This is a genomic window from Pseudoclavibacter sp. JSM 162008, from assembly GCF_041366455.1.
Classification (GTDB): domain Bacteria; phylum Actinomycetota; class Actinomycetes; order Actinomycetales; family Microbacteriaceae; genus Pseudoclavibacter.
This window is the reverse complement of record NZ_JBEWYX010000013.1, coordinates 55,406-108,014: the sequence shown is the minus strand read 5'-3', so window position 1 is coordinate 108,014 and position 52,609 is coordinate 55,406. Positions and strand designations below refer to the sequence as shown.

Here is a 52,609-nt window from a genome sequence, read left to right as displayed (position 1 = left end):
CGCAGGTGCACAAGCTGGTCGAGGTAGGCCTCAAGGTCAACCACGAGGATCCGGTCGAGCAGGCGGAGCGGCGGGCGCTGTTCGTGGAGGTGATGCTCGAGCGGGTTCGGCGGGAGCCGTTGCCGCCTCAGGCACTGCGGAAGGCCGCGGAGCGGGTCGCGGAGGAGCTGACCGGGGAGTCCATCGATCAGCGTCATACGCGGGCGAGGCGGCAGCGCCGAGCGACCGTGGAAGATCTTGGCGACGGGATGAGCATCATCCGGGTCACGACGGACACGTTCGTCGCGCACGCGATCCGCGACCGGGTGCGGAAGCAGGCGCTCGCGATCATCAAAGCGCGCCAGAAGGTCGGAGACCAAGACGGCTCGGGGTCGGCAAGTTCCGCGTCCGAATCCGCGAGTGCGTTCGGGGCCGCCGTCGACCATGCTCGCGCAGGCGATGACCCTGCCCTTGCGTCTGAGCTGAACAGTGGTGTCGACAGCGGGGCGGAGAGTGCCGCGGCCCTGGACGAGCGGAGTCTGAACGAGGTCATGTCCGACGTCGTCGCCGACATGCTCCTCACCAGCGATCCGATGGGCAACTCCGCCGCCGCCGGCATCCAGGCCAACGTGCAGCTCTCGATCCCGATCACGACGGTACTCGCCGACAGCGACCCCGCCAGCGACCAGCCGGGCCGGGCGCCCGCGCTGCTCGACGGGATGACACCCATGCCGATCGAGGACGCGAAACGCCTCGCCGCGACCGCACCAGCCTTCCTCCGCGTGCTCACGCACCCCATCACCGGGGCCGTACAAGCCGTCGACTCCTACAAGCCCACCGCGGCGATGCGCGCCTTCCTGCAGGCCCGCGACATCCACTGCCGCTTCATCGGCTGCCGACAACCCGCCGTGAGGTGCGAGCTCGACCACACCGCGGACTACCAGCACGGCGGCAAAACCGCAGTCTGGAACCTCAGCGACTTCTGCAAGAACCACCACATCGTCAAACACCACACCGCCTGGAAAGTCAGACAACTCGGCGGCGGCATCCTCGAATGGACCACACCAAGCGGGAAGATCTACATCAGCAGACCCGAACCACACGGGGTGATCTTCAGACCAACCGACCAACTCTTCAGACCGATGGAAGAACCCAGGAGAGGCGAGCCCGTTCACTCGGAGCGACGCGAACGAGCGCGTCCCGTCAGTGAAGCCCTGCCGCCGCGGCCCAACAGCAGCGCGACTCCACCGTTCTAGTCCCGCCGTTGCCGTTGCCGTTGCCGTTGCCGTTGCCGTTGCCGTGTTCTCTGCTGCTCCTGACTCCTGCGCGCGGTCATACCTGCACGCAAGGGCCGCCGCGGGAACTAGCGGAGGACGAGCGGGGACTAGCGGAGAACGCCGCGCGTCCTCGCCTCGGAGACCGCCGCCGTGCGCGACGTCACGCCGAGCTTCGTGAAGACGTGCGCGAGGTGCGACTTCACCGTCGTCTCCGTGACGAACAGGGCTGCAGCGACCTCCGTGTTGGAACGGCCGGCCGCGACGAGCTCGAGCACCTCGATCTCCCGCGGCGAGAGACTCTGCTGCGGCGCCCGCAGCCGATCCATGAGGCGCGACGCGATCGGCGGGGCCAACGCACTCGCGCCTCCCGCCGCCGCCCGCACCGCCGCGAGCAGCTCGTGCGGGGGGGCATCCTTCAACAGATACCCGCTGGCACCGGCCTCGACGGCGCCGAGGATGTCGCCGTCCGAGTCGTAGTTCGTCACCACGAGCACGTGCGGGGGAGTCGGCAAGGCGCGGATGCGCTTCGTCGCCGAAGCCCCCGTCTCGTTCTCGCGAGCCCCGAACTGCAGGTCCATGAGCACCAGGTCCGGCCGCGTATCCACCGCGGCGCGCACCGCCTCCTCCGCGGTCGAAGCCTCAGCGACGACCTCGATGTCGGACTCGCCGCCGAGCAGAGCCCTCAGGCCAGCACGGACCACAGGGTGGTCGTCGGCGATGACGATGCGGATCATGCGGCGACCTCGCGGGGGAGCGTGACGGTCAGGGTCGTGCCCCGGCCCGCCGTGGACTCCACCTCCAGAGTGCCGCCCAGCTGCTGCACACGGTCGCGGGTCGCGACGAGACCGAACGAGTCGGAGCTCGGACGCGCCGCCCCCGAGGCCGCATCCGTATCGAACCCCTGGCCGTCGTCGGCGATCGTGAACACCAGTCCGGCATCCGTCTCGTCGAGCGTGATCGCCGCGCGGCGAGCACCCGAATGCTGGGTGACGTTCGCGAGCGCACCCTGGGCGATGCGCAGCAGCGCAGTCTGCACGGGCATCGGCAGCGGGTGGGCGCTCGCGCGCACGTCGACACGCAGGCCGTGCGCCGCGGTCGTCGCCTCGCCCAGCCGACGGAGCGCCTGCTCCAGGTCAGCACCGTCGAGGTCCGGCGGCGAGAGCTCGCGGATGAAGCGCCGCGTCTCCGCGAGATCGGCCGCGGCCGTCTCCCGCGCGAGACGGATGTGCCCGACGCCAGGCCCCTCCGGGTCCGCGCGCTCGGCGGCGTGCAAGAGCATCTGGATGCTCGCCAGCCCCTGCGCGACCGTGTCGTGGATCTCGCGGGCAAGCCGCGCCCGCTCCGCGAGCGTCCCCGCCTCCCGCTCCGTCGCAACCAGGTGGGCCTGCGTCTCGAGCAGCTCCCGCATCAGCGCCTCCCGCTCCCTCGCTTCTTTCGCGAGCGCCGCGTAGCCGAGGCCGATCAGCACGGCGACGCCGGCCCCGATGCACGGGCCGATGACACCAGCCACCGACCACCCCTCGTGCAGGCCAAGGCCGACGACTGCGACGGCCGTCATCGCGGCGACTGCGAGCATCCCGGCACGCCGACCGAGCAGGTGCAGGACCACGAAGAACAGCGGGAAGACGAGGTACGCGGCCTCTCTGGAGAGCCACAGGAGCAGCATCCACTCGAGCGTCAGCGCGGTCAGCCAGAGCAGACGCAGACGCCGACGCCGACGCTCGAAGCGGGCTACACGCTCGTCGCGAGCGCCCGGCTCGAAGCGAGCTAGATGCTCGGCGCCAGCTACAGGCTCGGCGCTGGCGCGGGCACTCGCGACGATTCCGAGGGCGTACGTCACCCCGAACAGCGCCACCGCGCCGAGCACAGCGGGCGTGCTCGGCTCCGGCGCCAGGAGTGACCGAGCCGCGACGAGCGCGAGCAGGCCGAACAGCAGCACGTGGAGCCCCGTGCGCAACCCCACGAAGACAGGGGTGAGCGCGGAGGGGGACATGCCGCTCAGCCTAGACACGAGCGGGAGCGTCGGCATCCTTCGAAAGTTGGACGGGACGCTCCGCCGTGTGGAGCAGAAGGTCCGTGCCGACGGCCGATGCCCGCGCCCCACCCGCGGCGAGAAGGTTGCCTGAGTCGCCGCAACCGGCGACGGGAAAGGACCACCATGTTCGTCGCCCTCCGCGACCTCCGCTTCGCACGCGGCCGATTCCTGCTCATCGGCGCCGTCGTGACACTCATCACCGTGCTCGTCGGATTCCTCAGCGGCCTCACCGGCGGCCTCGCCACCCAGAACATCTCGGGCATCCTCGCGCTGCCCGCCGACCGGCTCGCGTTCACGGTTCCCACCGGCGACGACGCCCCGAGCTTCTCGACGTCGTCGCCCACCCGAGACCAGGCCGACACGATCGCCGCGATGCCGGGGGTCACTCGGGTCGACCCGCTCGGGATCAGCCAGCTCCGCGCAGAGAGCGAGACCACGGGCACCGCAGTCGCCGTCTTCGGCGTCCCCGCAGACTTCAGCATGTCCGGGCCCGCGGAGGGCGACACCACCGGCAGCTCCGCACTCTCGGACGGCGCGAATACCTTCTCCGCACCCGCCGAGAGCACGATCGTCCTCTCCGAGGCGGCCGCAGACGAACTCGACGCGGTCGTGGGGGACGACGTCACGATCGGCGGCACGTCGTTCCGGGTCGACAGCGTCGGCCCGGACGCCTGGTACAGCCACACGCCCGTCGTCGAGGTCAGCATCACCGACTGGCGCGCACTCGCCGAGGCGACCGGGTCACCCGACGCGTTCGCCACCGTGCTCGCCGTCGCCGGCGCCCCCGACTGGGCCGCAGTGGATGCGGAGGCCGGTGTCGTCTCGGAGACCCTGGTCGGATCGCTCACCGCTCTCTCCGCGTTCCGTTCCGAAGTGGGGTCGCTGCTGCTGATGGTGGCCATGCTGTTCGGCATCTCCGGCCTCGTGATCGGCGCGTTCTTCACCGTGTGGACGATGCAGCGCCAGGGCGACGTCGCGGTCCTCAAGGCGCTCGGCGCGAGCACACGATCACTGGCTCGGGATGCGCTGGGGCAGGCGCTCCTCGTCCTGCTTGTCGGTATCGGCACCGGCATCGGGCTCGTCGCGATCCTTGGCGCCCTCGCCGGCCAGGCGCTCCCGTTCCTGCTCAGCCCCCTCACGACCCTCGTTCCCGGCGCGATCATGGTCGCGCTCGGCCTCGCCGGCGCCGCCTTCGCGCTGCGATCCGTCACCTCAGCAGACCCGCTCACCGCCCTCGGAGGCAACCGATGATCACCCTCGACAACGTCACGCTCACCTTCCCAGACGGCGCGGGACGCCTCACCGCGCTCGAGCGCGTCAGCCTCACGGCCGCACCAGGCACCGTCACGGGCATCACAGGGCCGAGCGGCTCCGGCAAGTCGAGCCTGCTCGCCGTCGCGGCCACCCTCATCCGCCCCGACTCCGGCGGCGTGCGCATCGGCGACGTCGATGCCAGCACGCTGAGCCGCTCCGAGTCGGCCGCCCTGCGCCGATCCTCCATCGGCATCGTCTTCCAGCAGCCGAACCTCCTTCCCTCGCTGACGGCGCGCGAGCAGCTCCTCGTCATGAACGAGCTCGGTGAGCCGGGCAGTCGCGGGCGCCGGCGGGACGTGTCCGCCCGCGCTGACGAGCTGCTCGACGCGGTCGGCCTCGCCGAGCACCGGGCGAAGCGCCCGCACCAGCTCTCCGGTGGCCAGCGGCAGCGCGTCAACATCGCGCGAGCCCTCATGAACGGTCCGAGCGCGCTGCTCGTCGACGAGCCGACCAGCGCGCTCGACCAGGAGCGGGGAGCGGCCATCATCGAGCTCGTCCTGCGCCTCAGCAGGGAGATCGACACCGCCACCCTGCTCGTCACCCACGACCTGACGCACCTCCCCAGCCTGCATTCGTCGGTGCAGCTCGTCGACGGGCGCCTCGCGCAGCTGCAGAGCTGACGGATGCGGCTCCGGCTGCGCCAGACGGGTTCGACTCAGCCAGACGGGTTCGGTTCAGCCAGACGGGTTCGGCTGCGCCAGACGGGTTCGGCTCGACCAGGCGACCTCGGTTCAGCCAAGCGGGCACGGACGCGGCTCAGCTGCGCGAGAATCGGAAGGCGACCGAACTCCGGCCGCTGAGGAAGGTGGCCGAAAACGCATGCGCATCATCGTCGTCGGAGCTGGCCTCGCCGGCCTCACCTCCGCCTGGGAACTGCACAAGCTCGGCCATGAGGTCACCGTGCTCGAGGCGCGGGACCGCGTCGGCGGCCGCACCTGGTCGCAGCGACTCGGCAACGGGCAGCTGACCGAGCGCGGCGGCGAGTACGTGTTCCCCACCGAGTTCGCGATCCGCCGCCTCGCCGCCGAGGTCGGGGTGCCCATCCTCAGCCACAACGTCCGCTACGCCAGGCGCACCCTCGACGGCCGGCACGTGTCGTTCGCCGAGCTCGAGGCCACGACCGCGCGCGTCACCGAGACGCTGCGACGGATGCTCGCCGACGGGGCCACGCAAGTCTCCGTCGACGAGGCGCACAGGGAGGCGCTCGGCCCCGGCTACCGACACGACCCGGTGTACCGGCGCGTGGTCACGTCGCTCGCGAACGACCCGAGGCTCGTCAGCGCCGAATCGGCCCTCCTCCACGACCCCGACGCAGGCCAGCCGTTCATCGACGACGGCGGGCGGTTCGTCGCCGGCAACCAGTCACTGGCGATCAAGCTTGCGCACCGGCTGGGGACGGCCGTGCGGCTCGAGCATCCCATCACGGCCGTCGACCAGTCCCCGGCCGGGGTCGAGGTGACCCTGTCCGACGGCTCCGCGCTGCACGGCGACGCGGCCGTCATCGCGGTGCCGCTCCCGATCCTGCGCGGACTGCGGCTCGGGTTCGAGCTGCCGGATGCGCAGCGCACGGCACTCGACCACCGCATCATGGGCACGGCTGCGAAGCTCGGCGTGCCGCTCACCGCGGTCGACGACGACGTTGCACTGCAGAGCGCCGACCTGAGCTGGTGGTCGTGGCGGTCCCTGTCTGCGGATGGCGAGCACCGCATCCCGGCCCTCTCGTGCTTCGCGGGCAGCCGCGCGACGCTCGACGCGCTGCGCACGGCAGACGGGCCAGACACCTGGGCCGGCCAGCTGGGCGCCCTGCGCCCCGAGCTGGTCATCGACGGCGACGTGCTGCTCACCGACTGGAGTGCCGACCCGTGGACTCACGGCTCGTACTCGGCGGCGTCCCTCGACTGGACCCCCACCGACCTCGACGCGTTCGACGCCCCAGCCGGACGCGTCGCGTTCGCCGGCGAGCACACGGGCCTCGAGCAGACCCTCAACGGCGCCGTCGTCTCCGGGCTGCGCGCGGCTCGAGCGCTCGAACCCGTGGGCGCGACTGCGCGCGGCGCGCGATGAAGACCCGCGCCCAGCAGCCCGACAGCGCCGGACGGGTAACGCCAGCTGGCCGCCGCCGTCGCCGCCGTCGCGCCGCCGCCGCCGTGCTGCTCGCTGTGACGGTCGCCCTCGGCCTCGCGACCCACTGCCTGTTTCCGGAGGGGGCCGTCTCCGACATCGCCGGCGACGCCCTGTACACGGTCGCGGTCTACCTCGGCGTGATGCTGCTCGCACCTCGGGCTCGACCATGGCTGCTCGCTGCACTCGCGGTCGGCTGGTCCTTCGCGGTCGAGTTCCTCCAGCTCACGGAGCTGCCGCATCGCGCCGCCGAGGCGTTCGCGCCAACCCGACTGGTGCTCGGGGCGGGATTCGACCCGCGCGACCTCCTCGTCTACGCGCTCGCCGGCGTGCTCGCCTGCGCGGCCGACCTCTCTGTTCATCGCATCCGTGCTCGACGCCTTGAGGCCCCTCGACGAGCCGCGACACCGCTGGTACGGTGAACGCGTGTTCCTCTTGCTTTTCTCCTAACGGCTGAGCTGGCCCTCCGCGCTCGTTGAGCTCGGTCTCTTCGAGACCCTCCGAGCAGGCGGCGGCCGAAAGCTCTGACCCTCCCGGGTCGCCGTTCTGCGCGCCCTGCTGCAGGCCAGCTTCCGCCTGGCCCGGCAGCGCTGTGTGCGCCTGCTCGAAGGAACTACCATGCACGCCACCTCCATCGCTCTTCCAGCGCGCCATCGCGCGCAGCTCACCCTCTCGGACGTCTCGCTGATGCGGGGCGCAACACAAATCCTCACCTCTGTTGATCTCACGGTCACGCCGGCGTCGCGGACCGCGATCGTCGGCGAGAACGGGCGAGGCAAGTCATCGCTCCTCCACGTGCTCGCGGGCACACTCGCCCCCGACAGCGGCACCGTGCATCGGGTCGGAACGCTCGGCATCGCCGAGCAGGAGATGAGCGCCGACGACGACCGGACCGTGGGGCAGGCCATCGCAGACTCCATCGCCCAACCCATCGCCGCGCTCGCCGCGCTCGACCTGGCCGGAGCCGCACTCGCCGACGGCGGACCCGGTGCCGACGACCGCTACGCGGCGGCCCTCGAATCCGCCGAAGCGCTCGACGCGTGGGACGCCGAACGTCGAGTCCTGATCGCCCTGGAAGCGCTCGACGCGGAGACCGATCAGACTCGACGGCTCGCAGAGCTCTCGGTCGGCCAGCGCTACCGGGTCCGCCTCGCCTGCCTGCTGGGCGCCGACCACGACTTCCTGCTCCTCGACGAACCCACCAACCACCTCGACCGCTCCGGCCTCGACTTCCTCACCGAGCAGCTCCGATCCCGCAAAGGAGGGGTGGTCGTCGTGAGCCACGACAGGGCCCTCCTCGCAGACGTCGCCGAGACGATCGTCGACCTCGACCCGACACCGGATGGGCTTCCCCGCGTGTACGGGAACGGGTTCGACGGCTACCGCCAGGGGCGGCTCGCGGAGCGCGAGCGCTGGGAGCAGACGTACGAACGGCAGCAGCTCGAACACGCGAGGCTGCAGGACAGCTTGAGCGCCGCACAGAACCGGCTCGTCACGGGGTGGCGGCCCGAGAAGGGAGCGAACAAGCACGGGCGCGCAACCCGAGCCGCCGGCCTGACGCAGAGCGTGCATCGCCGGCAGGAAGCGCTCGAGGCGCATGCCGTGACGGTGCCAGTGCCGCCGCAGCGCTTCCGGTTCCCGGAACTCCAGGCGAGGGCGGGCGCCGAGCTCCTGACGGCGGTGGGCGTCTCCGTCACCGGGCGTCTCGCGGAGCCCGTATCCGTGGCGCTCTCACGCGAGGGGAGGCTGGCGATCACGGGCCCGAACGGTGCCGGCAAGTCGACGCTGCTGAGTCTGCTCGCCGGCAAGCTGCCCCCGGACTCCGGGGTGGTGCGGGTCCAGCCTGGCACAAGGGTCGGGGTCCTGTCGCAGGAGTCGTCACTCCCCGCCGAGCGCCGCGCCGCCGAGCTGTTCGAGGCGCATCTCGGACAACTCGAGGCATCCGGCATGCTCGCCGCGAGCGAGACCGTCGGCCTCTCGCACCTCGGGCTGCTGCGCTCCAGGGAGGCCGGGAAACGGGTCGGCGAGCTCTCGATGGGGCAGCAGCGAAGACTGGATCTAGCGATGGTCCTCGCTTCGCGGCCTCACGTGCTGTTGCTTGACGAGCCGACCAACCACCTCTCGATCGCGCTCGTCGACGAGCTCACGGAGGCACTCGGCGCGACGCAGGCCGCCGTCGTGCTGTCGACGCACGACCGCCAGCTGCTTCGGGACACCGAGCAGTGGCCGCAGCTGCGGTTGGAAGGCCCGGGCGACGCCGACCTCGGGACCGCACCGATGTCGGTGGCTGATGCGAGGATGATCAGATGAGAAGCCCCGGCAGAGGAACCGTCATCGGAGTCGTCGCCGGGGTCCTCGGACTGGCGCCCTGGCTCGCCACCGGCGCGAACCTGCCCGGGCAGAACCTCTGGTCGTCCGACACGCTGCCCGCTGACATGCCGATAGTGCTGCTCCCGATCCACCAGTACTTCGTCATCGACCTGGTCGCCCTGCTCGTTCTCGGCGGAGCCCTGGCCGGCCTCGCCGTCCGGCTGCTTCGCGAGCGCGCATCAGAGGTTCGCCGGGCGGCGGCGCTCGCGCTCGTCGCAGTCCAGCTCCTCGCCGTCTTCCAGAGCTTCTTCGCGCTCACGGGCGGCCTCGGCCTGGGGCTCGCCTTCGGTCTCGGCATGGGCATCCGGGCGCTCGCCTACACGGGCGGGATGCTCCTCGGCACGCTCGCCGTCGTCGGTGCGTCCCAGGCGGTCTACTGGCTCGTGAGCTCGCGCCGCGCGCCCGTCTCAGCGCTCGGCCTCTGCCTCGGCGTGGTCCCCATCGGGACGTGGCTCGGCCTCTGGTACATGCTCTCTGTCGGCCCGGCCGGCGGCGGGGTGGCTTCGTACGAGCTCGTCCGCTGGGCGCCCGGCCTGGCCGTCGGCGTGGTGCTCGGGATGCTCGGCGTCTCGTCATGGGCACGCATCGGCGTCTGGGCGGGGTCGCTTGCCGCCGTCTGGCTGCTCCCCGTGGTCTTCGGCTCGGTGCAGTACGCGCTTGGCACCCGGAACGCCTTCGGAGACGTGTACCTCATGACGGATCTGGCGAGGACGCTGTTCGTTCCCCTCGCGGGAGAGCTCGCGCCCCCTGCCCTCGGGGCCGCGGTGCTCGCGGGGCTCCTCGCGCTCGTCCTGCATCTTGTGCGAGCACGCAGACAGACCTCGCCGCTGCGACAGCGTCAACGCGAGGTGCCATCGGTCCTCGCCCCTCGGTGAACGGCACAGGAGCTGGTCAACTCGCAACGAGAGCGCCCTCAGGACGCTGGGGCGCTGGGGTGCTGGGACGCTGGGACGCTGGGACGTGGGGACGTGGGGTGCTGGGGTGCTGGGGTATTCAGGCGAGGAAGGTCAAGAGGGCTTCTGAGGTCGCTTCCGGCGCATCCATCGTGACGACGTGCCCCGCGTCGGGAATCACGACCTCCGTGAGTCGGTCGGCGGCCGCCCAGGCCGGCATGGCGCGTGCGATGTTGCCGGTTGTGTCGCGTTCGCCCCGCACCAGCAGGGTCGGCACCGGGGTGCGGTAGCTGGCGTCCGGACGCACGAACTCGGTCGTCGCGCGCCAGACGGCGATGAACTCGCCCTTCGACATGGACGCGAACGTTCGAGTCAGGGTGCCCCGCGCGGAGGCCGTGGTCGCCGAGGCATCTGCCATGAGCTGCGGGAGTCGGGCTGACGGGATGAGCCGCAGCATCGGCCCCGCGAGCCGGAGCGCGGCGCGCTCGCCGACAGTCAGCGGCCCCGCGTTCCAGGTCGCGTCGAGCACCGCGAGCCTCCCGTAGCGCTCCGGCGCGCGACGGACGAGTTCCTGCGCGAGGTTGCCGCCGAGCGAGTGCCCCACCAGCGACACCTCGCCGAGGTCGAGGTGGGCGATGAGTCGCTCGATGTCGCTCGCCAGCAGCTCCGGGGAGATCGCGATCGTGGTCGGGCGTGACCGGCCATGCCCCCGCAGATCGACGAGCACAACACGGTGACCGGCGCGACGGAGCGCGGCGGCCTGGCGCTCGAACATCGTATGGTCCGCGCCGGCGCCGTGCAGGAGGACGACGGAGCCCGGCACCGCACCGGGGCCGGTATCCGAGAACCAGATCGTGCATCCGCCGAGGCCGAGATGTCCGTCGAAGTTGGCCATGCCAGCAACGCTACCTCCGCTTCGGCCTGCCCGGATCCGCGTGAATTTGCACGCAAAACGGCGTTTCGTCCAGAAATCACCCTACGATTCACCCTGGGGGGACCACCGCTCGATCACACAACCCGGATGTGACCATGAAAAAGGCGCTCTCCCTCCTCGCCGCGCTGCTGCTCTCGGCCTCGGCCCTCACGTTCCTCGGAACCACGCCCGCGCAGGCCGCGTCCTTCGGGGTCGTGAACCAGGACGTCATGTCGCCCGCGAACTACGTCGCAAAGGGAAGCTACGCGACCACCACACCTCAGGGTGCGCCGGTCTCGTCGCTCTCCGCGCAGACCGCGGCGATGGTCGACACCCTCCCCGACCGGTACCTCAACGACTTCTGGAAGGGGCGCCTGAAGACCTCGACCAACCGCGAGAACTTCACCATCCCCATCTACACGGTCGACAGCTCGAGGGCCGACGCCAACTGGGTGACCGTCAAGATGCAGAGCTACGCGCTCTACCCGGACATCCATCCCGTCATGGAGGGCAAGGCGACGGCCTCGGCCACCGGTGGCACCTACGGCTTCCAGATCACCCCGTTCCAGTCGAACGCCAAGAACTACGGGAAAGTCGTCATCCCGGCGCACGCGGAACCAGGCGGACCGCTGCCCGGAGGGGACAAGTCGATGACCGTCGTCGACATCGCCACGGGCATCGTGCGCGGCTACTACGTCGCCGACAAGCAGGCCGATGGGTCCTGGCTCATGGGCGGCGGCTACCTCACCACGCTGAACTCGCCGAAGTCGACGAACTGGTTCGACCAGAACGAGTGGCTCAAGGCGGAGCGCGGCACGAGCTCCGTGGGTGGCGTCATGAACGAGTTCCTCATGGCGGGCGCCGAGGAGATCGCTGCCGGGTCGATCAACCACATCACCAGCTGGACCTTCCCATCGACCCGCGCGGGGGTCGCGATGTGGCCCGCCTATCAGACGGATGGCAAGCTGAGCGAGGCGCACGCGCCGAAGATGGGGCAGCGGTTCTGGATCCCGAACGACGCCGCGACCAACGCGAAGATCGCGGCCCTCGGCCTCTCCAGCTTCGAGAAGGTCGTCGTCAAGAACCTGCAGGAGTACGGGGGCATCGTCACCGACCAGAACTACTGGACCATGGCGCTCAACCTGCAGCATCCCGTGACCTTCACCGCCCAGGGCAAGCCCAACCCGTACCTGCCTGGCGGCATCGTTCACGACAAGCACGGCAACGTCGACCTGATCAACAAGATCCCGTGGACCCTCACCAAGTGGGGCGAGATCACCTCGAGCACGAAGCTGCCGCAGTTCGGCGCGCCCACCTCCACCCCGAAACCCACCGCCACCCCGACCGCGACGGCCACGCCGACGCCGACGGTGCAGCCCGGGGTCGCCGAGCGCATCGGCTCGGCCGACACCTACGCGAACGCCGTCACGGCATCCGGGAAGTTCAACACGGTCGGCGGCAAGCTCGTCATCGCCAGCGGAGACGGGGGAGTGGATGCGCTGCTCGCGGCCCCGGTCTCCGCGAAGATCGGCGGCAGCATGCTGCTCACCAAACCCAGCGCGCTGCCGACGAACGTCTCCGCGGAGCTGACGAGACTGAAACCCTCGGCGATCTTCGTGATCGGGCAGATCTCAGAAGCGCAGAAGACGGCGCTCGGGAAGCGCACTCCCAGGCTCGAGGTCGTCGCGGCGGCCGACAAGTCCGAGACCGCGCTGGCGGTGGCGAAGCGGTTCTTCCCGAACGACCCCGCCGTGTACATCGCCAACAGCGGCATGGCGACGGACATCGCCAACGCCGCCGGGCGGGCCGCACTTGCCAAGGCGCCGCTGCTCCTGACCGGGCCGACGCAGACCAGCGCCAACTTCAAAGCCTACTTCGCGACCGGGAAGGTCACCTCGGCCCGCGTCATCGGCACAGGAACATCGATCTCGGCGGCGGTCTTCAACGAGGTGAAGGCCAAGGTCGCGGCGACGACTCGGGTCAATTCCTCGGAGGCCTTCAGCGTCAACGCGGCCCTGCTCAAGGACTTCGATGCCGGCAGCGTCCGCCCGAAGGGCTTCGCGATCGCGAACTCCGGGAGTGCCGCTGACATCGCCGTGGCCCTCCTCGTCACAGCGCGCACCGGGTATCCAGTGGTGCTCGCCCAGGAATCGTGCGTCCCTGCGGGGGCGAGTGAGGTCACCGCGAAGTACCCCGGCGCCAATTACAGCATCGTCGGGACGACCACCGACCTGGTCTCTGGAATCCACACGAAGCGCTGCACGTAGGAGTCGAGCAACGCGGTGGCCGCGACCGCCGGTCAGCGCTCGGGGGAAGGAGACAACCGGTAGAGCACCTGCGGCCGCCCGCGCTTGCCGTACCGGTGCGCGAGGTCGATCACCCCTGTGACCACGAGGTGGTCGAGGTAGCGTCTGGCCGTCGCACGGGAGATCTCGCATGCCTCGGCCACGTCGAGCACCGTCGCGGGGACCACCGGGTCGAGCGCAGCAACGACCCGCTCAAGCGTCACCTGGGCCAGCCCCTTGGGAAGCTCGGTGGACGGTGATGCCCCGCTTCGGGCCGCGCTCGATGGGCCTCGCGGCGCTGCGGGCTGGCGGATGCTGCCGGTGGCCAGCAGGCGGTCGATCTCGCCTTGGCCGAGCGGCCGCTCGCGGTCGTTCGCCGAGCTCGCCCGACGCTCTGCGATGTAGAGGTCGAGGCGCTCCTGCAGGGCCGCCTGCGTGAACGGCTTGATGAGGTAGCCGACGACGTGCGCCGCGAGGGCCTGTCTCACCGTGGTCTGGTCGCGGGAGGAGCTGATCACCAGCACATCCGGCACCTTCGCTCCGAGCGTTCTGAGCCGGTGCAGCACCTCCACGCCGCTGATGTCGGGAAGCCGCATGTCGAGGAGGATGAGGTCGACGCCGCTCATGCTCTGCGCGAGTGCGGATTCACCCGTGCTGGCGGTCCCGGCGAGGGCGAACCCGGGGATGTCGGCGACGAACCCGCTGTGGAGCGCCCGAGCCCCGCGATCGTCGTCGACGACGAGCACCCTGATCGGGTTCGCAGTCGCCTGCGGGCTGCTGCCTTCTCGATCGCTCATCCGGCTCCTCTCATCCCTTTCGGCGCTGCCGCTGCCGCCGCGCCTGTGCCTGCCTCCGCGATCGCGTTCACCTCAGACGCTCGATCTCGAAGGCGAAGCGCGATCCGCCGAGTCTGGACGCCCCGACTTCGATGGTGCCGCCGCGCGATGTGACCGTCCGGCGGACAAGCTCGAGGCCGATGCCCCGTCCGAGCCCAGTGGGGTCCGCCTTGGACGAGAACCCTGGAGTGAAGATGCGGCCGCTCGCCTCGGCATCCAGACCTGGACCGTCGTCGTCGACGAGCCCGACGATGCGGTTGTCGCTCTCGCGAAGCGTGCAGCGCACCCGGGATGCGCCTGCCTCGCCCGCGTTGCGGCAGAGGTTCGCGATGACGGTCACGACTCCGTCGTCGATGTCGTCGTCGAGCTCCAGGTCGAAGCTCGCCTGCGATCCCAGCTCGTGCAGCTCAGCCCGCACCGCCTGCGTCGTGGCGTCAAGCAGGGGAAGGTGGATGCTCGAGTCGGTGCTGTCGGGGGCACCGACCCCTGCCGTCCGCACCGGCACGACCTCGTCGATGTACTCGAGCGCGTCCTGGGCGTCGCCCCTCGAGACGAGGCCGTGGACCACGTGCATGCGGGTGCTGAACTCGTGCGACTGCTCCCGCAGGGCGGTTGTCGTCCGCTGCATCTGCGCGTGCTCGGCGGCGAGCGCGTCGAGTCTGCGGAAGCGGCGCTCGACCGCGAACGCGAGGGCCGAGCTGGCGAGCGTGCCGAGGACGAGCGCGCCGATCGTCCAGGGGAGGAGCTCCCCGAGGGCCTCGGCGCCCTCCGCGGAGATGCTCGATTCGAGCACGCCGACGGCGACCATTCCGACGATGGCGCCGTCGTCCCCGAACACCGGGACCTTCGCGCGCAGCGAGGGGCCGGACGCGCCTTCCTCCGTCCCGAGGTATGGCTCACCGGCGAGCACGGACGCATTGGCCGTCGAGACCTGCACCCCGCGTTCGGCGGGGTCCGGATGCGTGATGCGGACGCCCTCGTCGTCGGTCACCACGACGTAGTAGACGCCCGTCGCGTTCTCGACGAGGCTTGCGAGCGGCTGCAGGTCATCAGTGGCCACGGCGAGGTCGTCCGCGTCAGCGAGCGCCGACGCGGTTCCCGCGTTCGCGACGCCTTCGAGCGCGCCCCGCACCTCATCCAGCTCCGCGAGGCTCGAGGCGACTTCCTGCACGCGCTCGGCGGTCGTGTCCCGCAGCTCACGTTCCTGCGCCGAGAACGCGATCGCGGCCGTGATCGAGACGGAACCGAGCGTGATGAGACTCGGCACCACGAGCATCCCGAGGCGCACGGCCCGCTGGTTGAGCTTGAACGGCAACGTGACCCTCACCTCCCGCGCTCTCGCGCTCTGGCCCTCCGGCCCGCTGCCGCCACTCGATGCCTCTTCGCACCGGGCTCACGAGCACTTATGAGCACAACTCCTCGTGGAGCTCCCCACGTTCGAACGCGATGCAATCCTAGGGCGATATTGCGGAGACAACGATGTCCGCGCGAATGGAGCAATGATGATCCGAGCAACGAGAGACCCGGTGGCACCGGACGAACCGGGTCGGCGGGCCAAGTCCGGTGGCGGGCGCGTCGTCGGCCGCGTCATCGGCGGGGTCGTGGCCGCCGCATCGATCGCCGTCGCGAGCTTCGGCTCGATCACGTCCGCCGCGGCGGATCAGGACATCAACGCGTCCATGACGATCATCGCCCCGGCAGCTGCCGGTGGCGGCTGGGACACCGTCGCCCGCGAACTGCAACAGGCGCAGAAAGCCAACGGGCTCGTCAACAACGTGCAGGTGGTCAACATGCCCGGGGCCGGCGGAACGATCGCGCTCGGCAACGTGAGTGTGCTCGATGGTGAACCCAACAACCTCCTCGTCGGAGGAACCGGCCTGCTGGCCGCCACCATCCAGTACGACTCCGCGGCGAAGCTCGAGGACGTCACGCCGCTCGCGGTGATGGTCGAGGAGTACGACGTCATCGTCGTCCCTGCCGACTCGCCGTACGAGACCCTCGAGGACCTCGCCACGGCATGGAAGGCCGACCCGAAGTCCATTCCATGGACGGGCGGTGGCTCGTTCGACCAGCTCGTGGTGACCGACCTCGCGCTGAGCGCAGGCATCGAGCCCGTCGACACCACCTACATCTCATCTGATGGAGGTGGCGAGGCCATTCAGGCGCTCCTCAACGGAACGGCGCAGGCCGCGGCCGGAGGCTACGCGGACAACATCGACCAGATCGAGGCCGGCAGGTTGCGGGCGCTCGCGGTCGTGGCGAAGGAGCCCATCGAAGGCGTCGACATTCCGACAGCCGCCGAGCAGGGCTACGACATCTCGCTCACGAACTGGCGATCGATTCACGCTCCCTCCGGCTTGACCGAGGAGCAGACGGACGCGCTCGCCGAACTCGTGGTGCAGACGACGGAGACGCCCGAGTGGCAGGACGCCATCGACAGGTACCACTGGAACGAGCGCCTCATCACGGGCGACGAGCTCGACACCTTCCTCGCTGAAGAGGAACTGCGCATCAAGGAGCTCTACGAGGAGATGGGACAATGACGCACCACGCGAACCCGACGGCCGCGTCAGCGGTCATCGGCGGAGACCTGACCTTCGCCGCCGGCCCGAGCAAGACGGCCACCCTCCTCAAGGGACTGACGATGCCGCTGGTCATCGCAGCCTTCGCCACCTACCTCGTCTTCGGCATCGTCACGATGAAGGTGCCAGAGGGCGCCGACTTCCCTGGACCGCAGTTCTTCCCCGGCCTCATCGCCGCCGGCCTGTACCTCTTCGCGGCTCTGCTCGCCGTCGATGCTGTCCGGGAGATGCGCGCGACCGCGGCCGCGGCCTCCGCGTCGACTATGACCGAGGAGGAGCTTCTCGCCCGTGCACTGGCCGACGACGAGGCGCTCGCCGCGGCGGGTGCAGCAGACGCCCCGCGCAAGGTGCGCGTCGACGTGAAGTCGTTCGCCTGGGTCGTCGGCTCGTTCCTGGTGTTCTCGCTGACGCTCGACCTGCTCGGCTGGGTCATCGCAGCCGCCCTCCTCTTCTGGTGCGTGGCCCGCGGCTTCGGTTCCACGAAGCCAGTGGCGAGCCTCGTCGTGGGCTTCACGCTGAGCTCGCTCGCCTACATCGCCTTCGACATGGCACTCGGCATGTCGCTCCCGTCCGGCATCCTCGGAGGTATCTGACATGGAAACGCTCCAACTCCTCATGGAGGGGTTCGCCGGTGCCCTCACCTGGCAGAACCTCATGTGGGTCTTCGTCGGGTGCCTCCTCGGCACCGCCGTCGGCGTGCTGCCGGGCCTCGGCTCCTCGATGGCGGTCGCCCTCCTGCTGCCCGTCACGTTCTCCCTCGAGCCGACGGCCGCGTTCATCATGTTCGCCGGCGTCTACTTCGGCGGGCTCTTCGGCGACTCGACCATGGGCATCCTGATGAACACGCCCGGCCAGGCATCAGCCATCGCCTCCACGTTCGAGGGCCACAAGATGGCGCTGAACGGGCGGGCCGCTCAGGCGCTCGCGACGGCTGCCATCGGCGCCTTCATCGGTGGCTTCATCGCCTCGATCGTGGTGGTCTTCCTGGCCCCCGCGCTTGCCGACTTCTCCAGCAGCTTCGGGCCGGCGGAGTTCTTCGCCCTGGCAGTGTTCGCGTTCGCGGCAACCTCCACCGTGGTCACCGACAACGTCGTCAAGGGGCTCACGGCCCTGTTCATCGGCCTCGGCATCGCCGTCATCGGCATCGACGGCGTCTCCGGCGCCCCGCGCTTCACGATGGACTCCCCGCAGCTGTTCGACGGCATATCGCTGGTGACCGTGACGGTCGCGGTCCTCGCGCTCGGCGAGGTCATCTACGTCGCCTGCCTCGAGCGGCACGTCAACGACAAGGGCCTGATCCGTCCGAAGGGGCGCCCGTGGCTGAGCCGCAAGGAATTCAAGGAGGCCATGCCGGCCTGGCTGCGTGGCACCGTCATCGGTCTCCCGTTCGGCGTGGTGCCGGCCGGTGGCTCCGAGATCCCCACGTTCCTCGCCTTCGGCTTGGAGAAGCGACTGGATGCGCGCCGCACGAACCCGCAGTTCGGCAAGGGCGCGATCAGGGGCCTCGCAGCCCCGGAGGCCGCTGGCAACGCGACGACGGGCATGGCGATGGGTGCGCTCCTGGCGCTCGGCCTCCCCATCTCGGCGACGGCAGCGATCATGCTCGCCGCGTTCCGTCAGTACGGCCTGCAGCCGGGCCCGCTGCTCTTCGACCGCGCCCCTGAGCTGGTCTGGGCGCTGCTCGCGAGCTTCTTCATCGCCATGGTGGTGCTGCTCGTCCTGAACCTGCCGTTCGCGATGCTGTGGGCGAAGCTGCTCCTCATCCCGCGCCCCTACCTGTACGCGGGCATCACGATCTTCTGCGCGCTCGGCATCTACGCCACGTCGGGTTCGACCTTCGACCTGCTCATGCTGCTCGGGGTCGGCCTGCTCGGCTTCCTGATGCGGGCTCTCGACTTCCCGATCGCACCGCTCATCATCGGCATGGTCCTCGGCCCACTGGCCGAGACGAGCCTGCGGGATGCGGCGATGAGCGCCAATGGCGACTTCTCCGTGCTCGTGCAGGGGCCGATCGCGATCGCGCTCTACACCCTCCTGGCGCTGGTGCTGGCCTTCACCGTGCGCGGCCGCCTCGTGGCTCGCAAGCGTGCGAAGCAGGAGGAGAAGGAGCTCGTGAACTCCGACGCACGATAACCCTCGGGGACGTGTTGGTTCAGACGCTGCTGGTTCCCGGCGTCTGGCCGACCATGGCGGCGGCGATCAATTCGATCGTCGCCGCCATGGCGCGTGCGGCGCGGGAGAGGGGCACGTCGCTGCGGTGCGCGAGGCTCACAGTGCGCTGCAGGCTCGAGTCGGTGAGACGGGCCGAGCGGAAGCCCTGACGTCCGCGGAGCACCATGGCCGGCACGACCGCCACGCCCAGGCCCAGCTCCACGAACCGGAGCACCGCATCCATCTCCGGCCCCTCGACGACGACGTTCGGGTGCAGACCCGCCTCGAGGTAGGCGGCCTCCGTCGTCGCGCGGAGGTCGTAGCCACGGTGGAAGACGACCTGTGGCTTGGCCGCAAGATCGGCGAGGGTGAGCGTCTGGGCGTCGAGCGCCCGGTCGCCCGTCAGGGAGGAGACGACGAGCAGCTCCTCGTTGAGCAGCGGGATCCGGCTCAGCGTCGCGCGCGGAGACTGCCGCGACTCGGGGGTCGTGATGAGCGCCAGGTCGAGTGCGCCTTCCGCGAGCTGCTCGATCAGCCCCTGCGAGCCGCTCTCCGAGACGTGCAGCTCGATGCCGGGATGCGATGCGTGGAACGACTGCAGCGCATCCGCCACGAGGCTCACGCAGAGCGACGGGGTCGCGCCGAGGCGCACCGTGCCCCGCTGCAGGTCGGCGAGCTCCGCCATCTCCCGGCGCACCGAGTCGGCGTCGGCGAGCATTCGCCTCGCGAGGGGGAGCAGGGATTCGCCGGCATCGGTGAGCGCGACCCGGCCGGGCGTGCGGTTGAACAGCGGCGCCCCGAGATCCTGCTCGAGGGTCGAGATCTGTCGGCTCAGCGAGGGCTGCGCGAGATGCAGCGCTTCCGCCGCCCGCGTGAAGTGCCCTTGCGAGGCGACCTCGACGAAGCTCCGCAACTGGTCCAAGTTCATGGCCATAGCCTACGCGCATCACCACGAGCAGGACTATGCATTGGAGTAATCACACGAAGCTCTCTAGCGTTGCTGTCATGACCGCGACAACGTCCATCGAACGCCAGATCTCCACCACCGTGCTCGTCATCGGAACCGGCGGTTCCGGGCTGCGCGCCGCCATCGAAGTCGCCGAGCAGGGCGTGGATGTGCTCGCCGTCGGCAAGCGACCCAAGCACGACGCCCACACCTCCCTCGCCGCCGGCGGCATCAACGCCGCCCTCGGAACCATGGACGAGGAGGACAGCTGGCAGCAGCACGCCGCCGACACCATCAAGGAGAGCTACTGGCTCGCCAACCCGCACACCGTCGAGATCGTGACCCGCGGAGCCGAGCAGGGCATCCGCGACCTCGAGCGCTACGGCATGGGCTTCCAGCGCGAAGGCGACGGCCGCATCTCGCAGCGCTTCTTCGGTGCCCACAAGTTCCGCCGCACCGCCTTCGCCGGCGACTACACCGGCCTCGAGATCCAGCGCTCCCTCGTCGCACGCAGCGAGCAGCTCGACATCCCGATCCTCGACACCGTCTACATCACGCGCATCCTCGTGAGCGACAACGTCGTCTTCGGCGCGTACGGCTTCGACATCAACGACGGAACCCGGTACCTCATCCACGCCGACTCCGTGATCCTCGCGGCCGGCGGCCACAACCGCATCTGGCGGCGCACGTCCTCCCGCCGCGACGAGAACACCGGCGACTCGTTCCGCCTCGCCGTCGAGGCCGGCGGGCGACTCCGGGACCCTGAGCTCGTGCAGTTCCACCCGTCCGGCATCATCGAGCCCGAGAACGCGGCCGGAACGCTCGTCTCCGAGGCCGCCCGCGGCGAAGGCGGCATCCTCACCAACGGCCTCGGTGAGCGCTTCATGGAACGCTACGACCCGGAGCGCATGGAGCTCTCGACGCGCGACCGCGTCGCCCTCGCCGCCTACACGGAGATCAAGGAGGGGCGAGGCACTGCGAACGGCGGCGTCTGGCTCGACGTGTCGCACCTGCCCCGCGAGACGATCATGAACCGCCTGCCGCGCATCTACCAGCAGATGCTCGAGCTGCAGATGCTGGACATCACCGAGAAGCCGATCGAGATCGCGCCAACCGCGCACTACTCGATGGGTGGCGTGTGGGTTCGCCCCGACGACCACAGCACCGACGTCGACGGCCTCTACGCCATCGGCGAGGCATCCAGCGGCCTGCACGGCGCGAACCGCCTCGGCGGCAACTCGCTCATCGAGCTGCTCGTGTTCGGCCGCATCGTCGGCCAAGCAGCCGTCGCGCACTCCGGGGGACTGGATGCGCAGCGCCGCTCAGCATCGGCCGTCGCGCAGGCACGCGGCGAGATCAACGACCTCCTCTCGGCCGACGGACGCGAGAACGTGCGCGCCCTGCAGCGCGCGATTCGCGACACGATGACCGAATACGCTGGCGTCGTTCGCGACGAAGAAGGGCTGAAGGCGGGCATCGCAGCGCTGGATGTCATCGAGTCGCGCATGGAGGACGTCGGCATCCACCCCGACATCGCCGGATTCCAGGACCTCGCGCACGCCTTCGACCTCAAGTCGTCCGCCCTCGCCGCTCGGGCGACGCTTGAGGCGGCCCTCGAGCGTCGCGAGACGCGCGGCTGCCACAACCGCAGCGACTTCCCCGAGCTCGACCCGGCCATGCAGGTGAACCTCGTGTGGTCGCCGAAGGGCGGCATCACGCGTGAGGAGATCCCGCCGGTGCCAGCCGAGATCGCCGAGCTCATCGGAGAGGTCTCCGTCGAAGGCAAGCTCGTCGAATAACGCGCTGGGGCCCGGACGGACCACGCACCGGTGGCGGCGGTGTGGTCGTCAAGACGCAGCTGACGTGACCACAGGTCCGCTCCCAGCGCCGGCTCCAAGAGCCACACCTCGTTCTTCGGGAACTGAACGGCGATTCAGCCCGGTCCGGGTCGACTGCACGCTCGCGGTCTGCCAGGATCGGGCTGTTCGTCATCGTAGAACTGGAGCGCACATGACAGCTGAAGCACTCGACCCCGAGCTCGGCTTCTTCGACGGGTGGGGCGCAGCCACCGAGGCGCTGGCAGAGCTGTCCGAGAAGCTGTCTTCGGAGCAGGGGATACGGGCTGGGGCCTAGACGCCGGGTGCCGACGAGCGCACAATGAAGTGCTCCATCAATCTCGCGACGTCAGGTTCCTGCTGGTGTGAAGGTGATCGTCAGCCAGTGTGAATGCCGTCGCCGTGCATCCTCTGCCAGGTACTCCCTATTCTGACCGGAGCTTTCTCATGAGCATCGACGACCCTTCCAACCCACTCGCGCGCCGAGCGCCACTCGGCGGCCGCACCGGCGTCGCGATCGTGGCGATCGTGCCCCTCCTCGCCCTCGCGGCGTTCCTCCTCATCGGATTCCTCGCCGGGGGATGGGGATGGGCGTGGATCTTCTTCCTCGCCATTCCCATCTCCGCGATCGTCGTCTACGGCGCCGGAGGCAGGAGCGGCCGTTGACCCGCCGAGGCCGGTGGCTCAGGCGCTGAATCTGACTCCGTTTTCCGCGCGGGGCACAAGACCGACCCCGTCGACGGGTTCCTCGAGCCGAGCCCAGAGGCGAAGTTCGCCGAACGGCCCGAGTTCACGCCCGAGGCGCTCCACAAGACCGCGATGATCGGCACGGCGGATGAGGTCATCGCTCGGCTGCGCGAGTACGAGGCGCTCGGCGTCGACGAGTTCAGCTTCTGGAGCGACAACTCGCTCTCACACGAGCAGAAGAAGCGCTCGCTCGAGCTGTTCATCGAGAAGGTCGTCCCGGAGTTCTCGTAGGACCTCCGCGAGACGGTGGACAGGCGGGCGGGTGCGGACACGCATCCGCCCGCAGGTGCGCCACCGGCCTCCGCTGTGGCGAGGCGCATCTCCGGCACCAGGGGAGGGATGTCAGCCGCCCGGGGGAAGTACGGCCCGCGTCGGCTCCGTAGCGTTGAGCGCAACGGAAACGACGATGGGAGATGACATGGACAGCACGCAGCAGGACGGCACTCGAGGTGGCGGCGCCAACGGCTCGACCCAGATGGGACCGGCATCGCTGTCGGACTCGCGATCGGCGTCGCCCTCGCCCTCATCCTCGACAGCTGGGCGATCGGCCTCGCCCTCGGGCTCGTCGTCGGCATCGTGACGGGTGCGATCCTCGCCCGCCTGGCCAAGCGCGGCGGGCGTCCGGGAGACCCTCGACCTGGGGACCCCCGTCCGGGCGCTACGCCTTCGGGCTCGTGAGCCGCGGCAGCAGCACCGGCGTCTCGCGCTTGTACGCCTCGTAGTCGGCGTCGCCGCCCCACTTCTTGTCGGCCTTCGCCTCAAGCAGCGGGACGCCGCTGACGCGCAGGAGCAGGAGCGCGACGAAGATCGGCGAGATGAGCGCAACCCACTGCCAGCCCACCAGGACCGGCGCGGCGACGATGGCGACGCCCACCCAGAGCAGGATCTCGCCGAAGTAGTTGGGGTGGCGCGAACGCGACCAGAGGCCCGAGCGGATGAAGCGGCCCTTGTTCGCGGGATCCGCCTTGAAGGCGTTCTTCTGCAGGTCGGCAGCGACCTCGATGATGAACCCGGCCGCCCACACGACGATGCCGACGACGCCCAGCCAGCCGAACGGCTCGCGGTCGTCGGTGCCGCCCGCGATGGCGATCCAGGCCGCGGCCGCAGTGAGGCTCACCCACAGCCCCTGCATGATCCAGACGCGAAGGAAGCGCAGTTTGTCGCCCTTGATGTCGTCGAAGCGGTCGTCGGAGCCGGAGCGGTGGATGCGCGCGAAGAGGAACGACCCGAGGCGGAGCGCCCACAGGATGACCATGGCGCCGAGTACCAAGGCGCGCGCATCCGGTTCGGGGGCCGCGACGAGGAGGCCGATCGTGACGACGATGAACGTCGCGCTTCCCGTGAGGTCGAAGAAGCGCTCGGTCTTCGCTGCCGCGGACGGCAGGTACACGAGGACCTGGATGAGGAAGGCCGCCGCGACCGCCCACGCGTAGAGGGGGATGCCGGCGAGCTGCGCTCCGCCCTGGCTCCCCGCGAGGGCGACGAGCGCCCCGATGAGGAGGGCGATGAGGATCGTGACGATCGTCGCCCTGTTCTTCTTGCCGGCGGTGCTGCTGCTCGCGGTGGTCTCGCTGCTCATGCTGGTGCCTCTCGAGGCGTCGGGCGCCTGGAACTGGCGCCGGGTGAACGGGGAAAGTCGGTGGGGCCGTGCGTCAGGCGTACAGGGCCGCGACGGCGTCGGTGCTGCGCTGCAGGACAGCGGCGCGCTTGAGCTTCAGCGTCGGCGTGATGAAGGTGGGGTCTTCGAGGTCGGTCGCGATGAGCGTGAAGCGTCGAACCTGCTCGCTTCGGGCGACGAGCGCGTTGGCCAGGTCGACGGCCGCCTGCACGTGGTCGCGCGCACGGGCGTCCACGACGGTGAGCAGCTCGTGGTGCGCGGGGTCCGGGTGGGTGGCGGCGGCGATCTCCGCCGAGAACTCGGCGAGCGCCTCCGGGTCGAGGATGATGAGCGCGGACAGGTAGTTGCGTCCCTCGCCGATCATGACGGCGTGCGAGACGAGCGGGTCGGACTCGACCGACGACTCCCACCTCATGGGCACGATCGTCTTGCCGTTCGAGGTGACGATGACGTCCTTGAGGCGGCCCTCCAGGATGACCCGCCCCTGCTCGTCGAGGCGGCCGAGGTCGCCGGTGCGGAAGAACCCGTCGACGAAGGCGTCGCGGTTGTGTTCCGGGTTGCGGTAGCCGCTGAAGACGCCGATGCCGCGGGCGAGGATCTCGCCGTCGTCGCTGATGCGGACCGTGGACCCGGGGAGCGGCCGGCCGACGGTGCCGGAGCGGATGTCGTTCGGCAGGTTGCCGGTGAGCGGCGCCGTGGTCTCGGTGAGGCCGTAGCCCTCGATGACGGGAACGCCGATGCCGCCGAAGAACAGGGACAGCTCGGCATCGAGCGTGGCGCCGCCGGAGAGGACGTGGGTGACGCGGCCGCCCATGACCTCGCGGAGGCGGCTGAAGAAGAGCCGGTCGAAGGCGCCGTGGCGGAGGCGCAGACCCATCGGCGCACGCGTCGTCGGGCTGGCGGTCTCGCGGAACGCGCCCCACTGCACCGCCGTGCGCTGCGCCGAAGCCCAGACCTTGCCGAGGCCCTTGGCCGCGGCCTTGGCCCCCGCGGCGGCCTGGATCTTCTGCAGCACTCGAGGCACGACGACAAGGAATGTTGGCGTGAGCTGCCCGAGCGTTCCCACGACAGCGGCCGGGTCGGCGAGATGGGCGATGCGCATGCCGCTGGCGAGGCAGATGAGCTGCAGGCCTCGCGCGAGCACGTGGGCGAGGGGCAGGAAGATGATCGTGTTGCCGGCAGGGTGCACGACCTCGCCGTAGGCGGCCGCGATGTTGAGCACCTGTCCGAGGAAGTTCTCATGCGTGAGGACGGCGCCCTTGGGCTCGCCGGTGGTCCCGGAGGTGTAGACGATGGTCGCGGGGGAGTCGGGCGTCGCGAGCAGTCGGCGCTCCTCGAGCGCCTCATCCGCCACACCGGCCCCGAGCGCGGCGAGGCGGTCGAGGTCGCGTCCCTCGTTCCGACCAGAGGTCGCATCCATCGACCAGACGCCGAGGGCGTCCGCGCCGCGCTCGGTGAGCGGTTCCTCGAGGAGACGAACGTGCTGCGCGCTGCCGCCGAACGCGAGGACGACGCGGGCGTCGTGGATGATCGCGGAGACCTGCGTGGGCGCCGACGTCTCGTAGATGGGCACGACGACGGCCCCGGCGAACCAGACCGCCAGATCGGCGACGGCCCACTCGTACCGGGTGGGCGCCATGATCGCGATCGAATCACCGGGGCGCACGCCAAGGGCGATGAGGCCCTTCGCGACGGCCCGGACCGCGTCGGTGTACTCGCGCGTGGAAACCTGACGCCAGAGAGCTGAGCGGTCACCGGAGTCGCTCGGCACGTCGAATGCGGCGTGGTCTGGCGCGACTTCCAGGCGTCGGACGAGCAGGTCGGTCACATTTCGGTACGTGCCCGCGGATCCGATGGTCTCGGGGCCCACAAGGAGAGGGGTGGTCGATTCCAGCACTGCAGCCGCCTTTCGCGCGCCGGGTCACTTCACCCGTGTGCGAGGAGATTCGGAGCAGGGGGGCCGGTGGATTGGACCGTATCGCAAACCGCGGCCACTCGGGCGCGACCCGCCGTAAGTAGCTAGGCGGCCTAGGTATCAGGCCACCTGAGCTGCAGACCGACGCTCGGAGTGGCTCTCGGGGTGGCTCTCGCGGTTGCTCCGAGGCCGACGGATGAGCGCGTCCGCCGCCCAGCGGCCCCCACCGGTCAGCACGAGCGCGATGCCGACGAGCGCCAGCACGAGCACGAACTCGTATCCGCCGTCCTGGGCGAAGAAGCCAGCAGTAAAGTGCACGGTGAACATGGCCCCCAGGGAGACGACCGCGAGCAGCGCGGCGGCGACTCGCGTGAACAGCCCGACGATGAGCAGGGCGCCGGCGACGATCTCGACGAATGGGAGCGCAGCCCCGGCGACGTCCGCGAGGGGGATGCCGAGGCCGCCGAGCATCTCCTGCACGCCGCCGATCCCGGTCGTCGTGAGCTTCTCGATGCCGTGCAGCAGCATGGTGGCGCCGAGGGCGAGTCGGAGGATGAGCAGTGCGGCGTTCGCTGAAGATGACATGCGCTCGACGGTCGGAAGGCCCCTCAGCTGAATGCTGAGAGGGGCGGCCGACCGTGCCACCGCGAAACCCGGGGAACGACCCGGGTCATGAGTTCGGCATGAGAAACGCCGTTCACGAACCAGTCACGCGCCGTTGAACGCAGTGCCTGCGCGTGGAAGGCTCGAGCACGGCCCCGTTCAGTACGTACCAGCGCGTATGAGGTTGCTATGACTCTCTCAGCCCGCGCGCTCCCGGGTGTGGCGGGCCACGTCAGCCAGCCAGCGGTTCGATCTTCGTGCCCGTCTCGCTCGCCTTGCCGAACTTCGGGGACGCGCCAACGAACGCGCAGCCGCGGAACGTGGTGGCCGCATTGAACTTCGCGCCGGTGAAGCTGCAGTCGATGAACCGCGTGTTGGTGAACTCCGCCCCCGTCAGCTCCGCGCCGTCGAAGGTGCAGTTCGAGAAGACGGTTCCTGGCACAGCGCGGAGGCGGCGCAGCTTCGAGCCGGCGAACGAGCAGTCCGACACCTCGGGTCCGATGGACGCCTGCGGGAGGTTCGCCCCCGTGAAGGTGCAGGCCCGCAGAGCACCCTCGAGTCGTGCGTGCGCCGTGACCTTCGCGTGCTCGAAGCGGACGTGCGTGAGCGTGCTGTCCCGGATGGTGAGGCCGCCCGTGAAACCGCTCGCGTCGACCTCGGAGACCTCGAGGTGGGTGATGCTCACGCCGAGGCTGCCGGCCTGCAGCCCTCGGAGGTCGGTCACCGAGGATTCCGGATCGTGCCAGCTCGGCGTGATGCGATGCGGCCCTGGAACCACCTCGGAGAGCCGCGCGAGCTGGGTCCGCAGCGACGAGAGCTCCGAGGAGGTCCAGCGGTCGCGCCGGGTCTTGCTGTCGGCGGCACTCATGCCGTCGAGCGTACTTGCCACGCGATGACTATCTTGGTGAGCGAGGCGATCAGATGAGTGCACAGGAGAAGGACCGGCTGGCCGCGTGGAGCAGCGAGCTGAGGGCCGTCCACGCGCGGCTGCGCAAGGCCCTGGCCGTCACGCGTGAGGCAGTGCAGCGCGGCGACCCGGCTGAGCCCGCCACCCGCGACCTGCTGCTGTACTGCCACGGCTTCTGCACCGCGCTCGACGGTCACCATCGGGGCGAGGACCGCGAGCTGTTCCCCGCGATCGCTGCGGCGCATCCCGAGCTGCGCGACACGCTTGCCCGCCTGCAGCAGGACCACTCGATGATCGGCCACCTCATCTCCGGGCTGCAGGCGTCCGTGGATGCGGGGGAGTCGCCGAGCGAGCTGGACCGGCACCTGGAGGGCATCGCGGCGATCATGGAGTCGCACTTCCGCTACGAGGAGCGCCAGCTGCTCGGGGTGCTGGAGACGCTGGCTCTCGACGCAGACCCGGCGGCAGCGCTCGGACCCCTCTAGCGAAGTGGCGGGGCGACAAGCCACTCCGAGCGTGCCGGGTAGTGCTCAGCGCTGACACTCACCGCCGCCCGGCGCCTACGCGCGGTGCGAGGTCCAGGCAGCCCAGAGTTCGCGGTACGGTCCCTCGATCTCGAGCAGCTCGTCGTGCGTTCCATCTTCGACGACCCGGCCATGCTCCATGACGAGCACCCGCTCGGCGCTGCTCGCCTGCGACAGGTGGTGGGCGATGGTCACGACCGTCCGCCCGGCGAGCGCCCGCCCCGCGGCGGCCTCCAGGTCGCGCGCGTCGGCGGTGTCGGCGTCCGCCGTCGCCTCGTCGAGGATCACGATCGGCGCCCGCGTCACGAGCGCACGCGCGAGGGCGAGGCGGTGCGCATCCGTTGCGCTCACCTCTGCGTTGCCCTCGCCGATCATCGTGTCGAGTCCGTCGCTGAAGGTGTGCCGCCAGCGGGGGCCCGCGACCGACTCGAGCGCTTCCCGCAGCTCGTCGTCGCTCGCCGACTCCCTCGCGATGAGCAGGTTGTGGCGGAGGGTGCCGGAGAAGACGTGCACGTCCTGGCTCACCATGACGATGCGACTCGCGCGTTCGAGCTCGCTCATCTCCGCCGGATCGAGGCCACCGACGTCGACGTGCCCATCGCGCACCTCGAGGAGGCCCATGAGCACGCGGGCGAGCGTGCTCTTGCCGGCGCCGGACGAACCGACCACGGCGACCCGCTGGCCGGCGGGGATGCGCAGCTCGTCGATCCAGAGCACGACCGGGCGCCCGGGGTAGGCGGCCTCCACGGACTCGAGGGCGATCTCGGGGGCCGGCGGTTCGCCAGCTGCGGCGCCGGCGATCGCCGCGCCCGCGTTCGCGAGGCTCTCCCCGAGGGCAACGCGCACACGCGGCTGCTCGTCTGGTGGGACCGGCGCCAGCTGGATGACACCCGCGACGCGAGCGAGCGAGGCGCCAGCCGACTGCAGGTCGTCGACGAGCATGAGCAGCGAGATGAAGGGGCCGAACAAGGCCTGGAAGAGCAGCGCCGCCGTCGTGACCTCGCCGATCGTCGCGGCACCGGTGAACGCGAGCCACGCCCCGACCAGGAGCACGGAGGTCAGGCCCACCGCCTCCGCCATGTTCATGCGGAACCCGAACCGGCTCTGCACGATGCGGGTGCGCAGCGCCCACCTGAGCACGTTCCAGGAGCGGGTGCGGAGGCGCTCCGTGACAGCCCCGCCCCACCCGTAGGCGTGCACGGTCGGGAGGGCCTGGATTGCGGACACCATCTCGCGGGACCGCGAGGCGATGGCGACGCGTTCCGCGGCGTAGAGGCGCGGCGCCTTCCGCAGGTAGCGCCAGAGCGCGAACGCGTGCACCGGAACGACCGTGAGCATGGCGAGCAGGAACAGCGGGTTCAGCACGGCGAGCCCGACGCCCGTCGCGACGACCGCCAGGCCGGCGGACACGACCGCGGGAACGGCGCCCGTCGTGACCTCGCCGACCGTGTCGACGTCGTCGGTTGCCCTCGAGACGAGCTCGCCGTCGGCGACCTCGTCCACCAGAACGGCGGGGAGGGCGAGCGACGCCGCCACGAAGTCCTCCCGGAGCCGTGCCAGCGCCGTCTCCAGGACCGCGGCGAGCGCCATCGACCCGAGCGCTCCGAGCGCCGCGCTGCCAGCGACACCGGCGAGCAGCATGAGGGCGACCTCGACGAGGCTCCGGTCGACACCCGTGACGGCGTCGACGAGGCGCCCGAGCCCCGCTGGGACCAGCAGGGCGGCCGCGGCGGCCGCGCCGAGCAGCACGATCGCGAGCACGAGCATCCACGGGCGCAGCGTCAGGAGGTGCCAGGCGAGGCGCGCGGAGCGCTTCCCGGTTGCGATGGGGAGCCCTGGTGCGGCTGGCTGTTCCGGTGCGGCTGGCTGGGCCTCGGCCTGCGAGCCCGGGGTGGTGGCGCTCACGCGATCGCCTCCGCGTAGTCGGCGTTGGTCGCGAGCAGCTCGTCGTGGCTGCCTTCGGCGGCGAGGGCGCCGTCGCGGACGACCAGCACGCGGTGCGCGCGCACGAGCAGCTGCGGGTTCGAGCACACGACGACCGTGGCGCGGGTCGCGGTTGCCGCGCGCATCCGCTCGCCGATGCGCTGCTCGGTGACGGCGTCGACGGAACCGGTCGGTTCGTGGAGCACGAGCACGGGAGCTGGTGCCGCGAGGGCCCTCGCGAGGGCGAGGCGCTGGCGTTGGCCGCCGGAGAGGGTTCTGCCCGCGCCGCCGAGCGGGGTGCGGATGCCATGGGGGAGCTGGTTGAGGACGTCCGTGAACGCTGCCGCGTCGAGCGCGTCGTGCGCCTCACGAAGCGAACGCGAGGCTGCGCCGATGCCGACGACGTTAGCCGCGATGGTGCCGGGCAGCGTGTGCGCGGCGTGCGGAGGCGCGGTCACGAGCTCGTGGAGGCTGGCGGCGTCGACCTCAGCAAGGGGCAGGCCGTCGACTGTGACGGTTCCCTGCGTCGGGTGGATGCGACCGCCGAGCAGCTGCACGAGCTCGGCCGCCTCGTGGGCCTCGGCGACGATGCCGACGGTCTCACCTCGCTCGACGGTGAAGCTCAGGTCGCGCAGGTGCTCGCCTGCGAGCCGGGCGACGGCGAGGGCCGGCTCCGTCCCGTTCGGGCGTCGATCGTCGTCTCGCGGTTCGCCGACGCTCGTCGTGTCGACGAGCGTCTCCCGCGCGTACGGCGCCTCCAGCAGCGAGAGCACGCGCTTTGCGGAGGCGCCCGCGCGGGCCCACACCGCTCCGACGTTGACGGCGAGCGCTTCCATCGGGCCCATGACGACCTGGACGACGCCGACCACGGTGATGAGCTGGCCGACCGTGATGGCGCCCTGGAATGCGAGGGCCGCGGCGATGACGCCGATCGCGACGACGAAGATGCCGGTCGCCGTGCTCGAGACGGCGACGAACCACGCCTCGGCGCGGCGCGTCGCGATCGCCGCGACGCGGGCGCGTTCGCTGGCCTCGGCATAGCTGCGCGAGGCGCGCCCCGTGGCTCCGAGGGCGGTGAGCGTGCGGAAGCCGGCGATGGCATTCGCCGCCAGCGAGGCGGAGTCTGCGGTGAGCCGCTGCTGGTCCTCAGCCCTCGCGCGGAGGTGCCGCCCGAAGCGGTCGAGCAGGAGCAGGAACACGGGGCCGCCGAGGATGACGGCGAGGCCGAGCGGCCAGGCGATGCTGATGAGGACGGCTCCGGCCGCCGCGACCGCCGCCAGCTCGGCGACCGGGTGCACGAAGAGGAGGCCGCCGAACGCGACGCGCTGCACATCCGAGCCGCCGATGCCGAGCAGCTCGCCGGTGGGCCGCTGCCGGTCGCCGAAGCCGCGCGGGTCGAGGGAGCGCTCGCTGACGCGCATGCGCAACTCGTGATGGGCCCGCTGGATGCCGTTGACGAGGAAGTACACGCCCGCCCGGTACGACCAGGCGAGGAGCACGAAGACGCCGACGAGCACCGCGGCCCAGACCGCGAGCTGCTGGAGGTCGCGGTCGACGATGCCGCGGTCGATGACGAGCCCGACCACGACCGGCACTGCCACCTCGCACAGCTGGTGCGAGACGAACAGGGTGGTCGCGGGCGCCAGCCAGCGCTTCACGCCAAGCGCGGTCTGCACGATGAGGCGACGCGGTCCGGTCGTCTGAGCTGCTGCTGGCACGCGGCGGCCTCCTGGCGGCTTCGGTCGGGACGCTCCGGATGCGCGAAGCCGCAACGAGCGACGCCCGTGGTGAGGGCGACCTCCCCATTTTTCCCTACAAACGCAAATTCCGCCCACTCCCTGTGGATGTGCGGGCACGTCGCGTCAGAATGAGCGCATGAATCCCAGGGATTTCGTGGTGGCGCGGCTCGACGAAGGCGGACTGCCTGACGGTGTGGAGCGCACGTATCGGCAGTTGCTCGTCGTCGCGGGCGAAGCCGTCACCGGTGGGGAGGACGACGACATCGTCGACTGGCTGCTCGGGGCCGACGAAGAGGAGAAGGCGATCGAGTACCTCTTCGGCGCGGATCCCGCCAGCGAGGGCGAGCGGCTGAGTCTGCAGCTGCTCGTGACGCTCGCGGCGACCTGGGACGAGCATCCGGACTTCGAGGCCAGCTGGCGGAGCAGGCTGCCGGGCGGTGGCGGTGGCGCTGACTGAAGTGGTCGCGACGCGGTGGCCGCTCAGTCGAGCGAGAGCCACCCGCCGAGGTGGGCGGCCACACTGACGTCGGCGGGCAACGGGCAAACAGCGTCGTCGGTCACGAGCTCGGTGCGCCAACCCGCTGACTCGCCCCAGCGTTCCTCGCGTCGCAGCGCGCGCTCGGACCGCACGATGACGTGCTCGCCGATGCGCACCGCGCCGAGGTCGGAGCTGCCGACTCGGGCGGCGGCGTCCTGGAGAGGAGTTGACGCGATCGTCGCGGCCCCTGTCCCTCGGTCAGGCTGAGCCGGGCTGCCGAAGTGCACGGCGGCGTCGACGTCGATGCGCACACGACCCCGCGGGATCGGTCCCGAAGCGGACAGCACTCTCGGGTCCGACGCGAACAGAGGATGCATGTCGGCCCGGACGACGACACTCGCGTGCGGCAGCTGCTCGAGCAGGCTGTCGACGCAGACGAAGGCCGCGCCGTCGCTCGGCGCCGCACCCAGCACGACGACGACGTCGGCGGCGACCGTGCGGAGGGCGCGCGGGCGGGAGCCGGCGACGCCGATCTTCTGCGCGAGCAGCAGCGTCTCTCGGTTCTTCTGCTCCTGCCGCTTCGCATCGCCTGAGCTCCGTCCCGCCCAGTCCGGACCGTCATGCCAGGCCACGGCGAGGGGCTCGTGCGCCAGCACGGCGCCGGCCAGCCAGGCGCGGCTGGCCCAATCCCAGTCCTCACCGCCGTAGCCCAGGAAGTCCTCGTCGAACCCGCCGGTCTCGGTGAAGAACCACTTCGTGCAGGAGAAGACGGCCCCGATGACGAACCGATAGGAGCGGTCGTCCGCGTCGAGCAGGTCCCTCGACGCGCGGTAGGCGGAAGCCAGCCAGCTGGGTTCGGGGAGCTCGCGCGCCGGCCCGGCAGTCTCGACGGGAGCATCCACGTCCACCCCGGTGAAGTCGGCGTGCTTGCGGTGGCCCGCGACGACCGCTTCCGGCAGCGACGACGGAAGCGCAGCCATGCGCGCCACGTAGTCGGGCTCGGGGGAGGTGTCGGCGTCCAGGAAGCACAGGATGTCTCCCGTCGCAGCCCGCGCTCCGAGGTTGCGGGCGGAGCCGGCCCGGAACCCGAGGTTCTCCTGCGCCAGCACTCGAACGTCGGCCGGGACCGTCGGGGGCACGCGGGAGCCGTCGTCGACGACGATGACCTCCATGAGCTGCGTCGGATGCGTCTGCCTGGCGAGCGCGGCGATCGTGCGGTCGAGCTCGGCCTGCTGCTCGAAGTGCGCGACGATGACCGACACCGACCTGGCGGATGTGCCGCCGTCAGCGCCGTCCGCATCCGCCAGGTCCCAGCGGTTGCCCGGAACCGTGCGTCCGAACGGCGGGCGGCTCGGGGTGCTGATGGTCACAGCGCCGCCCACCAGCTGAGGTAGGCGCGGGCGATCTCGTCGATGCTCGGGGAGGTCGACGTCCCGTCGTCGAGCCACGTCGACTCGGGCTGCAGGAGCGCGAGCTGCAGCGCCGTTGCGAGCTCGCCGGACCGAACGAGGTGCATGGTCTCTGGCCGGATGGCGTCCATCTCGCGGAAGTAGGCGGAGTCCACGGTCAGGGGCCTGCGGCCTGCGGAGAGCCAGTCGGTGAGGGAGCCGGAGGCGGAGACGTGCTGGTGGGCGATCATCGGAACGGCCACGCTGCGGCTGCGTTCGAGGCGCTCCTCGGGCGAGAGGAAGCCGGTGCTCGAGAACTCCACGCCAAGCCCGCCCGCGTACCGCTCCAGTTCCGCGAGCTCCTGCTCGTGCCCGGCCGACGCGCATCCCAGCGCGACGACGCGCGGCCGCCGCTCGCTCGGAATGGCGGCGACCGCGTTGACGACCTCGAGGTGCCCCTTGCCTGGGTAGTAGAAACCGAGCACGGCGACCTCGTCGGTCGGGAGCCACCCGTCGGGTCGCGGCTGGGGTGGCTGCGCGGGGAGCGGCACGACGTGCACCTGCACGCGGCTCCCGAGAGCGACTTCGAGCAGGCGCTGCTCGTGCGTGCTGTTGACGACGGTACCGGCGGCTGCCGCGACCACTCGGCGATAGCACTCGGTGCGGCGGGGGAAGCCATTCGCTCCGTCAGAGGCCTGCGGCACATCGTGGAGCGTGACGCTGACGGGGCCGCGCGCGGCGAGACGCTCGAACCGCTCAGCCGCCCGCTCGGGCGTGCTACCCCACAGGCGGTCGGTGAAGTGGACGTGCGCGAGCTGCGACGAGACGAGCCCGTGCGCGCTACGGTAGGTCACGGCGGAGTCGAGCTTCGCGACGGCCGTCGCGACGGCGCGGGCGTACTGGTCGACACCGTGGGTCTCGTCGTCGCGGTGCAGGAGCAGCGGAGGGGCGTTCACGCGGCCCTCAACGTCTCGATCGTCGCGCCGTGTCTCGCGAATCCGGCGGCAACGGCGTCGGGATGCTCGGCGTACCACTCGAGGTGAGCGGCACGGATGCGTTCGCTGTCGATCGGCTCGCCGTCGAGCGTCCACGACTCGGTCGCCTCCGCGTCGAGGCCCCAGGCGTCGATGACCGCCTGCTCGCGCGGCGCGTGGATCGAGTTCAGGATTTCCCGGTCGAGCGTGAGCTCCCGCTCCGGGAGGTCGAGGCGCTCGCGGATGCGCTCCGCGGTCGCGAGCCAGATGGGGTTTCCCGGGTGGTTGATCGTGCGAGCCTGCGCAAACGAGGGGTGCGCGAAGAGCTCGGAGACGCGCACGGTGCCGTGGCGGTCCTCGCGGGCCCGCAGCTGTGCGATCGACTCGGCGCCGACCGCCGTGATCGCATCGCGCGACGGCGACTGGGGCAGCGCGTCCAGGCCCGCGGCCTCTGCCAGGATTCGGAGGTCGTGGTAGGGGACCAGGGGAGGCACAAGCGAGGTGTCGGATGGTGGCCGGACGATCGCCTGGAACGGGTACAGCCCCGCGAACCTGATGACGGGGAACAGGGCGGTGCGTGCACCGGCGCGCAGCCTGGTGCTGAGCTGCTTCGTGCCGACGGGCAGCCCCCGGTAGTCGTCGCGCACGGGCTGCGCGACGAGGAAGCTGGCGCGTGCGAGCCACGACTCCAGGTGCGGGAGGTCGGCTGGCTCGAGCTCGTGTACGGGCGGCGTGCGCACGAAGCGCACGTCGTCGCCGAGAGCGAGACGCAGGGACTCAGCCTGGCAGTTGCCGATCGTGAGGCCGATGGGCAGGTCGTCCCCGGCAGGAGACGGGTCGCTTCCGGAGGCGAAGAAGTCTGCGTAGTGCGCGAGGCGTGCGGTGGCGTGCGTCATCGAGGGGAGAGGTCTCCGAACCTGCCGAGGTGGGTGGGGGCGAGTTATCTTAGCTCCCGCGCGACCTGGCGCAGCGCGGGGTTGAGTTCCGGGTGCACGAAGTGGTAGCCGGCATTCGTGAGCCGCTGCGGTGTCACCCACCTGCTCTTCAGGATGAGCTCGGGCTCGGTGCGCAGCACGGCCATCGCGGGCTCGAGCATCCACCGCCAGGATGGCAGCCCGAGCGGGGCGCGCACGACGCGGCGGATGCTCGCCATGAGCGTTCGGTTGTCGCTCGGGTTGGGGCTGCTCACGTTGATGACACCGTCGAGGTCGTCGCGGTCGATGAGGAACCTGACGGCGCCGATGACGTCGTCGACGTGCACCCAGCTGAACTTCTGCCGACCCCGCGTCCGGTACTGCGGGGCACGCCCGTCACCGCTCGGTGCGGGACCGATGCCGCGATAGCGCCGGTGGTTCGGGGCCCAGCCGTCGATGTTCGGGCCGCCGAGGCCCAGGCGGGCCAGGGTGAAGAGGGTGCTCGCGGCGGGTCCGTCGCCGAGCACGATGGCCATGCGCAGTGCGACGCGACGCGTCTTCGGGAGGGTGCCCTCGAAGAAGGCACGTTCCCAGTTGCGGGCGACGTCGACGGAGAAGCCCTGCCCGAGCTCGCCCTCGGACTCCGTGTTCGGCCGGTCGGTCGCATGACGGTAGATGGTGGCAGTGGAGGCGTTGAACCACACCCGCGGCGGGTTCGGCACTGCTGCGACCGCGGCCCGCAGCTCGGCCGTCGTCTCCACGCGCGAGCGCAGGATCTCGGCGCGGTTCGCGTCGTTGTAGCGGCAGTTGACGGACTTGCCGGCGAGGTTGATGAGCACCTCGGCACCGTCGACGGCGCGCTGGATGGCGTCTGCGTCGCCCCAGCGCACGGCCTCGCGCCTGCCGATGCGGACGACCTCCCAGCCGCGGCTCTCGAAGTCGTCCTCCAGCGCTCGGCCGACGAATCCGCTCGCTCCCGCGATGACGACCCGGAGCGCGTCGGGGCGCTCTGCCCCGTGACTGGCGTGGTTGTGCTGTTCCATGACGCCGAGTGTAGTACTTTCTGAACATGTTCAGTTTTGAATCCGGTGGCAGCGGCGACTCGGGCGGTTCCGTCGACGAGGCACCCCGAGAAGAGCGAGGATCAGCGGTGCCGTCCACCAAGAGGGAGCGCACCCGGGCGCTCATCCGCGGCGTCGCTCTCCGCTCCTTCCGCGAGCGCGGCTACGACGCGACGACGATCCGTCGCATCGCAGAAGAGGCCGGGGTGTCAGTCGGCACCACCAACTACCACTTCGCGACCAAGAACCACCTCGTGCAGGAGCTGTACCTGGACGTGCAGGAATCGCACGCAGACGCCGCGATCCCGCAGCTGGAGGGCGTCCGCGAGCTCACCGAGCGCCTCGCCATCGTCTACCGCACCGGCCTGGAGCAGCTCGAGCCCTACCACCCGCACGCGCCGGAGTTCCTCGCCGCCGCAGTGTCGCCGAGGTCGCCCATCAACCCGCTCTCCGAGGAGTCCGCGCCCGCGCTCGCGGTGATCCGCGGCCTCTTCGAGCGTGCCGTCGACGACGCGAAGTCCCCGCTGTCCGACGAGTTCAAGACCGGCCTCCCGCAGGTTCTGGTGCTGAGCCACCTGCTGCTGGCGCTCCTCTGGGTCTACGACTCATCGCCGGGGCGGGAGCGCACGCACCGCATCCTCGACCGCGCCCTCAACCTGCTGCGCATGACGCTGCCGCTCACGCGCATCCCCGTCGTTCGGGCGCCGCTGCGGGAGCTGCTCGCGCTCGCGGGGGAGGTGCGCGCCTGATGGCGCGCTCCGTGTTCGGACCCGGAGCGGCCTCGTCCGGACGCAGCGCGGTCGACGAGCGCTGCACCCAGCCGCTGCAGTCGGTCTACGAGCAGGTCCTCGGGTCGCAGATCGAACTCCTCCACCCGCAGCTCCGCCGCTACTTCGGCCTCATACCCGCCGGGCACGAGGGCCGGGGTCGTGGGGTCTACTCGTGGGCGGGCCCCCGCCACTCGGTGCTGCGGCCGGTGTTCGCCTGGCTCGCCTGGCGGCACGTCCTGTTCCCGGAGCGCGGGCGCAGCGTTCCCTTCACGATCCGCAACCGACCGGAGGACGATGGTGCCCTCTCCGCCAGGCGTGAGTTCGCGTTCCCGCTCGTCACGCGCGTCATGGAGGACACGATGAGGGCCATCCCAGTGCCGGGCGGGAGGCCGCGGCTCGTCGACCGGCTCGGTCGCCGACGGGGCCTCGAGGTCGAGCTCGAGGTCCGAGTGCACGAGGGCGGTGTGCGGATGCGCTCGACGCGCCTGTGGCTCCGGATGCGGGTCCCGGGCGCAGTCGCGGTCCTTCGCGTGCCACTGCCTCGCGTCGTCACCATGACGCTCGACGAGCGGGCGCATCCTGACGGCGACGGTCGCCAATGCGTTGACGTGCGCCTGCGGTCGCCGATCATCGGCGACGTGTTCCGCTACGTCGGCGAATTCGCGTACGACGTCGTGACCGTCAGCGAGCCCTGACATGACCGGCGGATTCTCGGGCACGAGCGCGTAGTCTCGCGCCGGAACAGCCCAGCCGAGGAAGCCAGCACCCGGAGGTCACATGCAGACGAGCACCGAGATTCCAGAGGTCGCCACCGGCGGCAAGGTCAGGCGGACGATCGCGATCCTCGGCGCGGGTGGCGACCTGACGGAGCGCCTCCTCCTTCCGGGGATCGCGAGGGTCGCCGACGCGAGCCCGGGCCTCGAGCTGCACATCATCGGCGCCGCCCGCACCCCGCAGTCGCGCGACGAGTGGCGTGACGTCGTCCGGCAGAGCCTCGAGGGCACAGGCGTCTCGGAGGACACGATCGACGCGCTCGTGTCCCGCTCGGACTTCGTGCCGACCGACGCGTCCTCCGCCGACGAGCTGCGGGAGCTGCTCGAAGCGTGCCCGAGCTCGCCGCTGCTCTACGTCGCGCTGCCGCCGGTCATGGGCGAGAAGGTCGCGGCGGCCCTCGCCGGACTCGATCTCCCCGACGACCTCAGGATCGGGATCGAGAAGCCGTTCGGCGAGAGTGAGGAAAGCGCGCGGGCGCTCAACGAGGCACTCGCCACCGTCGTGCCGGAGGAACGCCTGTGGCGCATCGATCACTTCCTCGGGACCCCGGCAGCGGTGGAGCTCATTCGGTCGCGGGACCGCATCGAGGCGAGCGGCGTGCCGGTTGCCGACGCTGGGTCGAAGACGGAGGACACGGAGGACACTCGGGACGCGGAGTCGCCCGGCCGCGTCGAGATCATCTTCGAGGAAGGCCTCGGCATCGAGGGGCGAGGCGCCTTCTACGACGAGACCGGCGCGCTGCGGGACATGCTGCAGAGCCACCTCATGCTCATGCTCGCGCTGACGGCCATGGAGCAGCCGGACGAGGAGCCCGGTGGGCTCGACGACGCCCTCGCGGAGGTCCTGCGGGCCGTGCGCCTGTGGGACGAGCATCCAGTGTCCGCCCGCCGCGCCCGCTACGCGGCCGGGGAGGTCGACGGGAAGCCGCTCGGGGCGTACGTCGACGAGGACGACGTGGATGCCGACCGCGGGACGGAGACGCTCGCCGAGATCACACTGCAGGTCGACACCCCCAGGTGGCGCGGCGTGCCGTTCGTGCTGCGCTCCGCGAAGGCCATCGGTGAGGCGCGGCAAGAGATCGTCCTGACCCCTGGCGACGGGTCGGCGCCCACGCGCATCCCGCTCCGCGCCCCTGCGGGCGACAGCAGCGCCGATCCGTACGCGCGCGTCATCGCGGGCCTGCTGACCGGGAACACGCTGCTCTCGGTGCGCGGCGACGTCGCCGAGGAGCTGTGGCGCATCGTGACGCCCGTGCTCGAAGCATGGGAAAGCGACGCAGGAGAGCTGCCCGAGTACGCGGCCGGCACCGTCGGCGCTGACGCCTGACGCCTGACGCCTGACGCCTGATGCTGGCAGCGCGAGCGGACCACAGCGGGGCGGCACCAGCAGGAACTGGTGCCGCCCCGCGGCGGTCTCGCTCGAGGCGAGCGGTGGTCGGAATGGAGGGCCCTACCTGCGAAGCCCCTCGAAGAGCGGCTTGTAGGTGAAGCCAGCGATGAGGGCGCCCACGACGGGGGCGAGGATGAACACCCACAGCTGCGCGAGCGGCTCGGAGCCGCCGAACACGGCCGTCGCGATGGAGCGGGCCGGGTTGAGCGACGCGTTGGACACGGGGATCGTCATGAGGTGGAAGAGCGTCAGCGCGAGGCCGATCGCGAGGGGAGCGAAGCCGCTGGGCGCGCGACGGTCGGTGACACCGAGGATGACGTAGAGGAAGAGCGCCGTCGCGACGATCTCGGTCACGATGACGGCGACGAGGCCGAACCCGCCTGGCGACGCCTCACCGTAGCCGTTCGACGCGAAGCCGCCCGCCTGCGCCGCGGCGAGGAAGCCGTCCGGGCCGTTTGAGGCGATGAGGACGACGATGGTCGTGGCGAGGATGCCGCCGAGGATCTGTGCGACGACGTACAGGGGCACGTCCTTCCACGCGAAGCGGCCGGCGGCAGCGGCACCGACGGTGACGGCCGGGTTGAAGTGGCCGCCCGAGATGTGGCCGACCGCGTAGGCGCCTGCGATCACGGTGATGCCGACGGCGAGCGAGACGCCGACCCAGCCGATTCCGGTCTCGGCGACGCCGTTGGCGGCGGCGAAGATCGCGGCGCTGATGACGCCGAAGACGAGCAGGAAGGTGCCGAAGAACTCGGCGGCGAGGCGGCTGGTCGTCGAGGGGTCGCGTTCGATGGCGACGTCGGCGATTGCAACATCGGTGGTCATGGATGCTCCTAGGAGGTGGGCGGGTGGAATGAGGATTCTCACCGCGCGGTGATCTCGGGAACGAGGGTGCTCGTCCCACGACCCAGGGCTCGCCTGGGGGATCGTTCCCCCTGAATCGACTCTGAAGTGTGGGATAAAACCCACCGGTTGGTCGCTCGGGGGGCGGTGGGCGCGTCGGTGCCGACTCGGCCTAAGACGACGTTCGCCGGGCCCCGTTGCCATGAGACAAGAGGGCCCGGCGAAGCGGACTGGCGAGGATCTAGTCAGCCAACGTGAGGTTGTAGGTGCGCTCGCTGCCGATGAACCAGAGGTCCTCGGTGCCGATCGCGTGCTCTCCGTAGCGCCACGGGATCTCGGCGGCGCCGTACGAGCCAACAGCGAGCTCGTGCGTGTAGCCGGGGCGGAGCTCGTTGGCAAACGACTCCTGCTTGCCCATGAGGTGGCCGACGTTGCGCTTCCGGTACTCCGTGTTGAAATCGACCTCGGGGCCGAGCAGCCCGATCTCGATCATGCGCGGCAGGACCGGCTCGAGGTAGTCGAGCGTGCTGGCGTGGACGTCCTCGCAGATGACCCCTGGCCGCAAGGTCGCGATGATGCCCTCACGGACCGCCTTCGTGAGAATCTCGTACGCCTCCTTGCCCTCTTCGCTGCGCAGCACGGAGCGAGCCATGTCGGTCGTGGCGACGGTCACTTCGTCGATCGTGACCTTGACCCCGGCGTCGAGCTGGATGCACTTCGTCTCTGAGTTGAGCGGGAAGTCGACGGGAGGCCCAGGGAAGAGCATCCGGCTCGAGGAGTGCAGGTTCGTGAAGTACGGCTCGATGGCGAAGGGGATGCCGTTGTCGCGTCGGAAGGTGTCCAGAGCGCCCAGGTACACGCCATACATCTCGCGCTCGTTGGTGTCGATTCCTGCGTCGAGCTGCTCGTGAGCCCAGGCGACGGCTGCCTCGATTGCCGTGACGCTCGCGCGGGCGGCGATAACGTGGAAGGCGAGGTCTTCGTGGTCGCGCACATCGCGCCAGGATCCGAGGGGGCGAGACGCCGAGATGAGCGTGATCCCTCGTTCCGTGAGCGCCAGCGCAAGCGCCGTCGTCTCCCACTGCTCCTCAAAGGCCAGGTGCGCGTCGCCAGCGAAGTGGTGGATGGCGTCGGCCGCCGAGTCGAAGCTGCCGAGGGGGGTGCCCGCGACTCCGCGGTTGGCGGCTTCCGCGATCACCAGGACACGATTGCCTTCGGCGAGCCAGAGCGCGATCTCGCTGGACTGAGCGCGGGTGCCGGTGGCTTCGCTGAAGTTGGGTGGGGAGGAGAGGAGCGCTGCGGTGACTCCGAGCTCCTCACCGAGGCTGGTGAGCCCGTCGAATCGGCCGTCGGCGTCGTCCCCCAAGTCCGCCTCGAGTCCTGCGAGGTGGGGCACGTCGGCGATGAGTCTGGTGGCGACCGCGACGCCCTGCGTGCGCCACTGCGCGAACCGGGCCTTCACGAGGTCCTGGTCGACTTCGTAGACGGTGACGGCCCGTGCCTTCGATGGTGTGACGGTCACGGCGACCTCGCCGGCAGCTCGGGCCAGCTGTGCACCAAGCCGGGCGTCCTGGTGGTGCCCGCGGGTAGCCCGTTGCTGGCCGAGCTCCAGGGGGCCCAGCAGCTCGAGACGCATGAGCTTCTGAACTCTCGCATCGAGTCTGGGTTCGAGCGGTCTCTCGAGTGGCTGCACGCCAACCCCAGCCTGGCGACGCTCGCGCACGCCGGCGGGGCCCCGGCGGGTGCTCGCGGGCTTTCGCTGTACAGCACCGACACCGTCACCTTCCTCGAGCATGCTGCGGAGCTGACTGAGGAGCACTTCGGTCCGGCCGCCATTGTTGTCACGTACAGCGACGAGGCCGACCGAGTGCGCATCCTCCGCGAATTCGCCGGACAGCTCACGGTCAGTGTCTTCGGTGAGGAGGCGGATGCGGCGGTCGAGGGTGTGCGCGAGCTCGTGCGGCTCGCACAGGAGAAAGCCGGCCGCGTTCTCTGGAACCAGTGGTCGACGGGCGTGTCCGTGACCTACGCACAGCAGCACGGTGGCCCGTACCCGGCGACAACGGCGCCCGCGACCACGTCGGTCGGGGCGGCTGCAGTGTTCCGGTTCCTCCGGCCGGTTGCCTACCAGGGGTTCCCCGATTCTCTGCTTCCCGATGGTCTCAAGGAGGCGAACCCGCTCGGCATCCTGCGCCGCGTCGACGGTGCTGTTGGTGTCACGAGCTGATCGGTAGTCGGCGACCTCGCTTGATGGCCGTACCCGCGTAGTGTCGGTGTATGGCCATCAAGCGCGCTGGCGAGCCGGAACGTCACGCCGATGTTGAGTTGGATTCGGCAACCGACGAGGAGCGCTGGCTCGTCGTCAAGGGCCGGCGCTGGCGGCGCACCGATCCGAGTCTCCCCACCGACGTCGTCGAACGGCTGAAGTCGCATCTCGGCCGCGGGCGATCGGGCGTGGGTGCTGCGAAGCGTCGGGGCGACGACTCCGCGGTGGCGGCGTCGCGCAAGCGCGTCGGGCTCGCGAAGCACGGGCTGGGCGAGCGCGGTCCGCGCTGGTGGGAGGAACCGGAGGCGGCTCGACTCGAGCGGGCCCGGGAGGCGCTCGCTGAGCTCGACGAGCTCGACCGGACGACCCCGGAGAGCGTCTGACGCTGCCGATCGCGGCGGGTCGCTCGGGCACATGATCGACCACCAGTGTTTACACCCAGGAAACTCCGTTCACTCGATACTTGGTTCATGAGCACAGAATTCATGAGCACCGATGCCGTGGCCACCGCCGTTCCACCGTTCCGCGTGACCCCGGACTTCTGGTCACAGCTGCCCAGGATGCCGCTCGAGCAGTACCCGGGCACTGAGGGCTACATCGCCGACGTCTACTCGAACCCGGACGACTCCGCCATGTCGGCCGGCTACTTCGCCCTGACCCACAGCGACGCCCCGCTCGACTACTTCTACGACTACGACGAGATGAAGGTCGTCATCTCCGGCACGTTCCGGCTCGAGAACGTCGACACCGGACAGGTGTCGTATGCCGGCCCGAAGGACGCGATCTTCTTCCCGAAGGGGTCGCGCATCCTCTTCAGCACCGAGGATTCGGCGCTCGCGTTCTACGTCGGCCACCGCTCCGTCGCTCCCTGACGATCATGGCGATGTCCACCATGCAACCGGCCGAGGTCGGGCCGGGCGTGAGCGCAACCGCCACCAGTTCAGCTCGATGGCGGCAGCTGCTCGAAGCGGGGAACCAGCAGGCGACCGACTCCGGGTGCGACGCGGTCTGCCCAGCGCGCACCATGACGTTCGTGGTCGGCGCAGCGCCAGATGGCGGGGTGCCCGAACGCGGTGCTCCCAACGAGTCAGGGCCAGGCGACACGGCTTCCAGCGGCTCCCGGCCCGCCGAGACGGCGCGGTCGACGTCCGGTGGCACGGTGCCGGTCGAGCTCGAGGACGCGACCTCGGCCGCGTCGCGAGCCCGGATCCTCGAGGCGCTCCGGGCCGCGCGCACGGGGTGGCGGTTCCGAGTCGTCGGCGACGAGCTCGCGCTCGGCGCGCTGCGGGCCATCCTGCACGACGCTGGGGTGCTCGACGAGGAGATCGAGTTCGCGCTCACGGCCCCGGGGCCAGGCGTCGCCGAGGTCCTCGTGCACTGCGGGCACTGCCAGGCGAAGACGAGTGCGCCGACAGGCGGAAGCGTGCCGTGCTCGGGATGCGGCCTCCACCTCACGGTCTACCCCCACTTCTCGCGCCGCCAGGGTGCCTACCTCGGGTACTTCGCCGACGCCGAGCTGGCTGAACCAGACCTGGATGCCGGTATCCGGACCAGGAACATCGCGCCAGAGCGCAGCCAGAGCGAACCGGTGCTCGCGTGACCGGCGCTCCCGCAGCCGACGCTGCGACGACCCGCCGTCCTGCTGCCGGCGCCGCGCTTCACCTCGTCGTCTCCGGCATCGCGGAGCTGAGCAGGGGCGTCCGCTCGTTCACGCTTCGCGACCCGCGGGGCCGTTCCCTTCCATCCTTCGCGCCGGGCAGCAGCATCGCGGTGCAGCTCGGCGACGGCGGCCGAAACTCGTACTCGCTGACCGGCAGTGGGCGGCGCCCAGACCACTACGCGATCTCGGTGCGCCTCGACGACGCGGGCCGGGGCGGCTCGAAATGGATGCACGGCCTCAGCGTCGGCGACGAGGTGACGGTGAGCGTCCCATCCAGCGCGTTCCCGCCTGTGCTCGCGGCACGCCACCACCTGCTGATCGCGGGCGGCATCGGGGTCACCCCGATCCTCTCGCACGCCAGGGCCGCAGCCGAGTGGGGGCGTTCCTTCGACGTGGTGTACGCGTACGGGGAGGGCGGGGGAGCGCACCGGGATGAACTGGAGCGCCTGAGCGGGGGCCGCCTGACCGCCTGCGCGAGCCGCGCCGCCTTGCACACGCACCTCGCGGCGGCCCTGCTCGACCAGCCACTCGGCGCGCACCTCTACGTCTGCGGTCCGGTCGCCATGATCGACGCGGTGCAGGCAGCCGCTCGCGCGGCCGGCTGGCCCGAGGCGCGCCTCCACGCAGAGGCGTTCACCCCGCCCGCCCTCGACCCGGGCGAGCCATTCGAGGCGCGGCTCCTGGGCCTCGGCCGGACGATCCGAGTCGAGTCCGGCGTCACCTTGCTCGATGCGCTGCTCGCCGAGAACGTGCCAGTGCCGAACCTGTGCCGGCAAGGCGTGTGCGGCGAGTGCCGCGTCGCCGTCCGCGCGCCGTCCGGCTCCCAGTGCGCTGACGCGCGCGGCCCCGCGGGGATCGACCACCGCGACAGCTTCCTCACCGATGAGGAGAAGGACCGCGGCGACTGCCTCATGCCGTGCGTCTCCCGCCCGAGAGGCGAGATCCTGGAGATCGAACTGTGACCGCATCCGCCACCGGCAAGGCCGACCATTCCGTCGCCGTCGCCGGCTTCCCGTTCCCCTTCCCGAAAGAGACCTACCGCTACAGCACCAACGTGGAGCCGGCCTCTGTGCCGCGGCCGACGGCGGCCGGCTCCTGGGGCGAGCATCCGGTCGACATCGACCACTGCTATGGCGATGAGCTCGCCGAGCGGGCACGCATCCTGAGCGCCGACCCGTCACGTCTGCAGTGCCTGCCGCACATGGTGCCAGCCGCGTGGGATGCGATGTTCGTGCTCATGGAGCAGCTCGCCGATGCGTACCCGCAGCACATGAGCCTCACCAGGGAGGGCGGCGGCTGGCACTGGCACAACGCTCTCCTCGGCATCGACCGGTGCTTCGCGGTCGGCGAGACCTCGTCGATGCCCGAAGGGCCCCTCGGGTTCATCGGCCAGCAGCTGCAGGAGGACGTCGTGCTCCTCGACCAGCGTGACGGCGAGCTGTGGGCCGACGCCGGCCTCGTGACGTTCGCCGCGGACTGGTCGTTCGGGTTCGATGTCGGGATGTCGTTCCTCGAGATCCACGGACCGGTGCCGCGTGTCCACGACGAAGGGGTAATCCCACGGGCGCAGGCCTTCATCATGCGGCTCGAGCCCGGGCAGAACTACCGGCGCACGAACTGGACGCTGACCGTCGACGGCAAGCTCGACACGTCGACGGAGACGTACCCGCAGTGGGGTCCGGACCGGACCTCGCTCGTGGACGGCCCGCTCGTCGCGGTCGGCGACAGGCTGCACCTGCGGACCGAGGTGCAGCACCTCATCCGCCTCCCCGAGTCGAACGCCATCATGTTCCTGATCCGCAGCTACCTGCTGCCGTTCGCGGCCCTGGCGACCGTGCCAGAGTGGGCGGCGAGAACGGTGGAGGTGCTCGAGGAGCTGCCAGCCGACATGGCCGAGTACAAGGGCGTGACGCGCACCCGCGAGGTGGGCATCAGGTGGCTGCGCGAGTTCGGGGGAGTCTGCGAGGGGAGCGCGGCGGGGGCGGCGTGATGCTGGTGCTCTCGCCGCGGGTCGGGGCGCTCCCGTTCCTGTGTAGCCTGGCCGACATGGCTGATGCAGCGCAGGTCCCGAGCGAGCGGGAGCACGGGGTTGGACGTGAGCGCGCTCCCGGGCACGACGCTGAGGGCAATGTCGAGGACAGGCCAGAGGACTCGGCTGTGGACTCAGCCGCCCCTACCGCGGCGGAGCCGCTCGAGCTGACGCAGCAGGAGCGGGCCGAGGCCACGCTGCGCTCCATCATGTCCGGTGGCAATCTCACCGCCGAGACGATGAAGCTCTCGAACGACTTCACCGACCGTCACGTGTCGCGGCTGAAGTCGCTCTTCCGTCGCGCGAAGTAGGCGGCGTCTCGAGAGCCGCGGCGCCCTCACGCGGTGCCGGGTGCCCTCACACGAGCAGGTAGACGGCACCGGCGATCGTGAGCACCAGGACGATGCGGTCGAAGAGCTGCTGGCTCAGCCGCGGGGCGAGCCAGCGCCCGAGGAATGCGCCGCCGATGAGGAGCGGAACGAGCAGCAGGTCCAGCACGAGGGTGCTCGGCGTGATGAGGCCCAGCCCGATCGAGAACGGCAGCTTCGCGATGTTGACGATCGTGAAAAACCAGGCGGCCGTTCCGAGGAAGGCCTTGACGGGGAACTTGGCGGCGAGGAAGTACATCGCCATGACGGGACCGCCGGCGTTGGCGACCATCGTCGTGAACCCGCCCAGCGATCCGTAGCCGACACGCGCGATCTTGGCGGCGCGGTCGCTCGGCGTCTCTGGGGTGCGGTAGCGGCGCCACACGGTGATGGCGACGAGGATGAGCAGGATGATGCCGATGACGCGGCGCACCCAGTCGTCGTCGGCGAAGGCGAGGAAGGCGGCGCCCGCGAGCAGGCCGACCGCGACTGCCGGGATGAGCTTGACGAGCGTTGACCAGTCCGCGTGGCGGCGATACGTCCACAGCGCGAACATGTCGCCGACGATGAGCAGCACGAGCAGGGCCCCGGTCGACTGCTTGGCGGGGAGCACGGCCGCGAAGGTCGCGACCGACAGCGTCGTGACGCCTGGCAGTGCCGTCTTCGAGATTCCGACGGCGAAGGCGGCCACTGCGAGCAGGACCCATCCGAAGGTGGGGAGTTGGGGGATCAGCTCGAGCACCTGTCGAGTCTAGGGCCGGGGCCGTCCTTGTCCTGTCGTGACGACAAGCGCGGTGCTGGCGGGGATGGAATCGGTCCCGCCACGCCTCGAGCGTCGGCACGCGCCGCTCGTCGTCACGCGGGGCTCGTCGTCACGCGCGGTCGAGCTCTTCCGGCCACGGCGGGTTCGCGCCAGCGCGGGCCACCGTGACGGCGGCGCTCTGCGCGGCTGTCGCGAGGGCAGCATCCACCCAGGAGTCGTCGAAGGTGCTGCCGTGAGCGCCACCGAGGATCACCCTGCGGATGTTCGGGGTGGAGACGGCGTGGAGGAGGCCCGACATGAAGGCGTCGCCCGCGCCGACCGTGTCGACGACTCGGACGGCCGGGGCCGGCACGGTGAACTCGCGCTCGGCCGTGCGTGCGAGGGCGCCATCGCCGCCGCGCGTCATGAGGGCGAGGCGGGCGCCGAGCTCGGTGAGGCGAAGGAGCACATCTGAGGGGCTCAGCTGCGGGTACAGCCAGGCGGCGTCCTCGTCGCTGAGCTTCACGACGTGGCTGAGGGCGACCAGGGCCTCGACGCGTTCGACGACCGCCTCGCGCTCGCCCATGATGGCCGCGCGCACGTTGGGGTCGTAGCTCGTGAGGATGCCGCCGCGGCCCCATGCCTCCTCGAACACGGCTCGGACGACTGCGCCTCCGGGGTCGACGACCGCGCCGATGGACCCCGTGTGCAGCGCGTCGACGCGCGTGAGATCTGGCGTGGGCAGCGAGAAGTCGAGATCGAACTCGTAGCTCGCGCTGCCGTGCTCATCAAGGGTGGCGCTCGCGGTCGAGGTGCGCTGGCCGTCGAGCGCGCCATCGACCAGTTCGACACCGGACTCCGCGAGATGGGCGATCACCAGCCCGCCGAGCTCGTCGTCGGCGAGCCGCGCGGCGAGCTGAGAGCGGTGGCCGAGCCGAGCCAGGCCGACGGCGACGTTCATGGGGGAGCCTCCCGGGAGGGCCCGCCCCTCCGGGGAATGCTCGTCACCGGGCAGCAGGTCGACAAGCGCCTCGCCGATCACGAGCGCGCTCGCCAGTTCGCAGCCCGCGGCGTCGTTCTGCGTGTCTGCGGCGGATGCTGCGCGTTCGTTCATGAGATCGCCTCCGGTTCGATGTCGCGACCGCTCAGCCAGAGGAGCAGGTCGATGGCGGTTCCCCGGACGGAGGGGCCCTCGCCGAGCGCGAGGGGCTTTCCATTCGCTGTGACCGCGTCGGTTGCGACGAGTCTGCGGCCGGCGGCGAGTTCGCGTCCGCCGCCCATCGAGACGGGGGTCTTGCGCTGATGAGCGATCGCGGCGAGGACGGCGTCCTGCGGATAGTCGTGCGCGATGCCGAGGGGGCGGCGAATGTCCTCACCGTGCACGATGGCTTCGACGTAGCGCGTCGCGGCCGGCGTCGGCCCGCTCGACGTGCGGTCCGCGACTTCACCGAATCGGGCGAGCGTGTCGAGGGGATGCGCTCGACGCTCCGCCTCGACTCCTCGCTGGTTGAGGGCGTCGAAGTCGAAGCGTGCGGCCGTGAGCTGCGCGACGAAGCCGAGGCGAGTCGTCGTCGCGTCGTTGACGAGGTGCGCGAGCACGTCGTGCACGGTCCACCCCGCGCAGAGCGATGGGGTGACCCAGTCGGCGTCGTCGAGGTTGCGGAGGTCGGCGATGAGCGCCGCGCGTTCCGCGTGCACGATGCGCCAATGGGCTCCCGGTCGACTCACAGCCCTGACGCTACCGCGTCGAGGCCCCATCGGCGAGCCGTGGGCGCGCCTGTGAAGTCAACCCCGCGCATCCGAGGGGCGTTCCTTCGTAGCCTCGAGGCGTACCCCAGAATGTCCGGCGCCCGCTCGACGATGGCGCCTCCCCCGACGAGAGGAATCCCCATGCGCGCGCTCACGTGGCAGTCGACCGGCGAAGTGTCCGTCGAGACGGTCCCCAAACCGACGATCGAGGAGGCGGGCGACGCGATCATCCGCGTGACGTCGGCGGCCATCTGCGGCTCCGACCTGCACTTGTACAGCGTGTTCGGGCCGTTCCTCGCGAAGGGCGACATCCTCGGCCACGAGACGATGGGCATCGTCGAGGAGGTCGGCTCCGGCGTGACGAAGCTCAGTGTCGGCGACCGAGTCGTCGTGCCCTTCGTGATCGCCTGCGGCGACTGCGTGGCCTGCCATTCCGGGCTGTCCACGCAGTGCGAGGTGACGCAGAACACCGAGCAGGGCACCGGTGCCGACCTCTACGGGTACACGGAGCTCTACGGCTCGGTGCCCGGCGGGCAAGCCGAGTACCTCCGGGTGCGCCTCGCCGACAACAACGCCATCAAGGTCGGGCACGAGCTGTCCGACGAACGGTACCTCTTCCTCAGCGACATCCTTCCGACAGCTTGGCAGGGCGTGAAGTACGCCGCTGTGCCAGAGGGCGGGACGCTCGCCGTCGTCGGCCTCGGGCCGGTGGGCCAGTTCGCTGCCCGCATCGGAAGGCACCTGGGCTACCGGGTGCTCGGCGTCGACCCGGTGCCCGAGCGTCGGGCGCTCGCGGAGCGCTACGGGGTCGAGGTCTTCGACTACGACGATGAGACCGCGGACGCGCTTCGCGCCGCCACCGACGGGCGTGGCCCCGATTCCGTCGTGGATGCGGTCGGCCTGGAGGCGCACGGTTCCGGAGACGGCTCCGGCTTCGCGGAGCTCGCGCAGAAGGGTGCCGGCCTGCTCCCGGACGCCGTCGCGAAGAAGGTCATCAAGACCGCCGGTGTCGACCGGCTGTCGGCGATCATGCTCGCCGTCGACGCGGTGCGCCGGGGCGGCACGGTGTCGCTGAGCGGCGTGTACGCGGGAACGGCCGACCCGATGCCGATGATGACCATGTTCGACAAGCAGCTGACCCTGCGCATGGGCCAGTGCAATGTGCAGCGCTGGATCCCGGAGCTGCTGCCGCTCGTGGAAGACCGCAGCGACCCGCTCGGCACGGAGGATCTCGTGACGCACCGCATGCCGCTCGAAGACGCGCCACGGATGTACGAGGTGTTCCAGAAGAAAGCCGAAGGGTGCATCAAGGTCGTGCTGAAGCCTCGCGGCTGAGCCCCGTCCAGAGGAGTCACTCAGCCGCGGCGGGTTCCCAGCGGAGGAGCTCGCCCGGCTGACACTCAAGGGCGACGCAGAGCGCCTCGAGCGTCGTGAAGCGCACTGCCTTGGCTCGACCGTTCTTCAAGACGGCGAGGTTGGCCGGGGTGATGCCGACCCGCTCCGCGAGCTCGCCCACGGACATCTTCCTGCGCGCGAGCATCACGTCGATATCGATGGCGATCGGCATCAGATGACCTCGCCGAGCTCGCCGCGGAGCGCCTCGGCCTCGGCCTCGCGCCTGGTGGCGAGGCGCAGCAGCATCCTCATCACCACCATGAGGAGGGCGCCGCCGGCCGTGACGAGCGCGGCACCGCAGAGAAGGCCGATCAGGCCGGGTGCCGCGAGTCCCGGAGCGAGCAGGATGGCCAGCGTGAGGATGGTGAGTGAGGCGACGGTGATCGCGCCGATGATCGTGTCGACGTAGCGGAAGGCTCCTGCGGAGAAGACCGAGCCTCGGCGGATCATCGTCAGCAGACGCCAGATGCTGACAGCGCTGACCTGCAGGGTGAGCACGAAGATCGCGGCGAGCGCGACGAGAGCGACCCGGGCCGGCGTCGGAACGCCCGCGAGGTCCGCCCAGGCGAGCGGCAGGAGCAGGAGCTGGACTGCGAGCGACCCGAGGAGCGAGACCGCGATGACGGCCTTGAGTACGAAGATGGTGACGGTGCCCACGGTGTGATCTCCTGCTGTCTAGCGATGCTTTTCTATCGATTTTCGATAGGTTACAGCAGGTGGACGCGAGCATGCGACACGATCACCTGTCCATGCTCACCTCAGCACGTTGACACTGGTGTGGTTATCGGGCGAGGTAGGCGGCGAGGTTGTCGAGCGCCTGCATCCAGCCGTCGTAGACGTTGTCGTCACCGGGCTGGCCGGGGATTCCCCGGACGTGCAGTGCGACCTCGGTGTCGGTCTCATGGTCGCCCGTCGTGAGGTCGACGCTGACGACGGGGGATGCCGCCGGATCGTCGTCGGGCGAGCCCCACGTGAAGACGAGGCGTTCCGGTTCGGCAACCAGCAGGTAGGTGCCCGCCGTCGGATACTCGTCGCCGGTGTCGTCGTTCACCATCGTGTAGGCGTAGGCGCCGCCTTCTCGGACATCGAGGGTGATGGTCTCGCGAGGCGTCGAGACGCTCACGGGGTGGTGCCAGTGGCTGAGGTCGTCGGCGTCCGTCCACGCGCGCCAGACGCGCTCGCGAGGAGCGGCGACGGTGCGGCTGAGGGCGAACTCCGGCTGTGCGACGGCTTCCGGGCTGGTCATGGCTGACTCCTCTGCGTGTTCGTGGACGCTGTCTTCGTCGACGCGGTCTTCATCGACGCTGCGTCACCGCGACTCAGGTCGCGGCTGGCCACGGTGGAGTCAGCTCGTCGGCCTGCAGCAAGGCTAGGTACCCAGGGTTGGAGTCTCCCCGACAACGCGCGTCACCGGGGCCTCGTGCCTCGTCACTGCACGGCGCGCCGTGCAGTCCGGCGACCGAGGGTCGTGTCTCAGAAGAGCGGCCAGGGCGCCGCGGGCATGTCGCCCTCCGGGGCCGGGAACTCGCGTTCGGCCGTGAGGCGTTCAACGCGGGCGGCGAGCTGCCCGAGCTCGGCGACCGAGAGGAGCTCGGCGAGCCTGGCTCCGAGGCCGCCGTCACGCGTATCGGCAAGCGCCTCGTGGAGCTTTCGGATGCTCGTCGTCTCATCGTCGCTGATCGGCTCGCCGACCCACCCCCACAGGACGGTCCGCAGCTTCGGCTCGACGTGGAATGAGAGGCCGTGGTCGATGCCGTAGCGGTGCCCGTCCGGCATGGCGAGCACGTGGCCGCCCTTGCGGTCAGCGTTGTTGACGATGGCGTCGAAGATCGCCATGCGCCGCATGATGGGGGAGTCCTCGTGGATGAGGACGACCTCGCGACCGGTCTCGTCTTCGCCGCTGAGGATGGTCCGCCAACCGTCTCCCGGCACCTCGGTCGCGGCGACGAGATCGACGGGGTCTTGCGCTTCGTCGATGTCCTGCCACAGCTGGAGCATCCCGGGCCCGAACTGGCCGTCACCGAGCCAGGTTCGCGGCACGATGTTCCAGCCAAGGGCCTCTGAGACGAGGTACGCGGCGACCTCGCGATTGGCGAGGTCGTTGTTCGGGAAGTCCCAGAGCGGCTTCTCGCCGCGGGATGGCTTGTAGACGACGTCGACAGGGTCGGCACCTGGAACGGTGTAGGTGCCGACGAAGGTCGCGTTCGACGCGCTCATGAGCCGGGCGGTGAGCTCGAGCACCGGACCGCTCGGAGCGGCGTCACCCAAAGCGGTGTCGCCCGGGTCGGTGTCGCCC

The 52,609-nt window shown here is 70.3% G+C and carries 53 protein-coding genes; 28 read left to right on the top strand and 25 right to left on the bottom strand.

Going from position 1 to position 52,609, the window contains the following annotated elements; translation table 11 throughout:
* The coding region (locus tag ABVF28_RS12110) for an HNH endonuclease signature motif containing protein (RefSeq protein ID WP_371030654.1) at positions 1–1,235 on the top strand (1,235 nt) is incomplete at its 5' end.
* 128 nt (positions 1,236–1,363) lie between these two features.
* Here ABVF28_RS12110 and ABVF28_RS12105 read toward each other — a convergent pair.
* Both ABVF28_RS12105 and ABVF28_RS12100 read right to left on the bottom strand, forming a co-directional pair.
* The gene (locus tag ABVF28_RS12105) at positions 1,364–1,990 is read right to left on the bottom strand and encodes a response regulator transcription factor (RefSeq protein WP_104311635.1); all 627 of its coding nucleotides are present in this window, start codon (positions 1,988–1,990) and stop codon (positions 1,364–1,366) included.
* The gene (locus ABVF28_RS12100; protein ID WP_371030653.1) at positions 1,987–3,249 is read right to left on the bottom strand and encodes a sensor histidine kinase; all 1,263 of its coding nucleotides are present in this window, start codon (positions 3,247–3,249) and stop codon (positions 1,987–1,989) included. The genes ABVF28_RS12105 and ABVF28_RS12100 overlap by 4 nt, the downstream gene beginning before the upstream one ends.
* Positions 3,250–3,414: 165 nt before the next feature.
* On the opposite strand from ABVF28_RS12100, the gene ABVF28_RS12095 reads away from it, so the two are divergent.
* From ABVF28_RS12095 to ABVF28_RS12070, 6 genes are all read left to right on the top strand, one after another.
* A complete protein-coding gene (locus ABVF28_RS12095) occupies positions 3,415–4,542 on the top strand; it encodes an ABC transporter permease (RefSeq protein WP_371030652.1) in 1,128 nt (375 codons plus the stop codon).
* Complete coding sequence (locus ABVF28_RS12090) at positions 4,539–5,225, top strand: ABC transporter ATP-binding protein (protein WP_371030651.1); 687 nt, start codon at positions 4,539–4,541, stop codon at positions 5,223–5,225. Before ABVF28_RS12095 ends, ABVF28_RS12090 begins: the two co-directional genes overlap by 4 nt.
* A 199-nt stretch (positions 5,226–5,424) precedes the next feature.
* Positions 5,425–6,669 (top strand): flavin monoamine oxidase family protein, encoded by a 1,245-nt coding sequence (locus ABVF28_RS12085; RefSeq protein ID WP_371030650.1) that lies wholly within the window; start codon positions 5,425–5,427, stop codon positions 6,667–6,669.
* Positions 6,666–7,148: a DUF2809 domain-containing protein gene (locus ABVF28_RS12080; protein WP_371030649.1), complete on the top strand. Its 483-nt coding sequence runs from the start codon at positions 6,666–6,668 to the stop codon at positions 7,146–7,148. Before ABVF28_RS12085 ends, ABVF28_RS12080 begins: the two co-directional genes overlap by 4 nt.
* A gap of 196 nt (positions 7,149–7,344) precedes the next feature.
* Entirely contained in the window at positions 7,345–9,036 is a 1,692-nt protein-coding gene (locus ABVF28_RS12075; RefSeq protein ID WP_371030648.1) for an ABC-F family ATP-binding cassette domain-containing protein, read from the top strand.
* Positions 9,033–9,971: a hypothetical protein gene (locus tag ABVF28_RS12070; RefSeq protein ID WP_371030647.1), complete on the top strand. Its 939-nt coding sequence runs from the start codon at positions 9,033–9,035 to the stop codon at positions 9,969–9,971. The genes ABVF28_RS12075 and ABVF28_RS12070 overlap by 4 nt, the downstream gene beginning before the upstream one ends.
* Positions 9,972–10,089: 118 nt before the next feature.
* Here the strand turns inward: ABVF28_RS12070 and ABVF28_RS12065 are convergent, their stop codons facing one another.
* Positions 10,090–10,884 carry an alpha/beta fold hydrolase gene (locus tag ABVF28_RS12065; protein WP_371030646.1) on the bottom strand — a complete coding sequence of 265 codons (795 nt, stop codon included), beginning with the start codon at positions 10,882–10,884 and terminating at the stop codon, positions 10,090–10,092.
* A gap of 134 nt (positions 10,885–11,018) precedes the next feature.
* On the opposite strand from ABVF28_RS12065, the gene ABVF28_RS12060 reads away from it, so the two are divergent.
* Positions 11,019–13,169 (top strand): cell wall-binding repeat-containing protein, encoded by a 2,151-nt coding sequence (locus ABVF28_RS12060; protein ID WP_371030645.1) that lies wholly within the window; start codon positions 11,019–11,021, stop codon positions 13,167–13,169.
* Positions 13,170–13,201: 32 nt separating this feature from the next.
* Here the strand turns inward: ABVF28_RS12060 and ABVF28_RS12055 are convergent, their stop codons facing one another.
* Positions 13,202–13,984: a response regulator gene (locus ABVF28_RS12055; protein ID WP_371030644.1), complete on the bottom strand. Its 783-nt coding sequence runs from the start codon at positions 13,982–13,984 to the stop codon at positions 13,202–13,204.
* 67 nt (positions 13,985–14,051) lie between these two features.
* Positions 14,052–15,338, bottom strand: a complete 1,287-nt coding sequence (locus tag ABVF28_RS12050) for an ATP-binding protein (protein WP_371030643.1) — start codon at positions 15,336–15,338, stop codon at positions 14,052–14,054.
* A 211-nt stretch (positions 15,339–15,549) separates the two neighbouring features.
* On the opposite strand from ABVF28_RS12050, the gene ABVF28_RS12045 reads away from it, so the two are divergent.
* The 3 genes from ABVF28_RS12045 to ABVF28_RS12035 are packed head-to-tail and all read left to right on the top strand — an operon-like array spanning position 15,550 to position 18,738.
* Positions 15,550–16,566 carry a tripartite tricarboxylate transporter substrate binding protein gene (locus tag ABVF28_RS12045; protein ID WP_371030642.1) on the top strand — a complete coding sequence of 339 codons (1,017 nt, stop codon included), beginning with the start codon at positions 15,550–15,552 and terminating at the stop codon, positions 16,564–16,566.
* On the top strand, positions 16,563–17,198 hold the full coding sequence (locus tag ABVF28_RS12040) for a tripartite tricarboxylate transporter TctB family protein (protein ID WP_371030641.1): 636 nt from the start codon (positions 16,563–16,565) through the stop codon (positions 17,196–17,198). The genes ABVF28_RS12045 and ABVF28_RS12040 overlap by 4 nt, the downstream gene beginning before the upstream one ends.
* A 1-nt stretch (position 17,199) precedes the next feature.
* Entirely contained in the window at positions 17,200–18,738 is a 1,539-nt protein-coding gene (locus ABVF28_RS12035; protein WP_371030640.1) for a tripartite tricarboxylate transporter permease, read from the top strand.
* Positions 18,739–18,757: 19 nt separating this feature from the next.
* On the opposite strand, the gene ABVF28_RS12030 is transcribed toward ABVF28_RS12035, so the two are convergent.
* Positions 18,758–19,684: a LysR family transcriptional regulator gene (locus tag ABVF28_RS12030; RefSeq protein WP_371030639.1), complete on the bottom strand. Its 927-nt coding sequence runs from the start codon at positions 19,682–19,684 to the stop codon at positions 18,758–18,760.
* Between the two features lie 77 nt (positions 19,685–19,761).
* On the opposite strand from ABVF28_RS12030, the gene ABVF28_RS12025 reads away from it, so the two are divergent.
* The 4 genes from ABVF28_RS12025 (at position 19,762) to ABVF28_RS12010 (ending at position 22,515) form a co-directional block, all read left to right on the top strand.
* Positions 19,762–21,501: an FAD-binding protein gene (locus ABVF28_RS12025; protein WP_104311650.1), complete on the top strand. Its 1,740-nt coding sequence runs from the start codon at positions 19,762–19,764 to the stop codon at positions 21,499–21,501.
* Between the two features lie 211 nt (positions 21,502–21,712).
* The gene (locus ABVF28_RS12020) at positions 21,713–21,835 is read left to right on the top strand and encodes a hypothetical protein (RefSeq protein WP_371030638.1); all 123 of its coding nucleotides are present in this window, start codon (positions 21,713–21,715) and stop codon (positions 21,833–21,835) included.
* A gap of 149 nt (positions 21,836–21,984) precedes the next feature.
* A complete protein-coding gene (locus ABVF28_RS12015; RefSeq protein WP_371030637.1) occupies positions 21,985–22,203 on the top strand; it encodes a hypothetical protein in 219 nt (72 codons plus the stop codon).
* Positions 22,204–22,356: 153 nt separating this feature from the next.
* Positions 22,357–22,515: a hypothetical protein gene (locus ABVF28_RS12010; RefSeq protein WP_371030636.1), complete on the top strand. Its 159-nt coding sequence runs from the start codon at positions 22,357–22,359 to the stop codon at positions 22,513–22,515.
* Positions 22,516–22,942: 427 nt separating this feature from the next.
* On the opposite strand, the gene ABVF28_RS12005 is transcribed toward ABVF28_RS12010, so the two are convergent.
* The 4 genes from ABVF28_RS12005 to ABVF28_RS11990 all read right to left on the bottom strand — a co-directional run bounded on the left by ABVF28_RS12005 (position 22,943) and on the right by ABVF28_RS11990 (position 27,309).
* The gene (locus tag ABVF28_RS12005) at positions 22,943–23,863 is read right to left on the bottom strand and encodes a DUF1295 domain-containing protein (protein WP_371030635.1); all 921 of its coding nucleotides are present in this window, start codon (positions 23,861–23,863) and stop codon (positions 22,943–22,945) included.
* A gap of 73 nt (positions 23,864–23,936) precedes the next feature.
* On the bottom strand, positions 23,937–25,799 hold the full coding sequence (locus tag ABVF28_RS12000; protein WP_371030634.1) for a long-chain fatty acid--CoA ligase: 1,863 nt from the start codon (positions 25,797–25,799) through the stop codon (positions 23,937–23,939).
* A 138-nt stretch (positions 25,800–25,937) separates the two neighbouring features.
* Positions 25,938–26,402: a DoxX family protein gene (locus ABVF28_RS11995; protein ID WP_371030633.1), complete on the bottom strand. Its 465-nt coding sequence runs from the start codon at positions 26,400–26,402 to the stop codon at positions 25,938–25,940.
* Between the two features lie 250 nt (positions 26,403–26,652).
* Positions 26,653–27,309, bottom strand: coding sequence for a pentapeptide repeat-containing protein (locus ABVF28_RS11990; RefSeq protein WP_371030632.1), 657 nt, complete (start codon positions 27,307–27,309; stop codon positions 26,653–26,655).
* A 32-nt stretch (positions 27,310–27,341) separates the two neighbouring features.
* On the opposite strand from ABVF28_RS11990, the gene ABVF28_RS11985 reads away from it, so the two are divergent.
* Positions 27,342–27,812, top strand: coding sequence for a hemerythrin domain-containing protein (locus tag ABVF28_RS11985; protein ID WP_371030631.1), 471 nt, complete (start codon positions 27,342–27,344; stop codon positions 27,810–27,812).
* Between the two features lie 75 nt (positions 27,813–27,887).
* Here ABVF28_RS11985 and ABVF28_RS11980 read toward each other — a convergent pair whose 3' ends face one another.
* Both ABVF28_RS11980 and ABVF28_RS11975 read right to left on the bottom strand, forming a co-directional pair.
* A complete protein-coding gene (locus ABVF28_RS11980) occupies positions 27,888–29,756 on the bottom strand; it encodes an ABC transporter ATP-binding protein (RefSeq protein WP_371030630.1) in 1,869 nt (622 codons plus the stop codon).
* Complete coding sequence (locus tag ABVF28_RS11975; protein ID WP_371030629.1) at positions 29,753–31,492, bottom strand: ABC transporter transmembrane domain-containing protein; 1,740 nt, start codon at positions 31,490–31,492, stop codon at positions 29,753–29,755. The genes ABVF28_RS11980 and ABVF28_RS11975 overlap by 4 nt, the downstream gene beginning before the upstream one ends.
* Positions 31,493–31,649: 157 nt before the next feature.
* Here ABVF28_RS11975 and ABVF28_RS11970 point away from each other — a divergent pair, with 157 nt between their 5' ends.
* Complete coding sequence (locus tag ABVF28_RS11970; protein WP_371030628.1) at positions 31,650–31,970, top strand: hypothetical protein; 321 nt, start codon at positions 31,650–31,652, stop codon at positions 31,968–31,970.
* Between the two features lie 23 nt (positions 31,971–31,993).
* On the opposite strand, the gene ABVF28_RS11965 is transcribed toward ABVF28_RS11970, so the two are convergent.
* Genes ABVF28_RS11965 through ABVF28_RS11950 form a run of 4 tightly spaced genes read right to left on the bottom strand, consistent with a single transcriptional unit; the run spans position 31,994 to position 36,310 of the window.
* Positions 31,994–33,361, bottom strand: a complete 1,368-nt coding sequence (locus ABVF28_RS11965; RefSeq protein ID WP_371030627.1) for a glycosyltransferase family 2 protein — start codon at positions 33,359–33,361, stop codon at positions 31,994–31,996.
* Positions 33,358–34,335, bottom strand: coding sequence for a hypothetical protein (locus tag ABVF28_RS11960; RefSeq protein ID WP_371030626.1), 978 nt, complete (start codon positions 34,333–34,335; stop codon positions 33,358–33,360). Before ABVF28_RS11960 ends, ABVF28_RS11965 begins: the two co-directional genes overlap by 4 nt.
* Positions 34,332–35,249: a WcbI family polysaccharide biosynthesis putative acetyltransferase gene (locus ABVF28_RS11955; RefSeq protein WP_371030625.1), complete on the bottom strand. Its 918-nt coding sequence runs from the start codon at positions 35,247–35,249 to the stop codon at positions 34,332–34,334. The genes ABVF28_RS11960 and ABVF28_RS11955 overlap by 4 nt, the downstream gene beginning before the upstream one ends.
* 44 nt (positions 35,250–35,293) lie before the next feature.
* Complete coding sequence (locus tag ABVF28_RS11950; protein ID WP_371030624.1) at positions 35,294–36,310, bottom strand: epimerase; 1,017 nt, start codon at positions 36,308–36,310, stop codon at positions 35,294–35,296.
* A 26-nt stretch (positions 36,311–36,336) separates the two neighbouring features.
* Here ABVF28_RS11950 and ABVF28_RS11945 point away from each other — a divergent pair, with 26 nt between their 5' ends.
* The 3 genes from ABVF28_RS11945 to ABVF28_RS11935 all read left to right on the top strand — a co-directional run bounded on the left by ABVF28_RS11945 (position 36,337) and on the right by ABVF28_RS11935 (position 39,198).
* Positions 36,337–37,077: a TetR/AcrR family transcriptional regulator gene (locus tag ABVF28_RS11945; RefSeq protein ID WP_371030623.1), complete on the top strand. Its 741-nt coding sequence runs from the start codon at positions 36,337–36,339 to the stop codon at positions 37,075–37,077.
* Complete coding sequence (locus ABVF28_RS11940; protein ID WP_371030622.1) at positions 37,077–37,793, top strand: DUF4166 domain-containing protein; 717 nt, start codon at positions 37,077–37,079, stop codon at positions 37,791–37,793. The genes ABVF28_RS11945 and ABVF28_RS11940 overlap by 1 nt, the downstream gene beginning before the upstream one ends.
* A gap of 82 nt (positions 37,794–37,875) precedes the next feature.
* A complete protein-coding gene (locus tag ABVF28_RS11935) occupies positions 37,876–39,198 on the top strand; it encodes a glucose-6-phosphate dehydrogenase (protein WP_371030621.1) in 1,323 nt (440 codons plus the stop codon).
* Positions 39,199–39,321: 123 nt separating this feature from the next.
* On the opposite strand, the gene aqpZ is transcribed toward ABVF28_RS11935, so the two are convergent.
* Both aqpZ and ABVF28_RS11925 read right to left on the bottom strand, forming a co-directional pair.
* Positions 39,322–40,086 carry an aquaporin Z gene (aqpZ, locus tag ABVF28_RS11930; RefSeq protein ID WP_371030620.1) on the bottom strand — a complete coding sequence of 255 codons (765 nt, stop codon included), beginning with the start codon at positions 40,084–40,086 and terminating at the stop codon, positions 39,322–39,324.
* A 259-nt stretch (positions 40,087–40,345) separates the two neighbouring features.
* A complete protein-coding gene (locus tag ABVF28_RS11925; protein WP_371030619.1) occupies positions 40,346–41,626 on the bottom strand; it encodes a M24 family metallopeptidase in 1,281 nt (426 codons plus the stop codon).
* 72 nt (positions 41,627–41,698) lie between these two features.
* Here ABVF28_RS11925 and ABVF28_RS11920 point away from each other — a divergent pair, with 72 nt between their 5' ends.
* The 7 genes from ABVF28_RS11920 to ABVF28_RS11890 all read left to right on the top strand — a co-directional run bounded on the left by ABVF28_RS11920 (position 41,699) and on the right by ABVF28_RS11890 (position 46,370).
* On the top strand, positions 41,699–42,331 hold the full coding sequence (locus ABVF28_RS11920; RefSeq protein ID WP_371030618.1) for a hypothetical protein: 633 nt from the start codon (positions 41,699–41,701) through the stop codon (positions 42,329–42,331).
* Between the two features lie 50 nt (positions 42,332–42,381).
* Positions 42,382–42,753, top strand: a complete 372-nt coding sequence (locus ABVF28_RS11915) for a biopolymer transporter Tol (RefSeq protein WP_371030617.1) — start codon at positions 42,382–42,384, stop codon at positions 42,751–42,753.
* A gap of 87 nt (positions 42,754–42,840) precedes the next feature.
* Positions 42,841–43,242, top strand: coding sequence for an ethanolamine utilization protein (locus tag ABVF28_RS11910; RefSeq protein WP_218854962.1), 402 nt, complete (start codon positions 42,841–42,843; stop codon positions 43,240–43,242).
* An 11-nt stretch (positions 43,243–43,253) separates the two neighbouring features.
* Positions 43,254–43,970: a dimethylamine monooxygenase subunit DmmA family protein gene (locus tag ABVF28_RS11905; protein ID WP_371030616.1), complete on the top strand. Its 717-nt coding sequence runs from the start codon at positions 43,254–43,256 to the stop codon at positions 43,968–43,970.
* Positions 43,967–44,992: a PDR/VanB family oxidoreductase gene (locus ABVF28_RS11900; RefSeq protein ID WP_179556924.1), complete on the top strand. Its 1,026-nt coding sequence runs from the start codon at positions 43,967–43,969 to the stop codon at positions 44,990–44,992. The genes ABVF28_RS11905 and ABVF28_RS11900 overlap by 4 nt, the downstream gene beginning before the upstream one ends.
* Positions 44,989–46,020: a DUF3445 domain-containing protein gene (locus ABVF28_RS11895; RefSeq protein WP_371030615.1), complete on the top strand. Its 1,032-nt coding sequence runs from the start codon at positions 44,989–44,991 to the stop codon at positions 46,018–46,020. Before ABVF28_RS11900 ends, ABVF28_RS11895 begins: the two co-directional genes overlap by 4 nt.
* 56 nt (positions 46,021–46,076) lie before the next feature.
* Complete coding sequence (locus tag ABVF28_RS11890; RefSeq protein WP_211890626.1) at positions 46,077–46,370, top strand: hypothetical protein; 294 nt, start codon at positions 46,077–46,079, stop codon at positions 46,368–46,370.
* A gap of 46 nt (positions 46,371–46,416) precedes the next feature.
* Here ABVF28_RS11890 and ABVF28_RS11885 read toward each other — a convergent pair whose 3' ends face one another.
* The 3 genes from ABVF28_RS11885 to ABVF28_RS11875 all read right to left on the bottom strand — a co-directional run bounded on the left by ABVF28_RS11885 (position 46,417) and on the right by ABVF28_RS11875 (position 48,897).
* A complete protein-coding gene (locus tag ABVF28_RS11885; RefSeq protein WP_371030614.1) occupies positions 46,417–47,169 on the bottom strand; it encodes a sulfite exporter TauE/SafE family protein in 753 nt (250 codons plus the stop codon).
* Positions 47,170–47,299: 130 nt separating this feature from the next.
* Positions 47,300–48,283, bottom strand: coding sequence for a carbohydrate kinase (locus ABVF28_RS11880; protein WP_371030613.1), 984 nt, complete (start codon positions 48,281–48,283; stop codon positions 47,300–47,302).
* Entirely contained in the window at positions 48,280–48,897 is a 618-nt protein-coding gene (locus ABVF28_RS11875) for a maleylpyruvate isomerase family mycothiol-dependent enzyme (RefSeq protein WP_371030612.1), read from the bottom strand. The genes ABVF28_RS11880 and ABVF28_RS11875 overlap by 4 nt, the downstream gene beginning before the upstream one ends.
* A gap of 162 nt (positions 48,898–49,059) precedes the next feature.
* On the opposite strand from ABVF28_RS11875, the gene ABVF28_RS11870 reads away from it, so the two are divergent.
* Entirely contained in the window at positions 49,060–50,253 is a 1,194-nt protein-coding gene (locus ABVF28_RS11870) for a zinc-dependent alcohol dehydrogenase (RefSeq protein WP_371030611.1), read from the top strand.
* A 16-nt stretch (positions 50,254–50,269) separates the two neighbouring features.
* On the opposite strand, the gene ABVF28_RS11865 is transcribed toward ABVF28_RS11870, so the two are convergent.
* The 4 genes from ABVF28_RS11865 to ABVF28_RS11850 form a co-directional block, all read right to left on the bottom strand.
* Positions 50,270–50,485 (bottom strand): helix-turn-helix transcriptional regulator, encoded by a 216-nt coding sequence (locus ABVF28_RS11865; protein WP_104311697.1) that lies wholly within the window; start codon positions 50,483–50,485, stop codon positions 50,270–50,272.
* Complete coding sequence (locus tag ABVF28_RS11860) at positions 50,485–50,970, bottom strand: DUF2975 domain-containing protein (protein WP_371030610.1); 486 nt, start codon at positions 50,968–50,970, stop codon at positions 50,485–50,487. Before ABVF28_RS11860 ends, ABVF28_RS11865 begins: the two co-directional genes overlap by 1 nt.
* A gap of 124 nt (positions 50,971–51,094) precedes the next feature.
* Positions 51,095–51,559 carry an SRPBCC domain-containing protein gene (locus ABVF28_RS11855; protein WP_371030609.1) on the bottom strand — a complete coding sequence of 155 codons (465 nt, stop codon included), beginning with the start codon at positions 51,557–51,559 and terminating at the stop codon, positions 51,095–51,097.
* A 227-nt stretch (positions 51,560–51,786) separates the two neighbouring features.
* Entirely contained in the window at positions 51,787–52,581 is a 795-nt protein-coding gene (locus ABVF28_RS11850; RefSeq protein WP_371030658.1) for an SCO1664 family protein, read from the bottom strand.
* Between the last annotated feature and the right edge of the window lie 28 nt (positions 52,582–52,609).

Bases quoted from the DNA above. Each gene is read 5' to 3' on its own strand.
- ABVF28_RS12065 (WP_371030646.1), bottom strand. From the start codon at position 10,884: ATGGCCAACTTCGACGGACATCTCGGCCTCGGCGGATGCACGATCTGG.
- ABVF28_RS12040 (WP_371030641.1), top strand. From the start codon at position 16,563: ATGACGCACCACGCGAACCCGACGGCCGCGTCAGCGGTCATCGGCGGA.
- ABVF28_RS11855 (WP_371030609.1), bottom strand. From the start codon at position 51,559: ATGACCAGCCCGGAAGCCGTCGCACAGCCGGAGTTCGCCCTCAGCCGC.
- ABVF28_RS11890 (WP_211890626.1), top strand. From the start codon at position 46,077: ATGGCTGATGCAGCGCAGGTCCCGAGCGAGCGGGAGCACGGGGTTGGA.
- ABVF28_RS12020 (WP_371030638.1), top strand. From the start codon at position 21,713: ATGACAGCTGAAGCACTCGACCCCGAGCTCGGCTTCTTCGACGGGTGG.
- ABVF28_RS11995 (WP_371030633.1), bottom strand. From the start codon at position 26,402: ATGTCATCTTCAGCGAACGCCGCACTGCTCATCCTCCGACTCGCCCTC.
- ABVF28_RS11880 (WP_371030613.1), bottom strand. From the start codon at position 48,283: ATGAACGAACGCGCAGCATCCGCCGCAGACACGCAGAACGACGCCGCG.
- ABVF28_RS12025 (WP_104311650.1), top strand. From the start codon at position 19,762: ATGACCGCGACAACGTCCATCGAACGCCAGATCTCCACCACCGTGCTC.
- ABVF28_RS12090 (WP_371030651.1), top strand. From the start codon at position 4,539: ATGATCACCCTCGACAACGTCACGCTCACCTTCCCAGACGGCGCGGGA.
- ABVF28_RS12055 (WP_371030644.1), bottom strand. From the start codon at position 13,984: ATGAGCGATCGAGAAGGCAGCAGCCCGCAGGCGACTGCGAACCCGATC.
- ABVF28_RS11950 (WP_371030624.1), bottom strand. From the start codon at position 36,310: ATGGAACAGCACAACCACGCCAGTCACGGGGCAGAGCGCCCCGACGCG.
- ABVF28_RS11870 (WP_371030611.1), top strand. From the start codon at position 49,060: ATGCGCGCGCTCACGTGGCAGTCGACCGGCGAAGTGTCCGTCGAGACG.
- ABVF28_RS11970 (WP_371030628.1), top strand. From the start codon at position 31,650: ATGAATCCCAGGGATTTCGTGGTGGCGCGGCTCGACGAAGGCGGACTG.
- ABVF28_RS11955 (WP_371030625.1), bottom strand. From the start codon at position 35,249: ATGACGCACGCCACCGCACGCCTCGCGCACTACGCAGACTTCTTCGCC.
- ABVF28_RS11910 (WP_218854962.1), top strand. From the start codon at position 42,841: ATGAGCACAGAATTCATGAGCACCGATGCCGTGGCCACCGCCGTTCCA.
- ABVF28_RS12010 (WP_371030636.1), top strand. From the start codon at position 22,357: ATGATCGGCACGGCGGATGAGGTCATCGCTCGGCTGCGCGAGTACGAG.
- ABVF28_RS12060 (WP_371030645.1), top strand. From the start codon at position 11,019: ATGAAAAAGGCGCTCTCCCTCCTCGCCGCGCTGCTGCTCTCGGCCTCG.
- ABVF28_RS12105 (WP_104311635.1), bottom strand. From the start codon at position 1,990: ATGATCCGCATCGTCATCGCCGACGACCACCCTGTGGTCCGTGCTGGC.
- ABVF28_RS12100 (WP_371030653.1), bottom strand. From the start codon at position 3,249: ATGTCCCCCTCCGCGCTCACCCCTGTCTTCGTGGGGTTGCGCACGGGG.
- ABVF28_RS11935 (WP_371030621.1), top strand. From the start codon at position 37,876: ATGCAGACGAGCACCGAGATTCCAGAGGTCGCCACCGGCGGCAAGGTC.
- ABVF28_RS11865 (WP_104311697.1), bottom strand. From the start codon at position 50,485: ATGCCGATCGCCATCGATATCGACGTGATGCTCGCGCGCAGGAAGATG.
- ABVF28_RS12015 (WP_371030637.1), top strand. From the start codon at position 21,985: ATGAGCATCGACGACCCTTCCAACCCACTCGCGCGCCGAGCGCCACTC.
- ABVF28_RS11915 (WP_371030617.1), top strand. From the start codon at position 42,382: ATGGCCATCAAGCGCGCTGGCGAGCCGGAACGTCACGCCGATGTTGAG.
- ABVF28_RS12075 (WP_371030648.1), top strand. From the start codon at position 7,345: ATGCACGCCACCTCCATCGCTCTTCCAGCGCGCCATCGCGCGCAGCTC.
- ABVF28_RS12080 (WP_371030649.1), top strand. From the start codon at position 6,666: ATGAAGACCCGCGCCCAGCAGCCCGACAGCGCCGGACGGGTAACGCCA.
- ABVF28_RS11945 (WP_371030623.1), top strand. From the start codon at position 36,337: ATGTTCAGTTTTGAATCCGGTGGCAGCGGCGACTCGGGCGGTTCCGTC.
- ABVF28_RS12030 (WP_371030639.1), bottom strand. From the start codon at position 19,684: ATGAACTTGGACCAGTTGCGGAGCTTCGTCGAGGTCGCCTCGCAAGGG.
- ABVF28_RS12035 (WP_371030640.1), top strand. From the start codon at position 17,200: ATGGAAACGCTCCAACTCCTCATGGAGGGGTTCGCCGGTGCCCTCACC.
- ABVF28_RS12095 (WP_371030652.1), top strand. From the start codon at position 3,415: ATGTTCGTCGCCCTCCGCGACCTCCGCTTCGCACGCGGCCGATTCCTG.
- ABVF28_RS12005 (WP_371030635.1), bottom strand. From the start codon at position 23,863: ATGAGCAGCGAGACCACCGCGAGCAGCAGCACCGCCGGCAAGAAGAAC.
- ABVF28_RS11940 (WP_371030622.1), top strand. From the start codon at position 37,077: ATGGCGCGCTCCGTGTTCGGACCCGGAGCGGCCTCGTCCGGACGCAGC.
- ABVF28_RS12070 (WP_371030647.1), top strand. From the start codon at position 9,033: ATGAGAAGCCCCGGCAGAGGAACCGTCATCGGAGTCGTCGCCGGGGTC.
- ABVF28_RS11905 (WP_371030616.1), top strand. From the start codon at position 43,254: ATGTCCACCATGCAACCGGCCGAGGTCGGGCCGGGCGTGAGCGCAACC.
- ABVF28_RS12085 (WP_371030650.1), top strand. From the start codon at position 5,425: ATGCGCATCATCGTCGTCGGAGCTGGCCTCGCCGGCCTCACCTCCGCC.
- ABVF28_RS11985 (WP_371030631.1), top strand. From the start codon at position 27,342: ATGAGTGCACAGGAGAAGGACCGGCTGGCCGCGTGGAGCAGCGAGCTG.
- aqpZ (WP_371030620.1), bottom strand. From the start codon at position 40,086: ATGACCACCGATGTTGCAATCGCCGACGTCGCCATCGAACGCGACCCC.